This window comes from Leisingera sp. ABD4_442, assembly GCF_056160905.1.
Genome location: NZ_JBSWYB010000003.1, coordinates 108,696 through 163,364 on the forward strand (window position 1 = coordinate 108,696; position 54,669 = coordinate 163,364).

The following is a 54,669-nucleotide window of genomic DNA, read 5'->3' on the forward strand; positions in this document are numbered from 1 at the left end:
TCATCGCCGCAATCAGCACCAGGATCGACAGGATGATGAACATCACATTGTCCTCGACCTCCAAGGCCCGCAGGAAGCCGCCGGAGGCATCGCGCCAGGTCCAGACGCCCGCCGTGCTGCCAACCGTCTGCAGGATTGCCAGGGAGACCGCCTCGACATTCTCCGGGTCCTCCACCATCACCTCGATCTCATCCGCCGCGCCCTCGCGGTTGAAAAAGCTCTGGGCCTCGGCAAAGGGCAGATAGACCCGGGTGCGGTCGATGTCCCAGCGGCCCGCGGTGAAGATATAGACCACCTCATAGGCGTTGACCCGCGGACTGGTGCCAAAGGCGGTCTTGACCCCGTTGGGAGAGATCAGCTTGATCTTGTCGCCCACCGTGACCCCCAGCTCCCGCGCCACACCGGAGCCGATGGCGATGCCCTCCTCAAACCGCGCCAGGTCGCCGATCGCCTCTTCGCTCTGTGCAACGCCGGGAATGCCCTGGATATCCGCGGCGGAGATGCCAAACACCTCAACACCTGCATTGCGCTGGCGAAGGTTCGCCATCACCTGCCCCTTGACCAAGGGCGCCGCGCGGGTGACGCCGGGAACTGCGGCAACGGTCTCCGCCAGCGCCTCGTAATCCTTCAGCGCGCGGTCCAGCACCCCGGCCTGGGTCACCTCGCCATAGGAATAGACGGTGACATGGGCATTGGCGCCCAGGATGGTGCCGACAAACTCTGAACGGAAGCCCGAGCGCACCGCCAGCGTCGCAATCAGCGCAAAGACTGCCAGTGTGATGCCGATCAGGCTGATCCAGGTCATCACGCTGACCCCGCCCTCGGCCTTGCGGGCGCGCAGGTAGCGCCAGGCGATGATCCATTCGAAACGGGAAAACGGCGGTGGTGTCGTGGCCATAAAAGGGTCCTGCCCGGGAAATTTGCCCGCAACCTGTGCCGATGCGCGCCCGGGGTCAAGATGCGGCAGCGGCGGCAGCCCGTTTTCCGCCGCCAGGCCCGGGCGCCGCCGGAGCCCCCGCTGCCCTCCGGATCCGCTGCCGCGGCCGCCGGAGACAATTTTCTTGCAAGAAAATTGGCCGGAATTTTGCAAAATTCCGGTCCCGCGGCGCGCCCCGCGGACTGGCAGTTTCCAGGCGCTCTTTGCCGTCTGCTGTTAACCCTAATGACCTTCACGTGACCTCACCGTGACCTCGCACCCACTTGAGCCGCCGTGAACGCCGCGTGGCTAGGCGAAGGCAAATTTCCACCCCAGGGTGCCCTCACGTCATTTCAAATTGAGGACACCCCGATGACCGATATCCGCATTGTTGCCACCAATACCTCTGCTCAGGGCGGCACTTTTCTGACCCCGTTCTGGTTTGCCGCCCATGACGGCAGCTTTGACCTTTATAACCGGAACGAAGCCGCATCCGCCGGGCTGGAAGCGCTGGCCGAAGACGGCAACTTTGTCCCGATCAATGCTGAGGTCGAAGCCCTGGACAGCGACGCCCTGACCGGCGCGGTGCTGGGCGCGGGCGGGCCGCTGGCCACCGGAGAGACCGGCGTGGCAGAGATCAGCGTCGATGGTGCCTCCAACGGCTATATCTCGCTGGCGGCGATGCTGCTGCCCTCCAACGACGCCTTTGTCGGCACCGGCCAGGCAGTGCAGCTGTTCGACGTGGAAGGCAATTTCCTCGGCGCCCAGGACATCATCTTTGAAGGCAGCGACGTGCTGGATGCCGGCACCGAGGAGAACACCGAAGAAGACGCCGCCTTCCTCAATCAGACAGCGCCCGACACCGGCGTGGACGAGAACGGTGTGGTCACCCTGCACGAGGGTTTCCTGCCCGAGGGCGAAGGCAACATCCTGGGCGGCACCAATGCGGCCGGCGCTTTCATTGACCCGGAGGCTGCGGATTTCACCCGCGACGGCGCGCAGATCGCAGAGATCCATATCAACGAATACCTGGAGACCGAGGGCACCGACGGGTTTGACTTCTTCCGCGGCTCCGCGGTGGATGACCTGGTCAGCGGCGGCGGCGGCCGCGATATCCTGCTGGGCCGCGGCGGCTGGGATGAGCTGGACGGCGGCAACGGCCGTGATGTGCTGATCGGCGGGCGCGGCAATGACACGCTGGACGGCGGCGCCGGCCGCGACGTGCTGAAGGGCGGGCGCGGCGATGACACCTTTGTCTTCGAAGAGGGCGACGGCCGCGACCGCATCCTGCGCTTTAACGCGGATGACGACCTGATCCGGCTGGATGTCGAGGGCGTCGAGAGCTTTGACGACCTAGAAGGCTTCGCGCGCAGCCGCGGCGAAAACACCGTGCTGAACTTCGGAGACGGCGATGCGCTGGTGCTGCGCGGCGTGGATTTCGACGAGCTGAGCGCTGCGAACTTCGATATCCTCTGATCCGCTCTGCGGCCCCTGCCCCCGCCGGCGGCGGGGGCAAATCTTTTTCGAAAAGATTTGCCAAGAGTTTTCAGAAAACTCTTGGGCGTCCGGGATCAAACGCCGAGCTGCACCGCAACCGGCGCCCGCAGCGCCTCGCCCAGCGCCCGTGAATCCGCAGCCTCCAGGTGATAGCCATCCGCTGCCGAGGCCCGCGCCACCTGCGCCGCATCGAAAAACCCGCAGCCCAGACGGTCTGCCAGCGGCGCGATCACGGCCGTCAGCGCCTCGGACTGCGCCACCATTTCCGGCGTGATATCGGGATCGCTGCACAGGCTCATCGGCGGCGGCGAGACCAGCATCACCTGCGGCCCAACCGGCTGCGGCAGCCGCCAGGGATGGTGGCGGATGATCTCCACCAGCCGTTCCAGCCCGTCGCGGATCAGATAGCTGGGATGCCCTTCGTAAATGTCATTGGTGCCCAGCATGATCACCACCAGATCCAGCGGCGCGTGGCTGTGCAGCAGCACCGGCAGCACCGCATCGCCGCGCATCTCCACGCAGGCCGAGTGTCGCGCATGTACCGTGGTGCGCCCGCGCAAGCCTTCCGCAAAGACCACCGCCTCTGCCAGGCCGCCGCCCAGCGCCACCGGCCAGCGGTCGCCATAGGGATGCCGTCCGGCTGTGTGCGGGTCGCTGCCCCAGGTCAGGCTGTCGCCAAAAGCCAGGATCTGTTTCATGCCGTCTCCTCCCGTTTCCGGCACCCTGCGGCGGGCGGCGGATGCAGGCAAGGGAAAACAGCCGCCGCGCGAAGGTCATACGGCCCTATTCCGCACAGCCCTATTTGTCGCGCACCACCTCTGCCATTGCGGCATAGGATCCTTCCAGTTCCTCTGCCGCAGGGTGCGGGTCCGGGGCCTCTCCCGGCTCAGCCAGCCCGGCCGCCCTGACGATGATGTTGATGAAGCTGAAGACGCCGCAGACCTCCACCACCTCGTAAAGCGCGGCCTCGCTCCAGCCCGCGCTGATGGCCGCGGCAAAGGCCTGCGTGATGCGCTCCGCCTCTCCTTCGTGCAAAGCACCGGCATAGTCCAGCAAGGGCCGGATGCGGTCCTGTGTTGCTGCCACCGGGCCGCAGAGCACTTCCGAGAACAGGTTGTGGAAATGGACGCAGTAGGCCACGCCGTTCAGGCCGGAGACATGCGCCGCAACCGCCTCGCGCTCGCCCCGTGTCAGAGCACCGCTGGCGCACATGATGCGGTCCAGCAGGCGCAGCAGCTGTTCGGAGTTCTGCGGAAAGGAGGACAGCACATGGGTCAGCCCGCTGTCCGCTGCGATACCGCTGAAATTCGACATGCCTGCTCTGCCCCCGCTGCTGTTCAGGGCAAGGCTAGCAGCCGGGGCGCCCCCTGTCAGCGCCCTGCACGGCAAAGGAAAACCCCGCCAGCTTTCGCCAGCGGGGCTGTTCGCTTCAAACTTGCGGCCTGGCTCAGAAGCCGCGGCCGGTCGGGTGGGCCTTGTAGACCTCAACCACTTTCCTCACTGCTTCTTCCGGGGACAGCTCCTCGCTCTCGCCGGTGCGGCGGGAGGTGAGTTCCACCACGCCGTTCTTCAGGCCGCGCGGGCCGACGGTGATACGCCAGGGCAGACCGATCAGATCCATGGTGGCGAATTTGCCGCCCGCGCGCTCATTACGGTCATCATAGAGCGGGTCCAGACCAGCCGCGGTCAGCGCCGCATAAAGCTGGTTGCAGGCGGCATCCGCCTCGTCGTCGCCCTGCTTGAGGTTGACGATACCGCAGTGGAACGGGGTCACGCCCTCAGGCCAGATGATGCCCTTGTCGTCGTGGCTGGCCTCGATGATCGCACCCAAGAGGCGCGAGACGCCAATGCCGTGGGAACCCATGTGGACCGGCACGTTCTTGCCATCCGGGCCCTGCACGGTGGCGCCCATGGCGTCGGAGTACTTGGTGCCGAAATAGAAGATCTGGCCGACCTCGATACCGCGCGCCACCCGGCGGCGCTCCTCGGGGATCTGGTTGAACAGGGCCTCGTCGTGGGTCTCGTCGGTGCGGGCGTATTTGGAGGTGAACTCCTCCAGCACCGCCTGGCACTGCTCGACGCTGTCATAGTCGATCTCGCGGTCGCCGAAGGTGAGATCGGTGACGGCGCTGTCATAGAACACTTCGGACTCGCCGGTGTCAGCCAGCACCAGGAATTCATGGGTGTCATCGCCGCCGATCGGGCCGGAGTCGGCGCGCATCGGGATCGCCTGAAGCCCCATCCGCTCATAGGTGCGCAGATAGCTGACCAGGTGGCGGTTGTAGGCGTGCAGCGCGTCTTCCTTGGTCAAGTCGAAGTTGTAGCCGTCCTTCATATAGAATTCGCGGCCCCGCATCACACCGAAGCGCGGGCGGATCTCGTCGCGGAATTTCCACTGGATCTGATACATGGTCAGCGGCAGATCCTTGTAGCTGCTGACATGGGCACGGAAGATGTCGGTGATCAGCTCTTCGGCGGTGGGGGTGAACAGCATGTCGCGGTCATGCCGGTCCTTCACCCGCAGCATCTCCTGGCCATAGGCCTCATAGCGGCCCGACTCGCGCCACAGGTCGGCGGACTGCATGGTTGGCATCTGCATCGGGATGTGGCCTGCGCGGATCTGCTCGTCATGCACGATGCTTTCGATCTTCTTCAGCACCTTGAAGCCCAAGGGCAGCCAGGAATAGATCCCGGCAGCGGATTGCTTGATCATCCCGGCGCGCAGCATCAGCCGGTGGCTGACGATCTGGGCTTCCGAGGGGTTCTCTTTCAGAACCGGCAGAAAATAGCGGGACAGGCGCATCTTGGCTCCATCGGTGATGTGGGTTCGAGTTCCCGCCCGGTTTAGTGGGTGATGGGGGGGCGGGCAAGAGGAGGATCCAACTGCGGTGCCCTGGGTGGCAACGGTGCCAGGCTGCACCCTTGGGACGTGGCGCGCAGCGGCACGGCCCGCGCCTGACCTTCCCCCCGGGAAGGCGCATTCGCGCCCTCCCAAGGTCAGGCCCGGGCCTCGTGTTGTGGCCGCTCTGCAAAAGAGCGTTTCAGCGGGCGGCAGCACCGCCCGCTGTTCTCTCAGATCACATCTTCGCCCGCTCGGCCCGCAGCGCCAGCCACAGGCAGTAGCACATGATCAGCACCACCAGCGTGAAGGGGATGCCGGTGGAGACCGCAGCCCCCTGCAGCGCTGACAATCCGCCGCCGAGCAGCAGTGCAATTGCCACCAGCCCCTCCAGCGTGCACCAGAACACCCGCTGGATCACCGGGGCGTCCATCTTGCCGCCCGCCGTGATCGTGTCGATCACCAGCGAGCCGGAGTCCGATGAGGTCACAAAGAAGATCACGATCAGCACCAGAGAAATCGGCGCGACGATCGAATAGAGCGGCAGCTCCTTCAGGAAGCCGAACAGCGCACCCTCAGGCTTGTAGCTGTCGATCACTGTGGCCTTGACGCCCTCGGCGCCGCCGGCGTTCAGCATGTCGATGGCGCCGCCGCCAAAGGTCGACATCCACAGGGCGCAAACCGCTGTGGGGGCGATCAGCGCGCAGAGCACGAATTCGCGCACCGTGCGGCCCTTGGAGATGCGGGCGATGAACATGCCGACAAAGGGCGACCAGGCAATCCACCAGGCCCAATAGAAGGTGGTCCAGCCGTGGAAGTAGCTGGTGTCCTCGCGCCCGAACGGGTTGGAGAGCGCCGGAAGCAGTTGAACATAGTCCACCATCACGTTGAAATACCGCGCAATTGCGGTGCCGATGCCGGTGACCAGAATGACAAAGATGAACAGGCAAACCGCCATCACCATGTTGATCTCCGACAGCCGTTTGACACCGGCGTCCATGCCCATCAGCACCGAGCCCAGCGCAATCGCGGTGATGCCGATGATCAGTAGCACGACCACCGTCGGGCTGGGTTCAATGCCAAAGACCTCATAAAGCCCGGCCGCAACCTGCTGTGCACCGAGGCCCAGCGAGGTGGTCAGCCCGAACAGCGTCGCAAAGACCGCCAGCGTGTCGATGGCATGGCCCCACCAGCCCCAGACCCGTTCGCCCAGGATCGGATAAAACGCCGAACGCAGGGTCAAAGGCAGATCGAGGTTGTAGCAGAAGATCGCTAGCGACAGGCCAACAGCGGCATAGACCGCCCAGCCCTCCAGCCCCCAATGGTGGATGGTGCCGACAATGCCGATGTATTCATTGCCCGGCAGGGTGGCGTCGATATTCAAGGGCCGCGCCGCGCCGCCTTCGGAGAAGTTGTAGTAGACCGGCTCAAGCACGCCAAAGAACAAGAGGCCGATGCCGATGCCGGCCGCGAACATCATCGCGATCCAGCCCGCGTAGGAATAATCCGGCTTGGCATCCTGGCCGCCGATCCGCACCGACCCCACCGGCAGGATGATCAGTGCCAGGCAGAACAGGGTGATGGCATCCACCGACAAAACCAGGAACCAGTCAAAAGTGCTGGTCAGCCATGGCCTGAGCCAGCCAAAGAAAGCCGCTGCCGCTTCCTGGTTGGCAAGCGCGATCAGCACGAAAGCGGCGATCAGGATACTGGAAATCAGGAACACCGGGTTATGGATATCCAGGCCGAAGGGCCGGATGTTGTCCTGTCCCAGCTCATACTCCGTCTCGAAGTCCCAAACCCTTGGGTCGGGATCGAGCATTTTCTTTGTCTCAGGCATGACGCCTCCCCTCTCACTCGTTAACTATCCGCCAAGTGTCGCATTAATTTTGGAAATCACCTAATTTGCCCGGCCGGGCGCGGGTTTTCACCCTTGCATCCGGCGCAATCGGACCACCTCCGCCTGCCCGCCCGGTGCCGCATTTGCGACAGCGCGTCGCAAAAGAACTTGAACCGCTGTTCAAGATTCGAAACTGTTACCGGAAACACCGCTCTCTGGGACAAGGGAGAGCAGGGACAGGGGAGAGAGACATGGCCAAGACCATTCTAGAGCCGGCACGCGAGATTCCGGTCATTCATGAAACCGAGGTGCTGGTGGTGGGCTCCGGCCCCGGCGGGCTGGCGGCGGCTTTGGCTGCGGCGCGGGCGGGCGTCGAGGTCACGCTTATGGACCGCTTCGGCTGCTTTGGCGGCAATATCACCACTGTGGGCGTCGAGGGCTTTGCCTGGTACCGGCATGAGCAGACGGTGGAGGCGCATGGCATCGGCTGGGAGTTCGAGGAACGCGCCAAGGCCATGGGGGCGGCGGTGCCGGAGAGCCAGTCGCTGTCTTATGAGCTGGACAGCGAGGGATTCAAGCTGGTGGCCGATAAACTGGTCGAGGAGGCCGGCATCCACCCGATGCTGCACCGGGTCTTTGTGGCGCCGATCCGCGAGGGCAGCCGCATCACCGGCGTGATTGTCGAGAGCAAGGCAGGCCGCGAGGCGGTGCTGGCGAAACGGGTGATCGACGCCACCGGCGACGCCGATATTGCCCATATGATGGGGGCGCCTTGCGTGAAAACCCCGGTAGAGGAAATGCAGGCGGCCTCGGTCATGTTTCATATTGCCGGTGTCGACAAGCAGAAGTTCATGGAGGGCGTGAAGGCCGATCCGCAGACCTATGCCAATTGGTCGACCGGCGAATGGCAGGTGGAGACTTCCGGCAAGGAAGACGGGATGTTCTCCCCCTTCCTGGCGAAACCCTTTGGCCAGGCGATCCGCGACGGGGTGATTCCGGCGCACTTGAATACCATCGGCGGCACCTGGGGCGCGGTGCATGACAGTGGCGAGATGACTTATATGAACCTGGTGCATCTGGCGGGCATCGACGGCACCGACCCCGACAGCATGACCCGGGGCGAGATCGAGGGGCGCAATCAGGCGATGCACGCGATTGACGCCCTGCGCGCCTATACGCCGGGCTGCGAGGGCGCGCGGCTGCGAAACTTCGGCATGACCATCGGCATCCGCGACACCCGCAAGATCGACGCGGTGCATAACATCACCGAAGACGAGACACGGCATCAGGGACGGTTCGAGGACACCATCGGGATTTATCCTGAGTTCATCGACGGCTACGGGGTGCTGATCCTGCCCACCACCGGGCGCTACATGCAGATCCCCTACCGCTCGATGCTGCCCAAGGGGGTGGAGGGGCTGCTGGTGACCGGCCGCGCCATCGGCGGCGACAAGATCGCCCATGCCGCCACCCGCAATATGGCGTGCTGCGCGGTTGCGGGCCAGGGCGCGGGCATTGCCGCGGCGTTGTCGGTGAAGGCGGACTGCGGCTTTGACGCGGTGGACATCACCGCCGTGCAGGCAGAGCTGAAACGCCAGGGCGTGAGGATCCATTGATGCAAAGCATTCCCACCATCGACATCTCCCCCTTGCGCGCAGCGGACCACCCGCAGCGGCAGGACACCATCCGCGCCATTCTGGCCGCGGCCGAGGACATCGGGTTCCTGTCGATCACCGGCACCGGTGTGGCGCCGGAGACCGTGGAGGCGGTGCGCAGCGCGGTGCGGGCGATCTTTGCTGTGGAGGAGAAATCCAAATGGGATCAGGCGATTACCCGGGACAATTACCGCGGGTTTATCCCGATGGGATTCTTCACGCCCAATGATGGCTCGGGCACCGCGGACAAATACGAGGGTTACAAGCTGCACCATGAGGTGGCGGTTGACGCCCCCATCCGCGCCGCCTGCGCGCTTTATGGCCCCAACCGATGGCCGGTTGAGGTGCCGCAGGCGCAAGAGGTGATCCTGGGCTATTGGGCTGAACTGGACGGGGTGTTCCATCTGTTGCTGGGGGCGCTGGCAGAGGGGCTGGGGCTGGACCCGGCGGCCTTTCAAGACCCGTTCCGCGATCCCCTGACCAACATGACCCTGCTGCACTACCCGCCGCAGGCGCCGGAGGAGGAAGGGTTCGGCATCCACCCGCACAAGGACACCGACGCGCTGACCATCATCGCGCCGGACCCGGTGGGGGGCTTGGAGGTGCAGACCCGGGATGGCGGCTGGATCACCCCGGACTGCCCGCCCGGCGGCTTTGTCGTCAATATCGGCGACATGCTGGAGCTGTGGTCCGGCGGGCGGCTGGTCTCCACCCCGCACCGGGTGGTGAACAAGAGCGGGCGGGAGCGCTACTCCTTCCCCTATTTCGCGGTGCCGCGCCATGACGTGGTGGTGCAGCCGCTGCTGCCGCCGGTTGCGGGGTTTGAGCGCCCCGCGGTCCATTGCGGCCATTGGTCGGCAGAGATCTGGCGCACCAACTGGCCGGATGAGGACGCGGGCGAAGACACGCCGGAGCTGGGCACGATCCATAGTTAGGGAAACACCCCGCCCTGGAAGGGGCGGAGCGCCCGCCCACACTGTGAGGGCGGGCGCTGCCCGGCCTGCGGCCCGGCGGTTGCTATCCCCCAGTTGCCCCCGGCCTTTTCCGCCTTATCCCCGCCTTGCCCACAGGGGATTTGCCCTGCCCCCTTGCAAGCCCCTGCCCCATCAGGAAAGACTGGCGCCAAGATCCTGATGCAAACGGACCAGAGGCGGCACGCAGACCATGGCGCTACCAGCGAAGAAACAGCTGAAATACTGGGGCATTGCCGCCATCGTCTTTGCGGTGGTGATGTGGGCGCTTGGCAATGTGCTGATGCCCTTCATCCTCGGCGCCGCCATCGCCTATATGATCGACCCGGTCGCCGACCGGCTGGAGGCCTGGGGCATGAGCCGCACCGGCGCCACGGCCACCATAACCGTGGGGGCGCTGCTGATCTTCCTGTTGCTGCTGGTGCTGGTGGTGCCAACGCTGATTGCGCAGATGATCGACCTGGCACAGGTGCTGCCGCAGCTGGTGCGCGATGCGCGCGCCTTTGCGATCGAGCATTTCCCCTCGGTCTTTGAGGAAAACAGCCGCATTCACCAGGCAGTGACCTCCTTTGCGCAGACATTGCAGTCGCGCGCGGTGGGGATGCTGCAATCGGTGCTGGGCGGTGCGGCGTCTTTCCTGAACATCGTGGTGCTCTTGGTGATCGTGCCGGTGGTGGCGGTTTATCTGCTCTTGGACTGGGACCGGATGGTCGAACGCATCGACGAGCTGCTGCCGCGCGACCACCAGCCGGTGATCCGCCGCATCGCGGGCGAGATCGACGCCGTGCTGGCGTCCTTCATCCGCGGCATGGGCACGGTCTGCCTGATCCTGGGCACCTATTACGCGGTGGCGCTGATGCTGGTGGGGCTGAACTTTGGCCTGGCGGTCGGCTTTATCGCGGGGCTCATCACTTTTATCCCCTATCTCGGCGCCCTGATCGGCGGCGCGCTGGCCATAGGCCTGGCGCTGTTCCAGTTTTGGGGCGACTGGGTGTCGATTGGACTGGTCGGTATCATCTTCGCCATCGGCCAGGTGGCAGAGGGCAATTTTCTGACCCCCAAGCTGGTGGGCGGCTCTGTCGGGCTGCATCCGGTGTGGCTGCTGCTGGCCCTGTCGGTCTTTGGCGCCTTGTTCGGCTTTGTCGGTATGCTGGTCGCCGTGCCGGTGGCTGCGGCCCTGGGTGTGATTGCCCGCTTTCTGACAGAGCAATACCTGAACAGCCGCCTGTACCAGGGGCTTGGACACCGTGATGCGGGATCGGAATAAGGCATATGGCACAGCAGCTGAGCTTTGATCTCCCGGCGAAACCGGCGCTGGGGCGGGAGGATTTCTTTGTCGCGCCCTCCAACGCGATGGCGGTGGCGCTCTTGGACCCGCAGTTCGCCTGGCCCAGCGGCAAACTGGTGCTGACCGGCCCCAAGGGCGCGGGCAAGACCCACCTGGCGCATGTCTGGGCCAGCCAGACCGGCGCCCGCATCATCCCCGCCGCCAGCCTGAGCGAAGACACCGTGCCGGAGCTGGCGCAAGGCCCGGTCGTGGTCGAGGACGTGCCGCAGATCGCCGATGACGCAGACCGGCAGAACGCCCTGTTCCACCTGCATAACCTGGTGCTGGCGGGCGGCCATTCGCTGGTGATGACCGGCCAGGGCGCCCCCAACCTGTGGGGTCTCAGCCTGCCCGACCTGCAAAGCCGGGTGCAGGCCGCCACCCATGCCGAATTGCAGCCGCCTGACGACCAATTGCTGGCAGTGGTGCTGGCCAAGCTGTTCAACGACCGCCAGATCACCCCGAAACCGGATGTGATTCCCTATCTGGTGGCGCATATGGACCGCTCCTTTGCGGCTGCGGCGCAGATCGTGCGGCGGCTGGACCAGTTGTCGCTGGCGGAAAAACGCAGCCTGACCCGGCCCCTGGCGGTGCGGGCACTGTCCGAGGTGCGCGAAGAGGCCGCAGAAAATGACGCATCCGCAAGCTGTTGACCGCTGCCCGCCCATGCCCCATCCTGACCGCGGATCGCAAGACGGAGCCCTCATGAACCTGTCCCAGGACCCCGCCGCCGCTGCCACCGCCGCCGCAACTGATTGGGGCCCCTTCGGGCGTCCGATCTTTGATGACCCCAAGGCCCGGGCGCTGTCGCGGGTGGGGGTGGTCGATGTCGGCTCCAACTCGGTCCGCCTGGTGGTGTTCGACGGTGCCGCCCGCAGCCCGGCCTACTTCTACAACGAAAAGATCATGTGCGCGCTGGGGGCCGGCCTGTCGGAATCTGGCCGCCTGAACCCGGAGGGGCGCGCCCGCGCGCTGTCGGCCCTGCGCCGGTTCCAGCATCTGGCCCAGGGCATGGGGCTGCCGCCGCTCTCTGCCGTTGCCACCGCCGCGGTGCGCGACGCCAAGGACGGGCCGGAGTTCTGCGCCGAGGTGCTGCGCGAGACCGGGCTGAAGATCCATGTAATCGACGGGCGCGAAGAGGCGCGGCTTTCCGCCCAGGGCGTGCTTCTGGGCTGGCCCGGCGCCTACGGGCTGGTCTGCGATATCGGCGGCTCGTCAATGGAGCTGGCGGAGATCCAGGAAAATTCTGTCGGCCGCCGGGTGACGTCGCCGCTGGGGCCGCTGAAGCTGCGCGACATCAAGGGCGGGCGCAAGGGGCGCAAGGCCTATATCAAAGAGGTAATAGAGAAGCTGCGCGGCGAAATGGGCGCGCAGCGCGACCGGCTGTTCCTGGTCGGCGGCAGCTGGCGCGCCATTGCCCGCATCGACATGCACCGCCGCGGCTATCCGCTGAAGGTGCTGCACGAATACCGGATGAGCGCCAGCGACCTGCGCGAAACCGCGAAATACATCGAAAAACACGACTTGGCCAAGCTGCGCGAGGCCTGCGGCATCTCCTCCAGCCGGATGTCGCTGGTGCCCTATGCGATCGACGTGCTGACCCGGCTTATCCATACCTTCAAGCCCAAGGACATCGCGGTCTCCAGCTATGGCATCCGCGAGGGGCTCTTGTATGAGCAGATGCCGCAGCGGCTGCGCGCCCGCGACCCGCTGGTCGAGGCGTCGCGTTTTGCCGAGATGAAGGACGCCCGCGTACCCGGCTTTGGCAAAACGTTGTATGATTTTGTGAGCCCGCTTTTCAGCGGCGCCAAACACAGCAAGCGGCGGCTGGTCAAGGCGGCCTGCCTGCTGCATGACGTCAGCTGGCGGGCGCATCCCGACTACCGGGCAGAGGTCTGTTTCGACAACGCCACCCGCGCCAACCTGGGCGGGCTCAAACATTCCGAACGGGTGTTCCTGGGGCTGGCGCTTTTGCACCGCTACAGCAACAAGCGGAACGGCAGCAGTTTCGAGTATCTCTATGGCCTTTTGGAGGAAAAAGGCCAGCATGAGGCCGAGGTGCTGGGCAAGGCGATGCGCTTTGGCGCCATGCTGATGGTCACCAGCAGCGGCGAGATCGGGTCATTGCGCTGGCAGCCGCGCAAACGGGTGCTGCATGTGGACCTGCCGGACGCGGCGCGGCCGCTGTATGGCGAAGTGGCGGAATCGCGGCTGAAGTCGCTGGCCAAGGCACTGGATGCGGAGATCGACCTGCGCTTTGTCAAGCCTGCGCCGGAAGCCGGGGGCGAGGCAGGCTGAGACCAAAGGTCCGCCGCTGACCGGCGCCCCCGCCGGGTGGCGTCAGATTTCGGTGACGCCCTCTTCGCCGCTCTTGTCTTCCTTGGCGGGCGCGTTGTCCTTGGGCTTCTTGCGGATGATGATATCGCCGTTGGGCAGGATTTCCGGCAGCTCATAGGCGCTCCAGTCCTCCACCTGTTCGGCAATATCCGCCAGTGCAGGGCCCATCTCGGCCAGGAAAGCGCCCATCGAGGGGCCGATCTCCTCCATCATGCCCTGCAGGTCTTCAAGCGCAGGCGCCATTTCCTGGCGCAGGCCTTCCCAGAACAGCTCCGCCCCGCGCTCCATCAGCGACGAGCCATTGCCCTCCTCTCCCGCTTCCTGGGCAGAAAGCGGCGCGGACAGAATGGCAATGAGGGCGGCGGGCAGAAGGATCTGTTTCATGGGGCCAATATAGGGGGCTGAAGCGGGGTGTAACAGGGGAAGACTGCGACGGCGGCGCAACATTATTGTTGCCTGCCTACGGGGGCGGCAACTACCCTGTTTGACGCAAACCTCTGCCGGGGATCGTCAGATCAGGAGGCGAGTCACGATGGGTGCTCCAAAGACCGAAGCCAAGGCAGCGGACAAGAAGGATGATACCAAGAAGCTGACCGATGAGCTGGCCAAAACCGTGCGCGAGCGGGCCGGCAAGCTGGTTCCAAAGCTGAACGCGGCCTTTACCAAAGCCAGGAAAGAGGCGGTGAAACAGGCCACGGCCGAGCTGGAGAAGAAGGCCAAGAAAGAGGCCAAGGGCGGCAAGCCGGACGCCAAGGAACTGGCCAAGAAAAAAGCGGAGCTGGAAAAGCGCATTCCAAGTTTCAGCGCGGCCATCAGCGGCAATGTCGAAAGCAGCGGGCTCAGAACCGCCAGTGAGCAGGCCTATTACGCGATCAAGGGCTGGTCCAGCACCTGCTCCTCGGCCCATATGCGGCGCGCTGCGATCCATGTTCCGGTCACGGCGACCCGGGCCGGCAAGTCGAAAACCGTGCCGCACAAGAAGACCAACCTGCTGACGTATTTTCCAGCGAAGTATTCCCACGCCGATCATCTCGACGAGAAGAAAGAGATTTGGGGGATCATGTCCTATGCGGATTTTGCCAAGGAATGGTCCGATGCCGTCAAAAGCGCCAAGCTGGCAAACTGGGGCGGCAAAAAGCCGGACCTGGCACCGGATGATCCCTGGCATGTGGAACTGCCGCGCAAGGCCGTGAAGGGGGGCGTTGGCAAGGCGGATGTAGTCAAGAAAACCCGCCCCGGTCGCAGCGATGCAGAGGTCAAGGCCTGTGTGGAAAACTATGCGAACTATGTCGCCCTGACTGAGGGCCTGGCAAAGGGCAAGAAGCTGAAGCGGAACACTGAAATCGAGTCGAACTACAAATCCCTGTTCAACAAGAAGTTCAAAGCGGCCAAGGCCAAGGTCGATGAGGAGCGCAAGAAGGCCAAGGAGCAGGCCGAAAAGGATGCCAAGGCCGAAGCCAAGGACAAGAAGCCCGACAAGAAAGCCATTAAGGCCAAGACCGATGAAGCAACCAAGAAGCTGGACGCGGATCTGGAGAAACGGGCGAAGAAGCTGGTCAACAAGATGAACCCCGACCCAAGCCGGTTCAAGCTGGAGAAGTGAGGCCGGCGCGCATTTGGCACCGGCCTTCTGTGGAACGCGGTTGGGGCACACCGCCGTTTTGCAGGGGATGAAGCCCTGCAGCGTTCGGAGGCTGGGCTTCTGCGCTTAGCCGTACGCGGAGGTGTCCCACATCGCTGGCTGCATGAACTCAGGGATCGCCGTTGTCTTGCCGCTCAGCTTTGCGACTGTTCCGGCGGTCAGTTCCAGTGCCATCCAGGATTCCGGCATGGTCAGCAGATCCGGGTACGGCGTCTGCTTGTCCGTCGGGACAAAGCCGTAGCGGGGATAGAACGTGGGGACGCCCAGCACGAACACTGCGTCAAACCCCGCGGACCTGAGGTGGCTGATGCTCGTTTCCATCAGCTCCTTGCCCACGCCATGGCCCTGATACTCCGGCAACACGCCGCAGGGTGCGAGCAGGCAGCATTTTGTGCCGGGGTGCTCCTGGAAAAAAAACGGCGTGAACAGAACGTTGCCCGCGATCTTGCCATCGCGGCTGACACTGATCGAGATGGTGTCCGGGTGATCAAGGAAGCTTTCCGCAAGTTTTGCAATTTCCGGCCCTTCTTCCGGGCCGAAGGCACGGCGGTGAACGTCGATGATATTTTCTTTTTCCATGTTGTCCATTTCTGGTCTCCTTTGGATGAATGGCGTGGCCGCCCCGCGCAAGGGACGGCCTGTTGAAGGGAGGTCAGGCACCGGGCATCGTCATCTTCCAACTCGCCTGCCCGGAGGGTTCGTGAAGCTCCTCGCCGGCAAATTCGAAGCCGTAGCGTTCATAGAACGGCCGCCCGATGGTGTTGTCGCGAAAGACCTCGACCTTCAGCGGCCCTTTCAGGGCCACCGCATGATCGACCAGCGCCTTGCCGTATCCCCTGCCGTGCCGGGACGGGTCCAGGAACAGGCCGCCGATTTCATTGCCAATGAGAGCAATGAAGCCGATGACGGTGCCTGCTTCCTCCAGCACCCAGGTTTCCGCATTGGGCAGGTAGATGCTGCGCATGGCCTGCTGCACCTCTGCCACGAAGTCCGGGCTGAGGAACGGATGCGCGAGCGCGTTGGCCTGTTGCCAGACGGCAATCACCGCATCCGTGTCATCGGTATGATAGGGGCGGATAGAGAACGTGTTACCTGTCATCTTCTTCTGTCCTACCGCTGGTTCATTTGCGCGCGCACGGATTGGTTCCCTAAATGCGTGATGCGATAGGGGCTGCCGTTCTTCGACTTGATGAAGCGCTTGTCTTTCAGGCGCTTGAACACGTCCATCGTGCAGGCGGAGAGGACAAAGCCGTCGCGTGTAAAACACTGAACAGAATGCACTTTTCCGTTGTCGCCGCGCGCGTATTTAATCTCGCCGCCCAGGGCGAGTTCATGCAAAACACGTTGCTCGTGCTTTGAGATGTTCATTGGGATGTCTCGATTTTATGAAAGCACAGAAACAGGTTCACTCAGCGTCTGCGCGTGAGTGTGCCTATCTTTGTCGGTGTTCCTGTGAGGTTCGCCAGGAACGGGCGTTAGGCCCGGGACTCTTTCATAAAATCTCCATTTCAAGAGGCATCACGCCCCTCGTGCGGCGTTCATCTAAGTTGGGAAACTAAATCTGTCAAGCCGGAGTGCATGAAATTGCCCTGGCCGCCGGTGACGCTGTGCAGGCTGCTGCCGGTTGGGCCTGGCGGCCCCTGCCCCCTCAGTCCAGCGCGATATCCAGCGTGACCGGGAAATGGTCGGAGGCGTCCAGCAGCGCCTGGCGCAATTCCTCATTCGCATAACATTCTGCATCCTCGAACGGGTGCCAGATGCGCCATTGCGGCCGCCGCGCCATCAGGCTCTGCGAGATCATCACATAGTCCAGCAGCGCCCGGAAATAGCGTTTGGTTTCCGGGTTGTAAAACCGCGAGGTGCTGGGCAAGGAGGCCGCGCGGGGCTGCAGAAGGCTTTGCGCATTGGGATCGTTCAGCAATTCGCCCATGACAATCTCAACCGAGGACTGGCCGAACAGCTTTTCGTATTCGTCCAGGCCGGGGCCGTCGTTCAGATCGCCCAGCACCGCCACATGCTCACCCGCCTGCACATGCTCCGCCACCCGCCGGTGCAGCCAGATCGCCTGCGCCAGCTGCTTGCGCCGGTTAGCAATGGAGACTGCGGTGATCTCATCGCGGGTCTTGGCGCCATGCGGGGATTTGGATTTCAGATGGGCGCCGATCAGCCGCAGTTCCGTCCCTGCCTTGCCTGGGGTGCCCCGGGTTGTGACCGCCATTTCCAGCGGCGGCTTGGAAAACACGACCTGGTCCAGACGCTCATCCACGTCGAGGTCGATTTCGAACACCCCGTCAAACCGCGGCGCTGTTTTGCTGGACCGCGGGTCATGCACCGCGTTCAGCCGGTCCGGATCATAAAGCAGGGCAATTTCCTGGTAGGTGTCTGTCGGATAGCCGCTGACCGCCTCACGCGCGCGCAGGCCCGCCTCCGCCGCAAAGTTTTCCAGCGCCCGGGTGGTGCGCTGGCTGCGCCCGGTGTTCGGCGCCTCGACAACCAAGATGGCATCCGCATCAATATGTTGCAGCACATGGGCGATGGCACGGCCTTGCGTGTAGCGGTCCACCCCGTGCACGCCCGAGGGCTTGGCGTCCAGCATCAGCCTGTCGCCCTTATCGAACAGATAGGCGAACCATTCGATGTTATACGTGGCCAGCCGCATTGCCGCCGCACCCGCTGATTTCATCCCAGGCGCGGTTGATATCGATCATCCGCTTCTCTGCCAGCCGCACCGCCTCCTCTGGCACGCCGCGGGCGATCATTGCGTCCGGGTGGGTGTCGCGCACCATTTTGCGCCAGTGCTTGCGGATCTCGTCGCGGGTCATCTCAGGCGAGACGCCCAGCACGGTGTAGGGGTCCTTGGGCGCATCGGGAACAAATCGCGCGCGCAAGGCCTGGAACTGTTGCGGGCTTTGGCCGAAGATGCGGCTCACCTCCTCCAGGAACTCGTTTTCGCCGGGGTGGTAGAAACCATCCGCCATGGCGATGTGAAACAGCCCCTCCATCAGGTCGCACAGCGTGGTCGGGTCATTGGCGAACATGGCCTGGATGCGGCGGGCGTATTCCTGGTAGCCCGCAACATCGGTGCGCGCCATGTTAAAGACGCGCGCGGCGCCGGCCTCATCATCCCGGGCGATCTGGAACACCTCGCGGAAGGCGGTGACTTCGTCGCGGGTGACCTGGCCGTCGGCCTTGGCCATCTTGGCGCCAAGCGCGATGACGGCGATGGCAAAGGCCACGGTGCGTTCGGGCGGCGCGCGCAGCTTGTCAAAGACGTCTGTGAGGCTCTCGCCTGCGGCAAGCGCGGCCAGCGCGTCGGATATGCGGGTCCAAAGTGACATGGTATCAGCCTATCCGGGATTGGCGGCACTGTCAGGGGCGGGAATACCCGGCGTCAGGATTTTCTGCATGAAAACAGTGTCGAGCCAGCGGCCGTTCTTGCAGCCAAGCTCCGGCATCCGGGCGGTCTCCGCATATCCAAGGGCAGCGTGAAAGGCGATTGCCGCGGGGTTGGCGCTGCTTACGCTGGCGATCAGCACGTGGATCTGCGCTTGCCTGGCTTTATCTTCGAGTGCCTGCATCAGGCGGCGGCCGGCACCCTGCCCCTGGGCGGCGGGCAGCAGGTGGATAGTGTGTTCCGCAGTGAAACGGTAGCCGGGGCCGGAGCGGAACGGGAAGAAATGCGCATGGCCAAGGATGCCGCCGTCTTTTTCGGCCACCAGATAGGCGCCGTTGCCGGCTGCGATCTGCCGGCGCACCTGTTCAGGGGTCTTCGGGATGGTGTTGAAGGTCGCCAGCGTATCGCGGATCACCCAATTGGCGATGGCGCAAACGGCTTCGGCGTCGGCCTCGGTTGCGGGGCGGATGATCATCGCAGCTGCCTTGGCCCGTGCGGCGTATCAAACTCCGCCATCATTGCAGGCGTGCCCTGCTCCACTGCAATGCGCGGGTCATGGATGATCCGGTCCAGTGCTTTCTGCAAAGCTGTTGCTTCCGGGTGGCTGAGGATCAGGCGGCTGAGGCGGCAGCCCGATTGCGGCAGCTTGCCTGCGGGCGGCTCTGCCTGCCACTGCAGGACGGCGGGAAAGATGTTGTCATAGGGCAGCAGCCCATCGGAAGGCACGGTCATCAGCCAGCTGAGATCCCCTCGCTGCATTTGCACGCGGCGCTGCGCATGAGGTGGCAGCAGGGGTTTCTCTGTCTCAAGGCTGCCGCTGCGCAGGATCCAATTGTTCAGCCGGGCCGGGCCTGCGAAGCGGTCCAAGTTGAACCAGCGCGGCTGCTCCTGCGGCTGGGCTTCGGGATCAATGGCGATGGCTTCAAGGTACAGCCCGTCCTCCAGCCCGGTCAGCCGGTTATGGGTACCGTACCGCGCATGCTGGCCGCCCGGGCTGAGGGTGATGCCCAGCGCGTCTTCGGTATGGGCAACGGCCTCTTCCAGTGTTCCGCCTGCCACGGCCAGGTGATCGAGTATCATATGTGCCCTCCCCTTTTTCGGGCTGAGACTAGCCGGACAGCGGCGGGGTGCAAGGCGGGATTTGTCGGCAGAAGGAATAGGGGAAGCTTCTAATTGGGCAGGCACTAGGATTAGGGTAATCCTGCATCACTGCTGTTTACCGGCGTTAGCACCCCGCTTCTTTTGTGAGAGAATTCTAATGACAGTCTACCATTTGAGCACCAGTTTGGATGCTATTTCCGCCGGAGTGGACTGGTCGGAAACCAAGGAACGTCGCCTGTCTGGGTCGGGTATGGGCAAGGATTTCTGGTATTGCACTGATGCAGACAGGGCTCCCTTGGGCCAGCTACCTGCTGAGATCAGGAATGAGATCGATGCGCATTGGGCTTTGAGTTTCGCGCGCAATGACAATCTGCCCGATACGTTTATGAGCCTCAAGAGTGCTCACTTCACCGGTGCTCCCTTTGCTCGCCAAGGCGTTTGTGAGGTGTTTCAGCACTTTGCAGAAGGTAATTGCGAAATCATTCCAATTCGAAACTTCTGGTCCTTACACGACAATAAAGAGGTTCCGGTTCCTTACTTCGTTGCAAATGTATTCAATACCGCTGCACTTCTGGACAATCGGCTCACGAAGACGAGGCCTGTCAAAAATCCAAGATTTGGAAACATGAGATTTCTGCCGCCGTGCCTAGGCGAAAAAATATTTGTTCGGAAAGACCACTTTTCTGATCGTCACCTTTTGCGCGACGCAGAAACTTCTGAATGGTTTTGCGACGACTTCTTCCGCGAGGCCATCGAAGCAGTGACGCCAGGAACTTATGAGTTTCGCCAAGTAAACTTGGTCTAAGAACAACCCAAGCCCTATTCCTTTGACGCCAATTGCAAACGGGTCATCCTCCCGCTTCTTTCTGGTCAGAAATACCTCCGGGGGGTCAGGGGGGCTGGAAGCCCCCCTGCTCTTTTGCGGCGCCATTGGGTCAAGCCCAATGGCGGCGGGGGCAGGCAGCCCCCCCTGCTTTGCTCAGCTGCGCGCTTCGCGGATCAGACGCAGGATGTCCTGGGCGGCTTCCGGGATGTTGGTGCCGGGGCCGAAGATCGCCTTAACGCCCTTCGAGTACAGGAACTCGTAGTCCTGCTGCGGAATGACGCCGCCGCAGATCACGATGATGTCGCCTGCGCCTTCGGCTTTCAGCGCCTCGACCAGCTGCGGCGCGAGGGTTTTGTGGCCCGCGGCCTGGGACGAAATGCCGATCACATGCACGTCGTTGTCGATGCCGTCCTGGGCGGCCTCGGCCGGGGTCTGGAACAGCGGCCCCACGTCGACGTCGAAACCGATGTCGGCAAAGGCGGTCGCGATCACCTTGGCGCCGCGGTCGTGGCCGTCCTGGCCCATCTTGACCACCAGCAGGCGCGGGCGGCGGCCTTCTTCCTCGGCAAAGTCCTCGATCGATTTCTGGATCGCGGCAAAGCCCTCGTCGCCCTCGTACGCGGCGCCATAGACGCCGGCCAGGGTTTTGACTTCCGCGCGGTGGCGGCCGAATTCCTTTTCCATCGCCATGGAGATCTCTCCGACTGAGGCCCGCGCGCGGGCGGCTTCGACTGCGGCTTCCAGCAAGTTGCCCTCGCCCGATGCGGCGCGGCGGGTCAGTTCATCAAGGGCGGCCTGGCAGGCGGCCTCGTCGCGGGTCTCGCGCATCTTCTGCAGACGGGCGATCTGGGCGTCGCGCACCGCGTGGTTGTCGACATCCAGGATGTCGATCGGATCTTCCTTGTCCTTGCGGTACTTGTTGACCCCAACCACAACCTCGTCGCCGCGGTCGATCATCGCCTGGCGGCGGGCGGCGCTTTCTTCGATGCGCAGCTTGGGCATGCCGCTCTCGACGGCTTTGGTCATGCCGCCCATTTCCTCGACCTCTTCGATCAGCGCCCAGGCTTTTTCGACCAGTTCGTTGGTGAGGCTTTCGATGTAGTAGGAGCCGGCCAGCGGATCGACGACGTTGGTGACGCCGGTTTCCTCCTGCAGCACCAGCTGGGTGTTGCGGGCGATGCGAGCGGAGAAATCGGTGGGCAGCGCGATGGCTTCATCGAGCGCGTTGGTGTGCAGGGACTGGGTACCGCCGAGCACGGCAGACATCGCCTCATACGCCGTGCGGATCACGTTGTTGTAGGGATCCTGCTCCTGCAGCGACACACCGGAAGTCTGGCAGTGGGTGCGCAGCATCTTGGAGCGTTCGGACTTGGCGCCGAACTCTGTCATCACCCGGTGCCACAGGGTGCGGGCGGCGCGCAGCTTGGCAATTTCCATGAAGAAGTTCATGCCGATCGCAAAGAAGAACGACAGGCGCCCTGCGAATTTGTCCACGTCCATGCCGGCGTCCAAGGCGGCACGCACGTATTCGCGCCCGTCGGCGATGGTATAGGCCAGCTCCTGCACCAGGTTCGCGCCGGCCTCCTGCATGTGGTAGCCGGAGATCGAGATCGAATTGAACTTGGGCATCTCGTTCGAGGTGTACTCGATAATGTCCGAGATGATCCGCATCGAGGGTTTCGGCGGATAGATATAGGTATTGCGGACCATGAACTCCTTCAGGATGTCGTTCTGGATGGTGCCCGCAAGCAGGGATTTGTCGTGGCCCTGTTCCTCGCCTGCGACAATGAAGGAGGCCAGCACCGGGATCACCGCGCCGTTCATGGTCATAGAGACCGAGACCTTGTCCAGCGGGATGCCGTCGAACAGGATTTTCATGTCCTCGACAGAGTCGATGGCGACGCCTGCCTTGCCGACATCGCCGACCACGCGGGGGTGGTCGCTGTCATAGCCGCGGTGGGTGGCGAGGTCGAAGGCGACCGAGACGCCCTGCTGGCCCGCGGCCAGGTTGCGGCGGTAAAAGGCGTTGGATTCTTCCGCCGTGGAGAAGCCCGCATACTGGCGGATGGTCCAGGGGCGGCCTGCGTACATGGTGGCCTTCACCCCGCGGGTAAAGGGGCCGAAACCGGGGAGCGTGCCCATATGGGGCAGGTCCTTGGTGTCGTCTTCGGTGTAGAGCGGCTTAACCTCGATGCCTTCCAGCGTCTGCCAGTTGAGGTCGTCAACCGCCCGTCCGCGCAGCTCTTTCTCAGCCAGAGCCCGCCATTCGTCTTTGTTTGTCATCAGGTCTTCCTCTTGTCAGTGCGATACGGGGCGGGTTCGTGCCCGCCGCCAGTTTATCCGGGTCGTGAACCAGCGCAGCGAGGCCATCGGCGCCGCCTGCCAGCCACATCATGTCGTCGGCATAAGCCTCCCGCAGAATTGCGGCCTGCGTGTCGTCAAAGGGGCGCCAGCGGCCCGTGCCCTCCGGCAGTTTGGCCGCAACCGAGGACGGCACGCTGGCGCGCATGTCCTGCAGGCAGAGCGAGGCGTTGAGGCGCACCCGGGCGTGGGTGCGCGGCGCCGCCGCCCCGGTCAGGGCCTCCAGCTGCGTTTCCGGGCGGGAGCCGAAGGTTTCAAACGGCAGCACATGCAGGCGCGCCTCCGGCATGGCGGCGGCGATGTCGGTGATCACGTCGCGCCAGCTGCGCGGCGCCCGCACCAGCCGGTCCAGGCTGGCGGCATTGGGCACCCGGTGGCCGCGCGCCACCGCATAGGCCAGCGCCGAGGTCCAGTAGCTGTCCAGGCTGCGGATGCTGAGCGCCACATCGGTGACGGTGCGGCCAAAGGCCTGGGAGAAGCGCGCCATCCGCTCCCCCACACCGCTGTAGAGATCGCCGAGGCGCAGGTTGCCGCGGATGGTGCCGATCATGTTTTCTTCGCTGATCAGCAGCTGCTGCACGCCCTGCTCCTGGCATTTACCGAGCTGGATCTGCAGCCGCCCGCGGGCGCGCTGCGCCAGATTGCGGCCGGTGACGGGGGCCGGCCCCGGCTGGATGCCGTGGAACAGCCCGTTCCGGGTGCGGAAAGGCCCCCAGAAGCCAATACCCTGTTTCGCAAGCTCGTGCGCGTTCTGGCGCATGTATTCCTGGAACGACGTCGTTGCGCAGCGGTGCGCGCCGGTATGAAGGATCACTTTCATCGTGCTTCGGGACCTCTGATGGAGGGCCGCAGGCCGCAGCCCGGTCAAGGGGAATGGCACGATCATGGCCGGCAACCCCTCATTATCCCGTTAACGATGATGTTTTTTGTCCAACCTGCGGAATTCACAGTCGCATTTACCGGCTGCGCGCATATATTCAACACAACAGGAGAGATCATGAGAGCAATCCTAAGCGTTGTCATGGCAGGTTTTCTGCCGCTTGCGGCTGCCGCGGCGGACGGCAGCGCGCCCGATTTGATCCAGCCCGGGTATGATGTGGAACTGGAGGAATTCCAGTGGACGCACCGCCCGGTGGTGGTATTTGCCGACAGTCCCGAGGACCCGCGGTTCCATGAGCAGATGGAACGGCTGATGGACGGCATCGAGGCGCTGAAGACGCGCGATGTGGTGGTGCTGACCGATACCGATCCGGCCGCCAAGTCCGCCCTGCGCAAGAAGCTGCGGCCGCGCGGTTTCATGCTGGTGCTGGTGGGCAAGGACGGCGGCGTCAAGCTCAGGAAGCCGCATCCCTGGACGGTACGCGAGCTGTCCCGCACCATCGACAAGTTCCCGGAACGCCTGCGCGAAGTGGAAGAGCGGCGCGGCGGGTGAGCCCGCCCGGCGGTCGCGGTCAGCCGTTGCCGCGGACGTAGATCAGCGCCATCGCCTGCTTGTCCAAAACCACCATCGCGCCGGTTTCCGGCACGAAGACCAGATTGGACGCGGGGTTGCGGATCGCCTGATAATAGACGGATTTGACCAGATCCGACATGCAGCTGACGCCCGCCAGCCCCGAATTCAGCACCCCCAGCCCCTGCGGCAGGTCGCGGGACATGATGTCTTCCGTCACTGCGTTGGGGGATTTGCCGGACACCGCAAACATCACCGGTTTGCCGGCCTCCAGCATCTTCATGCCGGTGTTGAGAGACCGCGCGCGGTCCACCAGCGAGGTGATGCGCGGGTTTTCCGCGGTGTGGAACACGGCGGCGGTGCAGCTCATCGAGGATTGGAAAAAGAACGTCTCCCCCAGTTCCACCCAGGTGGAAAGCTGGGCGCGCAGCGCCTCTTCCTTGTCGAGCGCGCAGGCAGACAGCAGCGCCAGGGCGGTCAAAAGACAGGTCAGGAGACGGATCATGCGGCACCTTGAGGTCGTCAAACAGCCTCAGTGTCGCAGAATATTCTGAAGATTCGGTGCATGGCACCGGACCCTGCGGGGCAGGCACGGCGGCGGGGGCGGGAAAACCCGCCTGCCCGTCTGCATATGTGCCTGCCCCAAGGTGCATTATTCGAATTCCATGATCACGTCGTCGACCGCCAGGCTGTCGCCGGCGCCCGCGTTGATCTTGGAGACCACGCCCTTCTTCTCGGCGCGCAGGATGTTTTCCATCTTCATCGCCTCGACGGTGCAAAGCGCCTGGCCCTCCTGGACCTCCTGCCCCACTTCGACGTCCACCTTCACGATCAGGCCGGGCATCGGGCAGAGCAGCATCTTGGAGGTGTCCGGCGGCAGTTTTTCCGGCATCAGCTGCGCCAGTTCCGCCTGCCGCGGGGTGCGCACATGGACCTTGAGGTCGGCACCGCGGGCGCGGATGCGGAAGCCCTGGGTGACCTTGCCGGTCTTCAGCACCAGGGTTTCGCCGTTCACGTCCAGCGTGGCCAGCTGGTCGCCCGGGGTCCAATCGGAGGCCACCCGCAGTTCGCTGCCGTCGTCGAATTTGACGGTGGCGCCTTCGCGGTCGGCGTCGATCACCACATTGAAGGACTGGCCCTGCAGGGAGACAACCCAATCGGTGCCCACCTTGCGCTCGTGGTTGTCCATCCGGCCCGAGACGCGGGTGCGGCGGATTTCGGCAACCCTGTGCATCGCGGCGCAGGAGGCCGCGATCTTGCGCAGGTCGGCCTCGGGCAGTTCCACGCCTTCAAAACCGTCCGGGTATTCCTCGGCGATGAAGGCGGTGGTCATGTCGCCGGAGACGAATTTCGGATGGTCCATCACCGCCGCCACAAACGGCAGGTTGTGGCCGATGCCCTCAACCTCGAAGCTGTCCAGCGCCACGCGCATCGCCTCGATCGCCTCGCCGCGGGTCGGCGCCCAGGTGCAAAGCTTGGCGATCATCGGGTCGTAGTACATCGAGATCTCGCCGCCCTCATAGACGCCGGTGTCATTGCGTACGGCCGATGCGCCGGTGGGCGCGTCGCCATGCCAGGTGCCATTCTCAGCCATCGGGCCGGCGGCGACCTCTGCCGGCGGGCGGTAGCGGGTCAGGCGGCCGATGGAGGGCAGGAAGTTGCGGTACGGGTCTTCGGCGTAAAGACGGTTTTCAATAGCCCAGCCGGTGAGTTTCACATCTTCCTGGCGCAGCGGCAGCTCGCCGCCATCTGCGACGCGGATCATCTGTTCGACCAGGTCGACGCCGGTGATCAGCTCGGTGACCGGGTGCTCCACCTGCAGGCGGGTGTTCATTTCCAGGAAGTAGAAGTTCTTGTCGCCGTCGACGATGAATTCCACGGTGCCCGCGGAGGAATAGCCCACGGCTTTGGCCAGAGCGACAGCCTGCTCGCCCATGGCCTTGCGGGTTTCCTCGTCCAGGAAGGGCGACGGGGCCTCTTCCACGACTTTCTGGTTGCGGCGCTGGATCGAGCATTCGCGCTCGCCCAGGTAGATGCCGTTGCCGTGCTTGTCACACAGCACCTGGATTTCGATGTGGCGCGGCTGGGTGACGAATTTCTCGATGAAGATCCGGTCGTCGCCAAAGGAGTTTGCGGCCTCGTTCTTGGAGGACTGGAAGCCTTCGCGGGCTTCCTCATCGTTCCAGGCGATCCGCATGCCCTTGCCGCCGCCGCCGGCAGAGGCCTTGATCATCACCGGGTAGCCGATCTGGTTGGAGATGCGCACGGCTTCCTCGGCGTCCTCGATCAGCCCCATGTAGCCCGGCACGGTGGAGACACCAGCCTCCTGGGCGATCTTCTTGGAGGTGATCTTGTCACCCATCGCCTCAATCGCGCCTTTCGGGGGGCCGACAAAGGCGACGCCCTCGGCCTCGAGCGCCTCGGCGAATTTGGAGTTTTCCGACAGGAAGCCGTAGCCCGGATGCACGGCTTGCGCGCCGGTCTGGCGGATTGCCTCCATCACCTTGTCGATGACGATATAAGACTGGTTGGCAGGCGGCGGACCAATGTGGACGGCCTCATCCGCCATTTGCACATGCAGGGCCTGCTTGTCGGCGTCAGAGTAGATGGCAACGGTTTTGATACCCATCTTGCGCGCGGTTTTAATCACGCGGCAGGCGATCTCGCCGCGGTTGGCGATCAGGATCTTATCAAACATAGGCGGTCCCTTTGTATTCTGGCCCTTGGCCCTTGGCATTCCGGAATGCAAAACGCCGCGCCCGGGGCTGGCCCAGGCACGGCGTTTGCGCGATGTCAGAAGCAGCCCGCGAGGGGCGGCTGTTCAGATGTGCAGAGGCGGCGGCCTCAGCACTTGCGGGGGTTTTGCTCGCAATAGACGAGGTTTGCGGCCACGCCGACGGCTGCGCCGGTAACCAGGTTGGCGTCGAGGATCGCGGCGCCAAGCGCGCCGGCGCCGCCGCCGTAAACGATGCGTTCGCCAGTGGTGTCGCCGCAGGCCGCAACGAGGCCGCAAAGCGAGAGCGCCGCGATGAGAGATTTTGCCCGCATGTCCAGTTTCCTTCTTCCGGGGACGTCAGTGTCCCTGCGGAATGTGCAGGCTTGGCGCGGCAGGGCAACGGCACAGTTTGCGAGGCGAAAAGTTGGGCGGAGGCTTGCCGCATCGGGGGGGATAAGCGGCAAGCTTCCGCCAGTGCCTGAAGGGGATAAAAGACGGGCAGGCCGCGGATGGGGTCGCGTACCTGCCCGTTCAGGCGAAGGGGCCGGAACAGATGCTCGGCACTGCAGCGTGGCTGCGCTGCTTGACCTACGATGCACGCCCCCGGCGCCGCTGTAAGCCCCTGAACTGCAAGGCGGTTGTTTTGGGCAGATTCCTGCTGAATCGCGCGGGGCATGTGCAAATTCACGCCGACATACCGCGGCAGCCGTCCGCAGCTGGCGCGGCTGCGCTGCGGCGCTGTCACAGATCCGTTATGAAGCCGGTGCGGAGCCGCGCCAGCCCTGGCTCCCCAGCGGCCCCCGCGTGAGCGGCAGGCGGATTGCAGCGGCAGGTTTTGCTGCACCGCCAAAGGCTTGACTGCCTCTGTCACAACTGCGGGACAGGGCCGTGAGTTTTGGTCACATTTCCCGGCGCCGGAGATCACGGCGGCTCCCCTTGATGTCATTTCCCCCTGTTTGCGGTCCGTGAAAGCGTGGCCGCACACCACTGAAGGAGGAGGGATAACCCCATGAACAAGGTGCAAACGGGGCGCTTTGCCCTGGCTGCCGCAGCGCTTGCCGGCAGTGCCGGGCTGGCGCAGGCAGACACGCAGTCCGAGCTGCAGGACCTGCGCAACCGCGTCGCGGCCCTGGAGGCTGAAAACCAGCAAGTGACCGGCGCCCCCGGCGATTTCCGGCTGGGCAATACCGCGGTCGACATCTACGGCTACGTCAAGGCCGATTTCTATTACGACTTCGATTTCACCCAGGGCGACACCGCCTTTGTCAACAACATCGGCGAGCCGGTGAATGCCACCGACGGCGAGTTCGGCGCCACCGTGCGCCAGTCGCGCCTGGGCATCCGCACCACCACCGAAACCGGCATCGGCACCCTGAAGGGCCAGCTGGAGTTTGACCTGTTCGCCTCCGGCGGCACTTCCGAGCTGCGGCTGCGCCATGCCAATGTGCAGATTGGCGACAACTGGCTGGTCGGCCAGTACTGGACCAACTTCATGCCGCTGGGCGAATACCCCACCAGCGTCGAGTTCAACGGCCCTGTCGGCATCGCCTTTGCCAGGGTGCCGCAGATCCGCTACAGCAACAGCTTTGGCGACGGCTTCGACTACAGCCTGTCGCTGGAGGAAAACACTGCTGCCTCCAGCGATCCGGTGGCCACCGCGGCCTTCCAGTACAGCAATGATCTGTTCACCGCGCGGATTGCGGGCCTGGCGGGCACCGTCGAAAGCGGCGGCGTGGAGGTCGATCAGACCGGTGTGACACTGTCGGGCTCGATCCGCCCCTGGGACGGCGGGCTGTTCCAGGCCACCTATGTTGACGGCGAGGCGCTGGGGCCGCTGCTGATCGGTCTTGGCGATGCGGTGGTCGGCGGCCAGGCCAACGATGTGGAAGGCTACACGCTCGAATTCCGCCAGGACATCGGCGAGAAGTGGAATGTCGGCATCGGTTACGGACGCGAGGATTACGATCTGCCGACCTCGACCGGCACGCTGTCCTTTACCGAGCTGGAGACCATTCACGTGAATGCCTTCTTCAGCCCGACTGACAATCTGACGCTGAGCGCCGAATACATCTTTGGCGAACGCAACGACACGATCTCCGGCAATACGTTTGACGGCGACCGTGTGCAGCTGGCGGTGCAGCTGAACTTCTGACGCGGCACCGGTCAGGCGGCGCCCCGGACGCAGCAGCAGGCATCGCGGAGCAATCCGCGGTGCCATTTGCGTGTTATGAATCCGGGGCCGCGCCATCACTCGAACGCGTCCGGGAAAGAGGCGCGCGCAACGGCCTCATTGATGACCAGCAGCGCCTCGTAGCTTTCAGGATCAAAGGGATCTTCGGCCGGGATCACCTCGCGGCCGAACAGCCAGCTGAGGCGGCCTGCGTCCAGGTTGCCGCGCTCAAACGGCTGGTCGCCGAACTGCTCCCACAGCGCCTGCATAAAGACCGTATCGACACGTTTGTCGACATTCTTGCGGTCGCGGAAGCGCTCGCGCCGGATCAGCGGCGTTGCCCCTTTGGGGTTGGGGCGGCGGATGGTGAATTGGAAATCGGTACCGGGCATACGGCCCGGGAACCCGCGGTGTTTCAGCATTTGGGTGCCTCCTGTCCGGCACCCTGCGGGCGGGAAAGGGCCGGCCGCAGGGCCGGACCCTTATGGTCGTTACTTGAGCTTGCCGGTGAATTCCGGCTCTTGCGAGATCGGCTCGGGCTCGACCACGACGAATTCTTCTTCCTGCTGGGCGCAGGCTGCAACGGCGGCCAGCAGGCCGGCCATGGCGATAAGCTTGATGCTCTTGGACATTGCTGTCTCCTGATAAAATTTGCGAAACCTGCGGGGGGCTCGCCGCCCGCGTGCCTCAACCTCAATGTGAAGGCAGCCTTCTGGCTGCCCGCGCCAAGGATAGCGGGGTTTGCAGCGGTGTCACATGCGAATCGCGGCAAATGACAGCGTTGTGGCTGCAATGCCGCAAGAATCCGCCGGTCTGAACTGTGCGCCGCAAGATATTGTGGAAACATCAGAAAGCCTCCCACATGCAGCCCGCGCCCTGAGGGCGGTAGGCCTCGAAAAACTGGGTGGCGGCAGGGTCCTGCGCACCAAAGGGCAGCAACCGGTCCGACAGCGAAATCACCACCCGGGCGGCGCTGACCCCGTGTTCGGCCAGATAAGGCAGCGCCAGGGTTTCGCAGAGATGGTCCATGTCTGGCGCCGCCGCCTCATAGCTGACGCTGCCGGTGCCGCGGGCGATCTGCGGCGCCACAAAGCGGAACCGCGCCCAGGTCTCACCAGCAAGTCCGGGGGTCTCGTCCAGGAGCACCTCTGCCAGCGTCACGGACTGGCCCGAAGGGACCGCCACCGCATCCGCTGCCGCAGCAGAGAGGGCACAGAAGCAAAATGGGAGTGCCGCCAGAAATCCGCAGCCCCGGCCCCCGGTTTCCCGGGCTCCTCCGGCCGGGGCTGCAGGCGCAGCACAAGAAGCGCGCGCTATCTGATTTCGGCTGACGCGGATCATGAGACTGATTCGCTCCCCATGTCAATTTTTGCCGCAATTTTGTGCGGATTCTTCGCTTTCGAACCGAATTCGGGGCACGGTCTGCCCTTGCGCCGCCAGGCATGGCGCAGCCAGCGGGCCTGGTTGCCGGGGTGGTCAAGCACCTCCGCTATCAGCCCAGCGGCATTGGCGGGCACCCGGCCGGCCACCTGCCCGCCTGCCCGGACCCGAAGCCCCTGCCCCGCGGCGGTGATCTCCACCACTGGCGAGAAGCCGCGCAACGACTGCAGTTTGCGCCACATGTCCTGGCGGATCTGATGCGCCAGCCGCAGGGGATCAGCGGCGGGCAGCACCATCTCCGCCGCGACGTCGAAACGTGCAGGCAGGCGGCGCGACAGCGTCAGGGCGCTGTCCGTGCGGGTGATATGCCAGGAGGTGCGGGACAAGACCGAAGCGCCCTCTTCTTTCTGGTGAAAAATACTCTCGGGGGTGCGGGGGCAGACAGCCCCCGCTGAAACATCCGCGTTACAGCGGAATGTTGTCGTGCTTTTTCCAAGGGTTTTTCAGCTGCTTGCCCCGCAGGGAGGCAAAGGCGCGGCTGACCCGGCGGCGGGTGGACTGGGGCATGATCACCTCGTCGATGAAGCCGCGTTCCGCCGCCACAAACGGGTTGGCGAAACGGTCTTCATACTCCGCGGTTTTCTGGGCGATCTTTTCGGGATCGTTCAGATCGGCGCGGTGGATGATCTCGGTGGCGCCCTTGGCGCCCATCACCGCGATCTCGGCGGTGGGCCAGGCATAGTTGAAGTCGCCGCGCAGGTGCTTGGAGGCCATCACGTCATAGGCGCCGCCATAGGCCTTGCGGGTGATCACGGTGACCTTGGGCACGGTGGCTTCGCCATAGGCGAACAGCAGCTTGGCACCGTGTTTGATAACACCGCCGTATTCCTGGGAGGTGCCCGGCAGGAAGCCCGGCACGTCGACGAAGGTCAGGATCGGGATCTCAAAGCAGTCGCAGAAACGCACGAAACGGGCGGCCTTGCGGCTGGAGTCGATGTCGAGGCAGCCCGCCAGCATCATCGGCTGGTTGGCAACGACGCCCACGGTCTGGCCTTCGAGGCGGATGAAGCCGGTGATGATGTTCTTGGCGAAATCCTCCTGGATCTCGTAGAAGTCGCCCTCGTCCGCCACCTTGGTGATCAGCTCCTTCATGTCGTAGGGGCTGTTGGGGTTTTCCGGGATCAGCGTGTCGAGGCTGCTCTCGATGCGGCCGGGCTCGTCAAAGAACGGGCGCACCGGGGGTTTTTCGCGGTTATTGAGGGGCAGGAAGTCGACAAGGCGGCGGACTTCGGCCAGCGCCTCCACATCGTTTTCAAAGGCGCCGTCGGCCACGGAGGATTTACGGGTGTGGGTGGAGGCACCGCCCAGCTCTTCAGCCGTCACCACCTCGTTGGTCACGGTTTTCACCACGTCCGGGCCGGTCACGAACATGTAGGAGGTGTCCTTAACCATGAAGATGAAGTCGGTCATCGCCGGGCTGTAGACCGCGCCGCCCGCGCAGGGGCCCATGATGACAGAGATCTGCGGGATCACGCCGGACGCCATGATGTTGCGCTGGAAAATCTCGGCGTAGCCGGCCAGCGCGTCGACGCCTTCCTGGATCCGAGCACCGCCGGAGTCGTTGATGCCAATGACCGGTGCGCCGTTTTGCACCGCCATATCCATGATCTTGCAGATCTTCTGGGCGTGGGTGGCAGAGACCGAGCCGCCCAGCACGGTGAAGTCCTGGGAGAAGACATAGACCTGGCGGCCGTTGATGGTGCCCCAGCCGGTGACAACACCGTCGCCCGCCGGCTTGTTGTCCTCCATGCCGAAATCGGTGCAGCGGTGGGCGATGAACATGTCGAACTCTTCAAAGCTGCCCTCGTCCAGCAGAAGTTCGATCCGTTCGCGGGCTGTCAGCTTGCCGCGCCCATGCTGTGCGTCGATGCGGCGCTGGCCGCCGCCCAGCCGCGCGTCCTGGCGGCGGTCTTCCAGCTCGGAAAGGATGTCTTTCATGGCACATGTCCCCTGTAGATTTCACCGCGAACATATATTGCGCTACAGCGAAGCCAAAGGACATTTTCGCAAATTTGCAAATCGTTTGCATATGAGGTTGGCAAAGTTGAAAATCAGCAAACCCAGGAAGCCGCAACCGCCGTCCAGCACCGCACATAGAGGTCTCCCGGAATGTGCGATAGACAAGGGCGGCGGGCTGCTCTAAGGCAGATGGTATGTCCACATATGATGCCCCGGCCTCTGGCCAGCGGACGCCCCCGCGCATTTTCACTCTGATCCTGCTGGCAGGGCTGTCGGCGCTTGGCATGAACCTGCATCTGCCGTCGCTGGCGGGGATGGCAGAGTATTATGCGGTTGATTACCGGGTGATGCAGCTGTCGGTGGCGCTGTATCTGGCGGGCAATGCGGTGGTGCAGATCTTTGTCGGCCCGATTTCCGACCAGATGGGGCGGCGGCCGGTGATCCTGGCCAGCATCGCGCTGTTCCTGCTGGCGACGCTCGGCTGCATTTACGCACCGACAGCGGAAATTTTCCTGATGTTCCGGGTGGCGCAGACGGTGGTGGCGGGCACCATGGTGCTGAGCCGCGCCGCGGTGCGCGACATGTATGACACCGGCAAGGCCGCCAGCATGATCGGTTATGTGACCATGGGCATGGCGGTGGTGCCGATGATCGGCCCGGCCATCGGCGGCGTGCTGGATCAGTGGCTGGGCTGGCAGGCCAATTTCTGGCTGCTGTTCCTGGTGGGCGCCGCCACCTTGGCCATCACCTACAGCGATTTTGGCGAAACCGCCCGCAAGAGCGGCAAGACCCTGATGGCCCAGTTCCGCGAATATCCGGAGCTGCTGCGCTCGCCGCGGTTCTGGGGCTATTCGCTGGCCTCCGGCCTCGCCTCCGGGTCGTTCTTTGCCTATCTCGGCGGCGCGCCTTTTGTCGGCACCGAGATCTATGGCCTGAGCACAGCAGAGCTGGGGGTTTATTTCTCTGCCCCCGCAGTCGGGTATTTCGCAGGAAATTTCCTGTCGGGGCGGTATTCCACCCGGATCGGCATCAACCGGATGGTGCTGTGGGGCTGCGCCATCAATGGCGGCGGGGTGCTGCTGTCACTGCTGATTGCGCTGGCGGGCGCTGACACGGTCTACAGCTTCTTTGGCCTCATGTGTTTTGTCGGGGTCGGCAACGGCATGGCAATCCCCAATGCCACCGCCGGTGCGATCTCGGTGCGGCCGCATCTGGCGGGCACCGCCTCTGGCCTTAGCGGTGCCATCATGATCGGCGCGGGCGCGGCGCTCAGCGCCTTTGCGGGGATGCTGCTGGTACCCGGTTCCACCGCGGTGCCGCTGCTGGCGATCATGTTCGGCACCGGGGTTTGCGGATTGATTGCAATCCTGCTGGTGGTGCTGCGGGAGCGGCAGATCGGCGCATAGGTGCTGCCGCGGGCTTGCAGGTGCAAGTTTGCATTTATACCATTCGCAAGAACCGGATTTGCAAAGGCATCCCTCCATGGCCACCCAGAAGTTATATGCAGGCGCCAAGCTGCGCGAGATGCGGCAGCGGCTGGAGCTGACGCAGAAGGATTTCGCTGCCAAGCTGGGCGTCTCCCTGCCCTATCTGAACCAGATGGAGAACAACAACCGCCCGGTGTCGACCACTGTGGTGCTGGCGCTGGCGCAGGAGTTCGGCATGGATGTGACCGAACTGTCAGCTGGGGACAGCGAGCGGCTGGTCAGCGACATGCGCGAGGCGATGGCAGACCCGGTGTTTGCCGATGATGCACCGCCCTTGGCGGACCTGCGGCTGACGGCGTCGAATGCGCCTGCGCTGGCGCGGGCCTTTCTGGCGCTGCACCGGGCTTACCGGCAGACCCATGAGCGGCTGGCCTCATTGGATGAGGCGCTGGGGCGGGAGGATGCGCGTATTCAGGCCAGCCCCTGGGAAGAGGTACGCGATTTCTTCCACTATTGCGACAACTACATTGACGCGGTGGACCACGCGGCGGAGCGGTTCGCAGCCACAAGCGACATCCGCGCCGCGGCTGTTGCCGAGCTGGAGCGCGGCGGCATCACCGTGCGCCAGACCGAGATGGAGGGGCTGCGCCACTATGATGCGGAGGCGCAGGTGCTGCATTTGTCAAATCGCTCCGCCCGGCAGACGCAGCTCTTTCAGATGCTGCTGCAGGTGGCGCTTTTGCGGCAGAACACTTTGCTGGAAGCCACCCTCGATTTTGCAAAATTCCAGAGCGAGGAAGCCCGCGCTATCGCCAAGATCGGCCTCGCCAATTACTTCGCGGGCGCGGCGCTGATGCCTTACGGGCGGTTCCTGGAGGCGGCGCAGGCCTGCCGCCATGATCTGGAGCTGCTGGCGATCCGCTTTGGCGCCTCGATCGAACAGATCGCGCACCGGCTGTCCACCATGCAGCGGCCCGGCGCCAAGGGGGTGCCATTCTTCTTTGTAAGGGTGGATCAGGCGGGCACCATCACCAAGCGGCATTCGGCGACGCGGCTGCAGTTTGCCCGGTTTGGCGGCGCCTGCCCCCTGTGGAACGTGCATAGAGCGTTCGAGACCCCAGGCCGCTTCCTGCGCCAGCTGGCGGAAACACCGGACGGGGTGCGCTATATCTCGCTGGCCCGCGACGTGTCGAAACCGGGCGGGTCGTTCGGCGCGCCGGTGCGGCGCTATGCGATTGCGCTGGGGTGCGAGGTGCGCCATGCGGATGCGCTGGTCTATGCGGACGGAATGGATGTGAGCAGCGGCGCCGCCTATGAGCCAATCGGCATCTCCTGCCGGATCTGCGAGCGGAAGGACTGCCACCAGCGCTCGGTGCCGCCGCTGGAGCGGCGGCTGACCATCAACACCGACCAGCGCGGGGTTCTGCCCTATGAGGTGAGCTGAGGCTCTGCACCGCCAATTTCAAGAACAAGGACAGGGCAATGCCGCCACCTTTCAGAAACCGCCTGATCCTTCACGCCGGGATGCACAAGACCGGCAGCACCTCCATTCAGGCTGCGCTCACCAACGGTGGATCGGAGGGCGCCCATACCATGCGGCTTGGCCGCCCAAACCACTCGGCCCCCTGCAGAATTCTGTTTCAAGATCAGCCTGAACAGCATTTCGCCTTCAGGCACCGCGGACTGAGCGCAGCCGATCTGGCCGGGAAACGCGAGGAACTGGAAAAGCGGGTCAGGCGTCAATTGCGCAACCGGCCGGAGGAGACCTTTATCCTGTCAGCAGAGTGGTTCTCAATTGCGGGTGAAGCGGCGCTGGCCCGGGTGCGGGACCGGTTCTGCCCGCATTTCCGGGAAACGGCGGTCTTTGCCTATGTGCGCCCGCCTGCAAGTTTTCTGCGAAGCTCGCTGCAGCAAACCATCAAGACAGGCGCAGACAGTTTCCAGCTCCTGTGGCCCGATTACCGGAAACGTTTTGAGCCGCTAGACCGCGTTTTCGGGCGGGAAAACGTCAGGCTGCGCATTTTTGCGCCCGAGGATTTCACCGGAGGAGACGTGGTTCAGGATTTCACCGAATGGGCAGGCATCGCACCAGCCGCGGGGGCCGGGCAAATCCGCAACTCCAGCATGACCGCCACGGCTTTGGCTCTCATTTCCTGCTACCGCCGGAACAGCAACGCCCGGTTCGGCACCCCTGCCCTTGCGCGAAGGGACCGGTTGATCGTCGATACGCTTATGGAGCTGCCCGGCCCGCGGTTTGAACTGTGTCCGGATCTGGTCAATGGCGCTATCTCAGCGAATGCTGAGGATCTTGCGTGGATAGAAAAGCGGATTGGCCAGAGGCTGCCTGCACCGCCGCAGCTGACGCGGCCTGCAGGCGATACCTTCCGGATCGGCAGCGACGCGGATCTGAAACTGGCGGCCGCTGCCTTTGCCCCCGTGCTGGAGGGCGGAACGCCGGAACAGCAGGCAGAAGACCCCGAACTGGCTGACAGGGCCGCATGGGAAAAACTCAAGATGTTTATCGCGGGCCTGCCGGAACCAGAAGGCGGCTAGCAACTGTATTTCTCAGGTGGCCTGAGGGGACCATTTCTGACGCGCTTTGGCGCGTGCGTTTGCGATTGCAACCAGCTTTTGCGCGACCGCAGGGATGATGATTTTTTGCGGTTTTCGAGCGGATCGAAGGCGTTCTGCAAAGGTTTTGAGAACTGGATTGTGAAGGATGGCGGCGAGGGCAGCCTGGAACATGACGTGCCGCAGCAACCGCCGTCCACCCTTAATTGCGCGTTTTCCCCGCATCGCGCCGCTGTCATGTGCAACAGGGCCAGACCGGCCAGAGCTGAGGCCTGTCCTCCTGGCAGTTGGCCGAGTTCGGGCATTTCTGCGATCAGCATGGACCTAGCGACAGGCCCGATCCCGGGGCCGGATCACGGTAATTCAGCTGCCTCATGCGGATCCTCATTGGCGGCGATGGCGGTTTCGATCTGAATCTCCAAAACCGTGATCCTACGATCCAGCAGAGCCTTTAGTTCAGCGTCCGTCTCTGCAAATATTTCCGCCAATCCCGGTTTCCGGCGCGCCTCGCGGCATTGTCAAACCGGCAAGGCCGGAATGCCATTTGCGCGTATTTGGCTATCACTGCCGATGGCCGCGCGGGAGACACTGAATGCCGGGTCAGTCCCGGCTGATATTTATGCCAATGATCCGTTCCGGTGTTATCGTGTTCATACTGTTCGGGCATTCCTTCGGACCAATGGCAGCCATGCCCTCACTCCTTTTGATCCGTGGTCCGATGCGGCCACATTCAACTGTTCGGGACGTTGGAGAGCGGTGGTGCTGGCTTGCTTGGAAAATTGGTCAATTCCACACCATAGACCGCCCCGTCAGCAACCTCGGCCAAAGCGGCTGACGGCGGCAGCATAGCAAACCGGAGGTACAGAAGGGTCAGGATTGCCCAGGCTCCGCGAACCTGGGCAGCCGCCTCAGCCGCGCAGACGCTCCAAAAGGCGGGTCATCAGGGCCCGTTCTTCTTTGGCCGCCGCCTGCTGCGGCTGAGGCGGCCGGGCTGCCGGGACCGGCTGCCATTGACGTGCCCGGACCGGCGCGGGCGGCTGCTCCTGATCAGGGAGTGGCGCCGGGCTTTCGGCCCGGACAATATTGCGGACCGCAGCAAGCATGTCAGCATCGGAAGTGTCGTCAGGCACCCCCTCGATTTCCTGCCAGCGCCCGGGCTGATAGGCCGGCTGATAGGTCTGTCCCATACGGCTGCTCCTTCACGTAACATGCCGGCCTCACGCCGGGCTTGGGCTGCAGTCTGAATATAGGGCAACCGGCCATATTATTGCCGGATTTGCCTTAAATTAACCGCAGTTGCCTTGGTTTGGCAGCCAGGCTTGAACATTGCGCACACCGTCCGGCGTTTGTTGCCGTTTCGGGATCAATTGCGCCGCGGCGACTCGCCCTACGGCCCAGCCGCCTCCGGCTCGGTCCGCGCTCCGGACGCAAGAAAGGGGACGCCCCAGGGCGCCCCCCTTCTTCTCGTGGTCCTTGCTGGCGTCACGCCTTGGACAGGATGCCCCAGATTTCGTCCTTCAGCGCCGCGCGCTGCTTGCGCAGACTGGTTTCCGCCTCGGCGCTGACCGGCTCCACATTGGTTTCTGCGCGGTGCACCGCACGGTTCACCTCGTGATAGGTATCCGCCAGCTTGGCGAAATGGGCATCAGACTGTTTCAGCTGGCTCATCAGCGCCGCTTTTTCCGGGAATTCCTCGGCCAGTTCATGGGGAGTATTGGACACCTGCTCGCTCCTTCTACCTAGGGTCGCTTGCAGATTATTGCCTGCCCTGCCCGGCCACTTTGACGCGGATCAAAAGATGCCTTCGGCGGGCGGAATTTCGATGAAATTCCGGCAGTAAAAAGCCGCCCGCACAAAGGGGAGGTGGCGGGCGGCTTGCTGGCAGCGCAACAGGATCAGCGCTGCGCTTCGCGCCAGTTCGGGTTGAACCACGGCTCTGCGTTGGAGGACGGCAGGCGGCGGCCCAGGATGTGGTCGGAGGCCTTCTCGCCGGTCATGATCGAGGGGCCGTTGAGGTTGCCGTTGGTGATCCGCGGGAAGATCGAGCTGTCGGCAACGCGCAATCCGTCAACGCCGATGACGCGGCATTCCGGATCAACCACCGACATTGGATCATCCGCCGCGCCCATCTTGCATGTGCCGCAGGGGTGATAGGCGCTTTCCACATGCTCGCGCAGGAAGCCGTCGATCTCGTCGTCGGTCTGCAGATCGGTGCCGGGCTGGATCTCGTGCTTGAGGAACGGTTTCATCGCGTCCTGGGCAAAGATCTCGCGCGTCAGGCGCACGCATTTGCGGAAGTCGATCCAGTCCTGTTCGGTCGACATGTAGTTGAACAGGATCTTCGGCGCGTCCTTGGGGTCGCTGGAGGCCAGCGTGACCTCGCCTCGCGAAGGCGAGCGCATCGGGCCGACGTGGGCCTGGAAGCCGTGGCCCTCTGCCGCCGCCTGGCCGTCGTAGCGGACGGCGATGGGCAGGAAGTGGTACTGGATGTCCGGGTAGTCCACCCCCTTGTCGGAGCGGATGAAAGCGGCGCTTTCGAACTGGTTGGAGGCGCCCAGTCCGGTTTTGGTGAACAGCCATTGCGCCCCGACCAGACCCTTGCCTAACAGGTTCCAGTATTTGAACAGGGTGATCGGCTGCTTGCAGGCGAACTGGAAGTAGAATTCCAGGTGGTCCTGCAGGTTCTGGCCGACGCCGGGGCGGTCGGCGACCACGTCAATGCCGTGCTCGGCCAGGTGTTTGGCCGGGCCGATGCCCGAAAGCATCAGCATTTTGGGGGAGTTCAGCGAGGAGGCGGCCAGGATCACCTCGGCATTGGCGCGGATCACCTCGACCTTGCCGCCGCGTTCGATTTCGACACCGACGGCGCGGCCGTCCTCGATCACCACCTTGCGGGCAAGGGCGCGGATCATGTCGCAATTGTCGCGCTTCAGCGCCGGGCGCAGATAGGCATTGGCGGCAGACCAGCGGCGGCCCTTGTAGACCGTCATCTCCATCGGGCCGAAGCCTTCCTGCTGCTCGCCGTTGTAGTCGGAGGTGACCGGGTAGCCCGCCTGACTGCCTGCCTTGACGAAGGCATCGTGCAGCGGGTTGTCGCGGGGGCCGCGGGTCACATGCAGGGGGCCATCCTTGCCGCGCCAGTCCGGGTCGCCGCCGTGGCCGCGGCCGTTCCAGGTTTCCATGCGTTTGAAATAGGGCAGCACGTCGGCATAGGACCAGCCGGCAGCACCCGACTCGGCCCAGTGGTTGTAATCGCCCGCGTGGCCGCGCACGTAAACCATGCCGTTGATCGAGGAGGAGCCGCCGATCACCTTGCCGCGCGGGCAGACCAGCTCGCGGCCGCCCAGATGCGGCTCGGGCTGGGATTTATAGCCCCAGTCGTAAAGCGGCATGTTCATCGGGTAGCTGAGCGCCCCCGGCATCTGGATCAGCGGGCCGGCATCGGTGCCGCCGTGTTCGATAATCAGAACCTTCTTGCCCGCTTCCGACAGCCGGTAAGCCATGGCACAGCCGGCCGAACCGGCACCGACAATCACATAATCCGCATTCATCGCGTCTCTCCATTGCTGAGACCGGGTGCTGCCTCGCCTGCCCGGCTCTGCCTTGCTTTGCCTTGATGCTGCCCGCCGCGGCGGGCAGCACCTGATGTCACGCCCCGCTCCCCTGCCCTGATTGCCCTTTTGGGCAACGGGGCGGGCAGGCGGGAGTTGCCCAAAAGGGCAATCAGAACGCTGCTTCGACGTCGCCCATGCGCACGTAGACCGACTTCACCTGGCTGAAGTGCTTGATCGCCTCTTTCGAGTTCTCGCGGCCAACACCCGAAGCCTTGACGCCGCCAAACGGCGCCTCGACCGGCGCGTCGTTGTAGGAGTTGATGAAACAGCTGCCGGCCTCCAGCTGGCCGATCACCCGGTGCGCGCGGGTGAAGTCGCTGGTGAAGACGCCGGCCGAGAGGCCGAACTCGGTGTCATTGGCACGGGCGATCACTTCTTCCTCGGTGTCGAAATCCAGCACCGACATGACGGGGCCGAAGATTTCTTCACGGGCGATGGTCATATCGTCGGTCACATCGGCAAAGACGGTGGGCTGGATGTAGTAGCCGTCCATGTCCGCACGCGCGCCGCCGCAGACAACGCGGGCGCCTTCGGCTTTGCCCTTTTCGATGTAGCCCAGCACGATGTTCATCTGGTTTTCAGTGACCATAGGGCCAAAGCTGGTGGCCTCATCCATCGGGTCGCCAATGACGGCGTTGCCGGTGCGTTCTGCCAGGCGGGCCAGGAATTTCTCCTTGATGCCCTTCTGCACAAACACGCGGGTGCCGTTGGAGCAGACCTGGCCGGAGGAGTAGAAGTTGCCGTTGATGGCGCCGCCGACGGCGTTTTCCACATCGGCGTCGTCAAAGATGATTAGCGGCGACTTGCCGCCCAGCTCCATGGTGACGTGTTTCATGCCTGCGGCGGCAGCGGCATAGACCTTTTTGCCGGTCGGCACCGAGCCGGTCAGCGAGACCTTGTCGACGCGCGGGTCGGTGACCAGCGCACCGCCTACTTCGCCCATGCCCTGGACAACGTTGTAGATGCCCGCGGGGGCGCCGGCCTCATGCAGGATCTCGGCCACTTTCAGGGCGCAGAGCGGCGTGGTCTCGGAGGGTTTGAACACCATCGAGTTGCCGCAGGCCAGCGCAGGCGCGCCCTTCCAGCAGGCGATCTGGGTCGGGTAGTTCCAGGCGCCGATGCCGACGCAGAGGCCCAGCGCCTCGCGCACGGTGTAGACCCAGTCTTCGCCCATCGGGATGTGTTCACCGGTCAGGGAGCCTGCGAGGCCGCCGAAGTATTCCAGCGCGTCGGCGCCGGAAGTGGCGTCGGCCACCAGGGTTTCCTGCAGTGGCTTGCCGGTGTCGTAAGTTTCCAGCACCGACAGTTCGTGGTTCCGCTCGCGCATGATGTCGGCCGCGCGGCGCAGGATGCGGCCGCGCTCGGTGCCGGTCATCTTGGCCCAGGCCTTTTGCGCTTCCTTGGCGGTGGAGAGCGCCTGTTCGACGATCGCCGGAGTGGCAGCGTAGACGGTGGCGATCTGCTCACCGGTGGCGGCGTAAATCACCGGGATCGGGGTGCCAGCGGTGTCTTCGACGTATTCGCCGTTGATGAAGTGGCTGGCCTTGGGCTGGGCGGGATGGGTCATGATACTCTTGTCCAATCTGTTCAAGGGTTTCAGTACTGCCGGGGCAGCAATTGCGGGGTCTTCATGCGGCTGGCGGGCCGGGCCGCCAGCGGGTTCGGGTTCGGGCCGGCCTGCCTGGCGGCAGATGCGTCCGGGAGAAGCGGCTTGGCTGAAGCCGCTTGTCGCAGACCTCCCCGCGGGGAGCGGTTTGCAAAGGCGCCCGGCAGGCCCGAAGGCACCGCCAGGCAGTTGGTGGCTGAACCTGCTATTCGGGGAAACAGAGGTCCAGCCGGGAGACCGCCCTTAGTGGGCTGCCTTGATCTTTTCGAAGTCGAGCGTGTTTTCCTCGGGCGAGGCGTCGATGCTCATCACTTCGCTGCGCTTGGCAATCAGGATGTAGCCCAGGCAGGCCACGTAGATGCCGATCACCGCGGTACCGATCCATTGGATCTGCAGCCACTGGCTCTGGAAGGCCAGGGTCAGGCCGAACAGGACCACGGCGTTGCCGACAACATAAGGAATGGTGCCGAAACGCTGTGCCGTCAGGTTCAGGTTGTCGGTGTAAAGGCGGATCAGCGAGTCAAAGGAGTTGACCACGAAAATGATGCCAACAGCGACCATGGAGACGTTGATCAGCAGCGTCGTCTCAATGCTGTTCAGGTGGTAGTAATAGAGCACCGAGAACCAGATCCCCAGCGGGATCGACGGGAAGATCAGCAGCGCTGCCAGAACCTGCCAGGTGCGCAGGCCGCCGACGAAGCGGGAGGTGAACTGGCCGATCATGATCGACCATGCGAACCACCAGAACAGGTAGAACTCATGGTAATCGGTCAGCGGCAGCACGAACTTGTGGATGTTGGCGAAATAGCCGCCGATGTTCGATGCGGTGTCGGCAAAGGCGCCCAGGCCCATGCCAGCATAGGCCCACATGCCCAGGATCAGCGCCAGGAACAGCGCGGTGGAGCCCACCGAAAGGATCCGCACGTATTTGATGTCGGTCGACGAGAACGCGGCAAACAGGATCACCAGGAAGGTGATGACGTAGAAGGCCGGGATCACCGTTTCGCCATCACCCATGAAGGTGGCGTAATACGGCAGGTAGATCAGGAACAGCGCGCCGGTGAAGGCGCAGGTGCCGATGATCACGATGTTGTTGATCCATTTCACCAGCGGGATCTCAAAGAACTTCACCCGCGGTTCGATGACGCAGAAATAGAAGGTCGTCAGGAAGTAGAAGCCCCAGATCAGGAAGCCCCAGAAGCCGAACTCCAGCGCCAGCGGGTTGGTGAACCCATAGGCAGGTTCCGCCGCGGTGTCCGCATAGAGCGGGAAGTCCCAGGCCAGCGGGAACATGATCAGGCCCACGTCCAGGCCGGAGGTGAACAGGATTGCGATGAAGGTGAAAAGGTGAACGGGGGTCACGCCGACGTTGCGGACGTTCCACCACTTGATCACGCAGAACGCCACCAGCGCAAAGGCCAGCAGAATCCCGAACGAGATGATTGAAGTCATATGTCCCTCCCATTTCCGGGCGGTTTCCGCCCTAAGACATGGGACGGCTACATATCACAGCAGGCTGAAGCGCCAAACAGTTTTTTAAACGGTCATTCAAGAATCGGATTCACGCGAACAACAGTTGAAACGGCGGCCCAATTACCGCACAACTTAATCATGAGCAGGAAACGCATCCGGGACATCCGCAACGAGGAATTGATCGAAGCCACCATCGTTGCCGTGCACGAACGCGGCTACGGTGTTGTAACCATGGCGGAAATCGCGCGGGAGGCCGGGGCCTCGGCGGCCTCGATCAACTATTATTTCGGCTCCAAGGAAGGGCTGATGGAAGCCACGATGCTGCATCTTCTGGGCAAGCTGCGCCGGGCGATGAGTGCAGGCTATGCCACCGCGCGCACCCCGCGCGAACGGCTTTATGCGGTGATGGATGCGAACTTTGCCGACGATCTGTTCACCGTTCCGCAATGCAGTATCTGGATGCAATTCTGGGCCAATGCGCCCTATTCGCCGCGTCTCAGCCGCCTGCATCGAATCAACCGCGCCCGGGTGCGCAGCCATTTCCTGGCTGAATTGCGGGCCCTGCTGCCGACAGGCCAGGTGGAAACAGCGCGCCAGGCGCTGCAATGCTATATGGACGGGGTCTGGCTGCAGGCCGCGCAGTCGGAGAACCCCCTGGACCCGGAAACCGCACGGGCTGCGGCGCACCGGGTGGTGGATCTGGTCATTCCCTGACCGCCTGGCAGGCCTGCCCTCCAGCCCCCATCCCTACCCCTCAGCCCGCCGCTGATAGACCAGCCTGGTCCCATGAGGCAGGTAGATCAGCGTCATCTCGTCCGGTGTCAGGTTTTTGATCTGGTAGCACAGGCTGGTGCCGCGCTCGCTGTCGCGGGTCATCAGGAAGTCGCCCACGAAGCCTTTGCCGCGGCAGCTGGATTGGACGGAGATATATTCCGGCGCCATGGCGCTGCCACGGTAGCTGGACCGGCGGATTGCGCCGGACACTGTGAACCGGTCGTACGGATCGCCGGCAAGCTGCCAGTCGCCTTGCATGGTCTGCAGCATCCGGTCGAACCGGTTTGGCTTGCGCGCAACGGCGCTGTGCAGCATCAGCTCGCCATAAGAGCCGAAGAACGTGGTCATTTCCCCCTCTATCAGCAGCGGTGCGCCATGCGGCTGCTGCTGGAGAAATGCAAAGGTGCCGCTCCCGGGCGCGCTCTGCGCCTCTGCCCGGATTTGCATCCCGCCGCTGACAAAGCGGCAAGCCACGGCGCCGTCCGGCGGGGTTTCACAGCCCTGAAACACCACATCCGCCTTGTACGGAACCCCTTCACCCGCAGCATCAGAGGCGGTTTCGTTGTGCGAATGTGCGCTGAGCTGGATATCCTGCGCTTCAGGGCCGGCAAGAGCCTTGGCAAACCGCTGTTCAGCATAACCGCGCGATGCGCAATCCTTGCTGCCCTCAATCCGGAAGGTGCCGGGAGCGGTGCAGAACCGGATACTGTCGTCGCGGAAGCGGTAGCCGGGGCTTTGGGCACGGAAATAAATGAACTTGCCGCGGTGCTGCGGCGGCACCGGGTCCATGCAGTCCCCGGGACGCAAGGGGCGCCACCCTTCGGTGATCCAGCCCGCCGCGCCGCGGCTGCTGACGGCCAGCTGATGCAGGTCGCCGGTATCGTTGCAGATACTGGGGCCTGCAACTGCCACCGCCGGATCAATAAGGGCAGCCAGCAAAAGCGCCGGCAGCCATAGGAATAACGCCATTCGCAGCCCCCGCTGGCACCTGTAAGAGCGGGAGATTACCCCCGGTTTGTAACATCTTTAAGACGATCAAACCCCAGCAGGGTTACCGGAAGGTGTAGCGGATTTCCTTTTTATCCTGGCTTCACGCCAGGAGATGAAGCTGACCGCCGCCAGGATCAGCCCGCCGCCGGAGATCACCCAGATGTCGGCAGGCTCGCCAAAGGCCAGCGCGCCCAGGAGGGTGGCCCAGACCAGCTGCAGAAAGGTCACGGGCTGGGTGACGGCCACCGGTGCGGCGGCAAAAGCCATGGTCATGGTGTAATGCCCCGCAGTGGCAAAGCAGGCGACCCCGAACAGGATCGCGACTTCGGCCAGCGTCGGCGTCACCCAGACCGCCAGGGCAAAGGGGGCCAGACCAATGGTCACAAAGACCGACAGCATTCCCACCACCACCGCCGGGCTGTTGCTGCCGACGGTGAACTTGGCGATCAGATAGGAGGCGCCAAAGGACACAGCAGTGAACAGCATGGCGATATGGCCGGGTGATACCTCGCGGAAGCCGGGGCGCAGGATGATCAGGGCGCCGATCAAAGCGACGGCAATGGCGGAGATACGGCGGAAGGCCAGCTTTTCGCCCAGGAACAGCGCAGCTCCCAGGGTGACATAGACCGGCGACAGGTAGTTCATCGCCGTAACCTCAGCCAGCGGGATCTGGGTCATGGCGTAGAACCACAGGATCACGCCCGCCGTATGCACAACGCCGCGGCCCGCAAACAGCGCCCAAAGCCGCGGGGTGAGATGCGCCCTGCACAGCGCGCCGGCCATCGGGATCAGGAACACCAGCCCCAAAAGATAGCGCAGAAAGGCGCTTTCGGCCGGGGGGATACGGGTACCGAGCGATTTAACCAGCGCCGTCACCGCCACGAAGCAAAGGCCGGTCACCACCATCCAGAACACACCCCTGAGGGGGTTCTGAACATGCTGGACGGGGCGGGCGGATTGGCTCATGGGCGGACTGAACACCCGTTCTGTCAGCGGCGCAAGGCTTCACATGTGAATTATTTCCGCCGCTCGGGCAGTGGGATGAATTCCTTGTCGTCGCCGGGCGGCAGCTGGAAGCGCCCATGCTGCCAGTCGCCCGCGGCCCAGGATGCCTTGGCTTCTTCGATCCGCTCGCGGGAGGAAGCGACGAAATTCCACCAGATGTAACGCGGCCCGTTCAGCGTCGCGCCGCCCAGCGCCATCAGCCGGGCGCCCCCGGGGCCTGCCGTTACGGTGATCTCATCGCCGGGGCGGAACACCATCATGCGGCCGGCCTCAAAACTCTCCCCCGCAATTTCCACCGAACCTTGCGTCACATAGAGGCCCCGGTCCTCATGGTCGGAGGGCAGCGGCAGCTTGGCGCCAGGGTGCAGCACCACGTCGGCATAAAATGTTTCGGAATAAAGGGTTGCAGGGGCTTTCTCACCCCAGGCAGAGCCAAGGATCAGGCGCACAGTCTTGCCCTCACCCTCCAGCACCGGCAGCGCCTCCCTGCCGTGATGCTCAAAGGCGGCAGGCACATCCTCGTGGCTGTCGGGCAGCGCAATCCAGGTCTGGATGCCGAACAGGCTGCTGGGGTTTTGCCGGGTGGCGGCAGAGGTGCGCTCTGAATGGGTGACGCCTTGGCCCGCCACCATCCAGTTCACCTCGCCCGGATAGATCATCTGATGGGTGCCCAAAGAATCCCGATGCTCGAACTCACCCTGATAGAGGTAAGTGACCGTGCCGAGGCCGATATGGGGATGCGGGCGCACGTCGATACCCTGGCCGGTCAGAAACTCGGCGGGCCCGGCCTGATCAAAGAAGATAAACGGCCCGACCATCTGGCGTCGCGGCGCAGGCAGCGCGCGTCGGACCTCAAAGCCGCCGATATCGCGGGCGCGCGGGATGATCACGGTTTCAATCGCGTCAAGACTGCCCGCCTCCGGGCATTGCGGTTCCAGGGCCGGGTTCCAGCTCATCTTTCCCTCCTGTCTGCAGCTATAGGAGAAAGGTAGGCTGTTTGCGCGCGGGCGTAAGGCCGGCCCGCGCACATTTGCTGTTCGTCACATCAGGAGAAGCTTGGCGGCAATCGCCCACATGGTGAGGCCGACAACGGCGTCTAGAACCTGCCAGGCGCGCGGGCGGGCAAAAACCGGGGCCAGCAGGCTGGCGCCGTAGCCAAGCGTGAAGAAGAAGGTGAAGCTGGCAATAGCGGCGCCGGCGGCAAAGACCATCGGCTGCGGGTATTGGGCGGAGATCGACCCCAAGAGCACCACCGTGTCCAAATAAACATGCGGGTTCAGCCAGGTCAGCGCCAGCACCGTGGCCAGCACCGGCAGCAGGGCGGCGCCTGCGCCTTCCTGCGCGGCCTGCAGTGTCTCCCCGCCCTGCCAGGCGGCGCGCAGGGCGCGGGCGCCGTACCAGATCAGGAAGGCCGCGCCGCCCCAGCGCATGGCCTGCTCGAACCAGGGCAGCGCCACGGCCAGGGAGCCGAAGCCGAACACACCGGCAGTGATCAGCACCGCGTCCGACCCGGCACAGGTCAGGCAGATCCAGAACACATGCTGGCGCCGCAGCCCCTGGCGCAGGACAAAAGCGTTCTGGGCGCCGATCGCCATGATCAGGCTAAGGCCCAAGGCAAATCCGGCAATCAGGCTGGGGGGCATGTCTGTCTCCATCGTTGTGCTGGGATTTGACTAATGCTGGCCCACCCATTAATCCAGTTAAAGAGATTTAAGCTAGATTAGAGTTGCTAATGCGCATGGATCCCAGCCAGCTGGCAGCACTCAGCGCGGTGCTGCGCCTTGGCTCGTTTGAGGCGGCGGCGCATTCCCTGCGGGTGACGCCCTCAGCCATTTCACAGCGGATCAAGGCGCTGGAGGACCGGATTGGCGCGGCTCTGGTCTTGCGCGGGTCACCCTGCACCGGCACGGCTGCAGGTCTGCGGCTGGCAAAGCACGCCGAGGACATCGGCCTCCTGGAGGCGCAGCTGGCGCGGGAACTGGCGCTGGAGGAAGGTCATGGCCCGGTGCGGCTGCGGATTGCGGTCAATGCCGACAGCCTGGCGAACTGGTTCATTGACGCGATGGCCGCGGTGGACGGCGTGTTATTCGACCTCCTGGTGGATGATCAGGACCACAGCGCCGACTGGCTGAGGCGCGGCGAGGTCTCGGCGGCGGTGACTGCCAGCTCCAAACCGGTGACCGGGTTTGATGCGCATCCGCTGGGCAGGCTGGACTATGCGGCAACTGCCAGCCCGGCGTTCATGGCACGCTGGTTTCCGGATGGCGTGACACCAGAGGCCGCTGCAAAGGCACCTTGCATGATCTTCAACGCAAAGGACAATCTGCAAAAGCTCTGGCTGGAGCGCCATGTGGCGCCCGGCCTGGCGCCGCCTGCGCATTTCCTGCCCTCAACCCAGGCCTTCATTGATGCGGCTGCGGCGGGTCTGGGCTGGGGGATGAACCCGCTGGCCATGGTGGCGGCGGACATCCGATCTGGCCGCTTGGTGCCGCTGATCCCGGACAGCACCCTGCCGGTGCCGCTCACGTGGCAGGTGGCGCGGGTGATGGCCCCGGCCCTTGCGGAAGTGACCCGCGCCGTGCAGAAATCGGCGAAACAGTATTTGACCCAAGACTAATCCCGAAAGACCGCCCATGTTTGCCAAAGACGCTCTCAGCTATGCCCCGCTGCCCCTGCCCGACCGGGCGGAGTATTCCGATGCGGAGATGCACAGGAAGGCAGCGGAATTCCTGGCCCATATGCGGCGGCGGCACACGGTGCGGGATTTCACCGGTCAGCCGGTGCCGCGCGCGGTGATCGAGGATTGCATCCGCGCCGCCGGCACCGCGCCGTCGGGCGCCAATCACCAGCCCTGGTTTTTTGCCGCAATCTCCAACCCGGGGCTGAAGGCGCAGATCCGCGCGGAGGCCGAGGAGGAAGAACGCCGGTTCTATGCAGGCGGTGCAGGCGATGAGTGGATCAAGGCGCTGGAGCCGATCGGCACCAATGCGGACAAGCCGCATCTGACCACCGCGCCCTGGCTGATTGTGGTCTTTGCCCAGCGCTGGGGCGAGTTTGAGGACGGCACGCGTTTCAAGAACTATTATGTTCCGGAAAGCGTGAACATCGCCACCGGCGTGCTGCTGACGGCGCTGCACACCGCCGGGCTGTGCAGCCTGACCCATACGCCGAACCCGATGAAATTCCTGAACGGCGCCCTGGACCGCCCGGCCTCGGAGAAACCGACGATGATCATCGCCGTGGGCCACCCGGCAGGCGATGCCACGGTACCCGCGGTTGCCAAGCTGAAGAAGCCGCTGGAGGAGATCGCCGCATTTGTAGAATGACATCAGCCGCGGGCGCCCGGAAAATTCGAATTTTCCGGCCAATTTTCTTGCAAGAAAATTTCACCGCCTGCGGCAGGCGCTGCACCTGATGCGGCCCCCGGCCTCCCTGCGCCGCAGCCTGGCACTGCAGGTGGCTCTGCCCAGGGCGGCGGTGCTGCTGGGGTGGCTGGCGTTCAATCACTGGGTCAAACTGCCAGTGCCGCTGGTGGTTGCGCTGATCACCGCGGACGCGCTGTTTTTTCTCTGGCAATGCCGCAGCTTTCTGCGCAGCGCCGATGCCCATGTGCAAGGCACCGGCGCCATGGCGCCCATCTGGGGCGGCTATCTGCTGCTGCTGTTTGCGGGCTTCGCCGCGTTGACGCAGTGGTGGGACGCACTGCTGATTGCGCAGGAGGTTGAGGAGCCTGCCTATGCCGAGCAGCGGCGGCTGGAGCGTGAGGCGCTTTACAGCCTGCGGGTATCGGCGGATGGCGCAACGCTGATTTTTGACGGAGAGATTACCTTTGGCCTGACCCAGCGGATGCGGCGGCTGGCATTGGACCATCCCGGCATCCTTCAGGTATCGCTGGCCGGCCCCGGCGGGCTGGTTGCCGAGGCCCGCGGCGCTGCGCAGCTGATCCGCCAGCAGGGCTGGAACACCCGTGCCGCCCGTCTTTGCGCCTCGGCCTGCACCTTGATGTTTGCGGGCGGCGCAGAACGCAGCCTAGGCCCTGGGGGGCAGCTTGGCTTCCATAGCTATGCCCTGCTGTTCGAAAGCGGCCTGCCGCAGATCGACCTGGCGCAAGAACAGGAAAATGACCGCGCCTTTCTGCTGGAGCAGGGTATTCAAGCAGAGTTTGCCGCCCGGATCTTCAGCATGTCCCACAGCAGCCTTTGGATCCCCGGGCGCGCTGTGCTTCTGGAAGCCGGCGTTCTCACCCGCTAAGCGCCCCCTGCCGCCGGGCCGGTTTTTCTTGCCCGGTGCGGGTTTCGCCCCTAGCGTTTGCGGCATCAACCGGGGGTGTTTCATGACGCATTATATTCGAGCTGCTGCGCTGTGCCTTGGTGCGGGCCTGGCGGCATCGCCGGCACAGGCCGGGCTGGAGATCTGCAACAACGCGGGCCAGGATCTGAGCCTGGCCATCGGTTATTCCAGCGGCGGGGACTGGGTGTCCGAGGGCTGGTGGAACATTCCGGCAGGCCAGTGCAAATCCCCGGTCAGCGGGGACCTCAAGACGCGCTATTACTATTACCGCGCCAATTCCGGCGGTGCCGCCTTTGCCAGCGGCGATTACACGTTTTGCACCACCCCGCAGGCCTTTACCATTCACGGCGACAGCAAATGCGCTGCGCGCGGCTATGACACCCTGGGCTTCCGCAAGCTGGACACCGGTGAAACCGCAACTCATTTCACGCTGACGCTGAACGCCGCGGCAGCCCCCCCCCGGCAGAGCAGCCGCCAGCCCCGCCGCAAGGCAGCGCGCCCGGCACCTATGGCGAGCCTTACACGGACAATGTGATCCTGCAGGGCTGCCATTCAGAAGGCCATCGGTCCTGCAGTTTCCATGCCGGCGGCACCAAGTTCTTTGTTTATGACGACGGACGCACGCCGCAATTCGTCTTTGCCTTGATGGATGCCCTGGATCCTGGCACGCCCCTGACCGTCGAAGGCGATCTGGAGGCCGTCTATGACCGCACCGCGGATGCGGTGCTGCGGGATGCCGCAGTGCGCCCCTGGACAGAGCATGACGGGCTGCTCAACAAGCTGCAGGGCCATTGGTATTCGGTGGAGGATCCCAACGCGCAGTTCACCGTTCTGGGGGCGGAGCGGGACAATAGCTATGATGGCGCCTATGCCGGGCGGGACTATCTGGCGGTGTCGGACAGGTGCCGGAATTTCGAGGGCGGCGGCCCTTATCTATATGCCCGCGAGGAGGAGACCGGTGAAGATTACTGCTATGTAATCGACTATGCGGATCATCTGGAGCTGACGCTGATGTATCTGCCGCGCGGCAATATCCTGCAGTACCGCAAGTTGGACTGACGGCGCAGGGGCGCTGCCCCTCGGCCTGCGGCCTCACCCCGGAGTATTTGGGACCAGAAAGAAGCCGCAGCAAAGAAAAGGCCCGCCAGAAAGGCGGGCCGTATCTTCAGCTTCTGGCGCGGCAGCTCAGAGCTGCGCCATCACCTCGTCGGAGGCTTCAAAGTTGGTGGTGACACGCTGCACGTCGTCGTCGTCTTCCAGCGCATCGACCAGCTTCATCAGCTTCTGCATGCCTTCCAGGTCCAGCTCGGTGGTGGTGGTCGGCTTCCAGACCAGCTTGGTCGACTCAGATTCGCCCAACTCGGCCTCCAGCGCGTTGGAGACGTCGTTTAAGTCGCTGTCGGCGCAATAGATGATATGGCCGTCCTCGGAGCTTTCGACATCTTCAGCGCCTGCTTCAATGGCAGCCATCATCACGGTGTCAGCATCGCCCACGGAGGCCGGGTAAGCCACCTCGCCCTTGCGGTCGAACATAAACCCGACCGAGCCGGTCTCACCCAGGTTGCCGCCATTCTTGGAGAAGGTGGAGCGCACGTTGGAGGCGGTGCGGTTTTTGTTGTCGGTCATCGCCTCGACGATCACCGCAACGCCATTGGGGCCATAGCCCTCGTAGCGGATTTCGTCGTAGTTCTCGGCGTCGCCGCCGACGGCCTTCTTGATCGCGCGTTCGATCACGTCCTTGGGGACGGACTGGCTCTTGGCCTCTTTCACGGCCAGGCGCAGGCGCGGGTTCTTGTCGGGATCGGGGTCGCCCATCTTGGCGGCCACGGTGATCTCCTTGGCCAGCTTGGAAAACAGTTTTGACCGCGCCGCGTCCTGACGGCCCTTGCGGTGCTGAATGTTAGCCCATTTTGAATGGCCTGCCATGGTGCATCCTTGCTGCTGTAAATCTGAATTGGCGCCCATATAGCCCTGCAAGGCGGCGGCTTTCAAGCGCCCCTGCCCCGCTTTGCCCTTGTTCCGCGGGGTTTCGGGGATAAGCTGGCGCCATGACATATGATCAAGCCGTTTTGTTTGCGTTATTTGCTGCCGTCTTTGCCCTCTTGTTATGGGGGCGTTTCCGATACGATCTGGTGGCTTTTGCCGCGCTGATGGCGGGCGTGGTACTGGGAGTTGTGCCAGCCAAAGACGCCTTTGCCGGCTTCGGGCACCCTGCGACGCTGGTAGTGGCGCTGGTGCTGATCGTCTCTGCCGGGTTGGTGCGGTCGGGCGCAGTGTTCCTGATCACCCGGACGCTGGTAGACAGTGCGCGGGGCCTAGGCGGCCACATCGCGCTGATGGGCGGGGTTGGAGCCGTGCTATCGGCCTTCATGAACAACGTGGCGGCGCTGGCGCTGCTGATGCCAGTGGACATTCAGACCGCACGCAAGGCGGGCCGTGCGCCGGGGCTCAGCCTGATGCCACTGTCCTTTGCGACCATCCTGGGCGGCATGGCGACGCTGATCGGCACCCCACCCAACATCATCATCGCCGCGATCCGCGGCGAGACGCTGGGCGAGCCGTTCAAGATGTTCGATTTCGCCCCGGTCGGCGGGACTGCCGCGCTGGCGGGGCTTGCCTTTGTGGCGCTGATCGGCTGGCGGCTGATTCCGGCACGGGAAAACGCGGCAGGCGCGTCCGAGGCGCAGCTGGCGCCCTATATCGCCGAACTGACGGTGGGCGGCGGATCTGAGCTGATTGGCAAGCGGCTGGGGGAACTGGACGAAGAGGCCGAGAAGGCCGATGTGGCGATCCTGGGCCTGATCCGGGACGGCAAGCGGCGCTATGGGCGCTCTGCCGCGGCGACGCTGCGCGAGGGCGACACGCTGGTGATCGAGGCGGAACCGGACGCGCTGGACGAGTTCCGCAGCGCGCTGAAGCTGGAGTTTGCCGATGCCGCCCGTCAGGAGAAGCTGACGGCGGCGGGCGAAGGTCTGGAGCTGACGGAGCTGGTGGTGCCGGAGACCGCCCGCATCCGCGGCCGGACCGCGCAATCCATCGGGTTGGCCTGGCGCCAGAGCGCGGTGCTGCTGGGGATTTCCCGCCAGGGCACGCGGATCACCCGCCATATCCGCCAGACCGAGGTTGAAGCCGGCGATATCCTGCTGCTGCTGTCCCCGCGCGGACGCAGTGCCGATGTGGCGGATTGGCTGGGCTGCCTGCCGCTGGCCGCGCGCGGCCTGTCGGTGACGGCCAATGACAAGACCTGGGCCGCCATCGGGCTGTTCGCCGCCGCGGTGCTGGCGGCCTCTGTCGGGCTGCTATATCTGCCGGTGGCGCTGGGGCTGGTGGCCATTGGATATGTGCTGCTGAAGATCCTGCCAGTGGCAGAGATCTATGACCATGTGGAATGGCCGGTGGTGGTGCTGCTAGGATCAATGATCCCGCTGGGGGCGGCTCTGGACACATCCGGCGGCACGGCGCTGATTGCCAATGCGCTGACCGGTCTGACCGCGGGCCTGCCCGCCTGGGCGGTGCTGACGGTGTTGATGGTGGTCACCATGACCCTGTCGGATTTGCTGAACAACACGGCCACGGCGATTGTGGCAGCGCCTGTCGGCATCCAGATGGCGGAGACGCTGAGTGTCTCTCCGGATCCATTCCTGATGGCAGTGGCGGTTGCGGCCTCTGCCGCGTTTCTGACCCCCATCGGGCACAAGAACAACACGCTGGTGCTGGGGCCTGGCGGCTACCGTTTCGGGGATTACTGGCGGATGGGACTGCCGCTGGAAGCGCTGGTCATCGCCGTGTCCATTCCGGCGATTCTGGTATTCTGGCCGCTCTGAAGGCCGCGCGGTGGCAAACGGCTATTGCGATTGTTCCTGTTGAAGAGGCACCGCGCGGGCGGCGCCGCTGGTCTGGACCTGCGACACCAGTGCAATCGCGGCGGAGCCTGCGAGCACGACAAACAAAAACACTTTTCTGGAACTCATGGCCCTGGACCTTATGAAGACAATGCTCCCCTTCATATGGGCACTCGTTTAACAGTTTCATGTAAACGGGGTCACAGAAGGCGGTATTTCGCCGCTGATTTTAGCGTTTGGCTGGCTCAGAGCGGCCAGAAGAACGGGATGAGCAGCGAGGCCACCATGCCGACGGTCAGGTTCAACGGGATGCCAACGCGCAGGAAGTCGGTGAACTTGTAACCGCCGGGGCCGTAGACCAGCGTGTTGGTCTGATAGCCGATCGGGGTCGCAAAGGAGGCCGAGGCTGCCACCATCACTGCCACAACCAGCGGGCGCGGATCCACCCCCATGGCCTGCGCCAAGCCGATGGCAATCGGTGTCACCACCACCGCGACGGCATTGTTGGAAACCAGCTCTGTCAGCACCGAGGTCAAGAGGTAGACTGCCCAGACCAAGAGGAACGGCGGCAGCATCGACAGGCCGGGTGCGATGGCGTTCACGATCAGGGCAACCGCACCGGAGCTTTCCAGCGCC

General features: G+C 63.8%; 56 protein-coding genes and 1 pseudogene (2 of these 57 running past the window's edge). 20 read left to right on the top strand and 37 right to left on the bottom strand.

All coding sequences use genetic code 11. The features are described 5' to 3' along the window. On the bottom strand, nt 1–898 hold the 5' portion of the coding sequence (locus tag ACXAHG_RS04270) for a lipoprotein-releasing ABC transporter permease subunit (protein ID WP_475056040.1). Its footprint begins 389 nt before the window's first position; the window shows 898 of its 1,287 coding nt (coding positions 1–898); it begins with the start codon at nt 896–898; its stop codon lies off the left edge, out of view. A gap of 390 nt (nt 899–1,288) precedes the next feature. On the opposite strand from ACXAHG_RS04270, the gene ACXAHG_RS04275 reads away from it, so the two are divergent. Continuing rightward, on the top strand, nt 1,289–2,392 hold the full coding sequence (locus ACXAHG_RS04275) for a spondin domain-containing protein (protein WP_475056042.1): 1,104 nt from the start codon (nt 1,289–1,291) through the stop codon (nt 2,390–2,392). 95 nt (nt 2,393–2,487) lie between these two features. Here the strand turns inward: ACXAHG_RS04275 and ACXAHG_RS04280 are convergent, their stop codons facing one another. The 4 genes from ACXAHG_RS04280 to ACXAHG_RS04295 form a co-directional block, all read right to left on the bottom strand. Then, nucleotides 2,488–3,111, bottom strand: a complete 624-nt coding sequence (locus ACXAHG_RS04280) for a GDSL-type esterase/lipase family protein (protein ID WP_475056044.1) — start codon at nt 3,109–3,111, stop codon at nt 2,488–2,490. Between the two features lie 100 nt (nt 3,112–3,211). Continuing rightward, nucleotides 3,212–3,727, bottom strand: coding sequence for a carboxymuconolactone decarboxylase family protein (locus ACXAHG_RS04285; RefSeq protein WP_475056046.1), 516 nt, complete (start codon nt 3,725–3,727; stop codon nt 3,212–3,214). 133 nt (nt 3,728–3,860) lie between these two features. Further along, nucleotides 3,861–5,216: a proline--tRNA ligase gene (gene proS, locus ACXAHG_RS04290; RefSeq protein ID WP_475056048.1), complete on the bottom strand. Its 1,356-nt coding sequence runs from the start codon at nt 5,214–5,216 to the stop codon at nt 3,861–3,863. 274 nt (nt 5,217–5,490) lie between these two features. Next, nucleotides 5,491–7,092 (bottom strand): BCCT family transporter, encoded by a 1,602-nt coding sequence (locus ACXAHG_RS04295; protein WP_475056050.1) that lies wholly within the window; start codon nt 7,090–7,092, stop codon nt 5,491–5,493. Between the two features lie 251 nt (nt 7,093–7,343). On the opposite strand from ACXAHG_RS04295, the gene ACXAHG_RS04300 reads away from it, so the two are divergent. From ACXAHG_RS04300 to ACXAHG_RS04320, 5 genes are all read left to right on the top strand, one after another. Next, nucleotides 7,344–8,708, top strand: a complete 1,365-nt coding sequence (locus ACXAHG_RS04300) for an FAD-dependent oxidoreductase (RefSeq protein ID WP_475056052.1) — start codon at nt 7,344–7,346, stop codon at nt 8,706–8,708. Next, nucleotides 8,708–9,682: an isopenicillin N synthase family dioxygenase gene (locus tag ACXAHG_RS04305; protein ID WP_475056054.1), complete on the top strand. Its 975-nt coding sequence runs from the start codon at nt 8,708–8,710 to the stop codon at nt 9,680–9,682. Before ACXAHG_RS04300 ends, ACXAHG_RS04305 begins: the two co-directional genes overlap by 1 nt. Nucleotides 9,683–9,911: 229 nt before the next feature. Next, nucleotides 9,912–10,985 (top strand): AI-2E family transporter, encoded by a 1,074-nt coding sequence (locus ACXAHG_RS04310; protein WP_475042372.1) that lies wholly within the window; start codon nt 9,912–9,914, stop codon nt 10,983–10,985. A 5-nt stretch (nt 10,986–10,990) separates the two neighbouring features. Continuing rightward, nucleotides 10,991–11,698 carry an HdaA/DnaA family protein gene (locus ACXAHG_RS04315; protein ID WP_475042371.1) on the top strand — a complete coding sequence of 236 codons (708 nt, stop codon included), beginning with the start codon at nt 10,991–10,993 and terminating at the stop codon, nt 11,696–11,698. Between the two features lie 52 nt (nt 11,699–11,750). Next, nucleotides 11,751–13,343, top strand: a complete 1,593-nt coding sequence (locus tag ACXAHG_RS04320) for a Ppx/GppA family phosphatase (protein ID WP_475056056.1) — start codon at nt 11,751–11,753, stop codon at nt 13,341–13,343. Between the two features lie 42 nt (nt 13,344–13,385). On the opposite strand, the gene ACXAHG_RS04325 is transcribed toward ACXAHG_RS04320, so the two are convergent. Next, on the bottom strand, nt 13,386–13,766 hold the full coding sequence (locus ACXAHG_RS04325; protein ID WP_475056058.1) for a hypothetical protein: 381 nt from the start codon (nt 13,764–13,766) through the stop codon (nt 13,386–13,388). A gap of 148 nt (nt 13,767–13,914) precedes the next feature. Between ACXAHG_RS04325 and ACXAHG_RS04330 the strand changes: the two genes are divergently transcribed. Then, entirely contained in the window at nt 13,915–14,985 is a 1,071-nt protein-coding gene (locus tag ACXAHG_RS04330) for a hypothetical protein (protein WP_475056060.1), read from the top strand. Between the two features lie 105 nt (nt 14,986–15,090). On the opposite strand, the gene ACXAHG_RS04335 is transcribed toward ACXAHG_RS04330, so the two are convergent. From ACXAHG_RS04335 to ACXAHG_RS04365, 7 genes are all read right to left on the bottom strand, one after another. Beyond that, the gene (locus tag ACXAHG_RS04335; RefSeq protein WP_475056062.1) at nt 15,091–15,612 is read right to left on the bottom strand and encodes a GNAT family N-acetyltransferase; all 522 of its coding nucleotides are present in this window, start codon (nt 15,610–15,612) and stop codon (nt 15,091–15,093) included. 64 nt (nt 15,613–15,676) lie between these two features. Continuing rightward, the gene (locus tag ACXAHG_RS04340; RefSeq protein WP_475056064.1) at nt 15,677–16,123 is read right to left on the bottom strand and encodes a GNAT family N-acetyltransferase; all 447 of its coding nucleotides are present in this window, start codon (nt 16,121–16,123) and stop codon (nt 15,677–15,679) included. Between the two features lie 11 nt (nt 16,124–16,134). Further along, a complete protein-coding gene (locus tag ACXAHG_RS04345) occupies nt 16,135–16,392 on the bottom strand; it encodes a YjhX family toxin (protein WP_039169547.1) in 258 nt (85 codons plus the stop codon). Between the two features lie 280 nt (nt 16,393–16,672). Continuing rightward, on the bottom strand, nt 16,673–17,683 hold the full coding sequence (locus ACXAHG_RS04350) for an endonuclease/exonuclease/phosphatase family protein (protein WP_475056066.1): 1,011 nt from the start codon (nt 17,681–17,683) through the stop codon (nt 16,673–16,675). Next, nucleotides 17,664–18,362: a TerB family tellurite resistance protein gene (locus tag ACXAHG_RS04355; protein WP_475056068.1), complete on the bottom strand. Its 699-nt coding sequence runs from the start codon at nt 18,360–18,362 to the stop codon at nt 17,664–17,666. Before ACXAHG_RS04355 ends, ACXAHG_RS04350 begins: the two co-directional genes overlap by 20 nt. A gap of 9 nt (nt 18,363–18,371) precedes the next feature. After that, nucleotides 18,372–18,893, bottom strand: coding sequence for an N-acetyltransferase family protein (locus ACXAHG_RS04360; protein ID WP_475056070.1), 522 nt, complete (start codon nt 18,891–18,893; stop codon nt 18,372–18,374). Next, nucleotides 18,890–19,498: a VOC family protein gene (locus tag ACXAHG_RS04365; protein ID WP_475042358.1), complete on the bottom strand. Its 609-nt coding sequence runs from the start codon at nt 19,496–19,498 to the stop codon at nt 18,890–18,892. Before ACXAHG_RS04365 ends, ACXAHG_RS04360 begins: the two co-directional genes overlap by 4 nt. A gap of 178 nt (nt 19,499–19,676) precedes the next feature. On the opposite strand from ACXAHG_RS04365, the gene ACXAHG_RS04370 reads away from it, so the two are divergent. Then, nucleotides 19,677–20,324: an imm11 family protein gene (locus tag ACXAHG_RS04370; RefSeq protein ID WP_475056072.1), complete on the top strand. Its 648-nt coding sequence runs from the start codon at nt 19,677–19,679 to the stop codon at nt 20,322–20,324. Between the two features lie 174 nt (nt 20,325–20,498). On the opposite strand, the gene scpA is transcribed toward ACXAHG_RS04370, so the two are convergent. Together scpA and ACXAHG_RS04380 are read right to left on the bottom strand one after the other, a co-directional pair. Further along, nucleotides 20,499–22,628, bottom strand: a complete 2,130-nt coding sequence (gene scpA, locus ACXAHG_RS04375) for a methylmalonyl-CoA mutase (RefSeq protein ID WP_475056074.1) — start codon at nt 22,626–22,628, stop codon at nt 20,499–20,501. Beyond that, nucleotides 22,594–23,526: a hypothetical protein gene (locus tag ACXAHG_RS04380; RefSeq protein WP_475056076.1), complete on the bottom strand. Its 933-nt coding sequence runs from the start codon at nt 23,524–23,526 to the stop codon at nt 22,594–22,596. The genes scpA and ACXAHG_RS04380 overlap by 35 nt, the downstream gene beginning before the upstream one ends. A gap of 177 nt (nt 23,527–23,703) precedes the next feature. On the opposite strand from ACXAHG_RS04380, the gene ACXAHG_RS04385 reads away from it, so the two are divergent. After that, nucleotides 23,704–24,138, top strand: a complete 435-nt coding sequence (locus ACXAHG_RS04385; RefSeq protein ID WP_475056078.1) for a DUF4174 domain-containing protein — start codon at nt 23,704–23,706, stop codon at nt 24,136–24,138. A gap of 19 nt (nt 24,139–24,157) precedes the next feature. Here ACXAHG_RS04385 and ACXAHG_RS04390 read toward each other — a convergent pair whose 3' ends face one another. The 3 genes from ACXAHG_RS04390 to ACXAHG_RS04400 form a co-directional block, all read right to left on the bottom strand. Then, a complete protein-coding gene (locus ACXAHG_RS04390) occupies nt 24,158–24,661 on the bottom strand; it encodes a hypothetical protein (RefSeq protein WP_475042350.1) in 504 nt (167 codons plus the stop codon). A 147-nt stretch (nt 24,662–24,808) separates the two neighbouring features. Beyond that, the gene (locus ACXAHG_RS04395; RefSeq protein ID WP_475056080.1) at nt 24,809–26,854 is read right to left on the bottom strand and encodes an acetyl-CoA carboxylase biotin carboxylase subunit; all 2,046 of its coding nucleotides are present in this window, start codon (nt 26,852–26,854) and stop codon (nt 24,809–24,811) included. A 146-nt stretch (nt 26,855–27,000) separates the two neighbouring features. Then, a complete protein-coding gene (locus ACXAHG_RS04400) occupies nt 27,001–27,204 on the bottom strand; it encodes a hypothetical protein (RefSeq protein ID WP_475042348.1) in 204 nt (67 codons plus the stop codon). Between the two features lie 677 nt (nt 27,205–27,881). Between ACXAHG_RS04400 and ACXAHG_RS04405 the strand changes: the two genes are divergently transcribed. Next, the gene (locus ACXAHG_RS04405) at nt 27,882–29,024 is read left to right on the top strand and encodes a DcaP family trimeric outer membrane transporter (RefSeq protein WP_475056082.1); all 1,143 of its coding nucleotides are present in this window, start codon (nt 27,882–27,884) and stop codon (nt 29,022–29,024) included. Nucleotides 29,025–29,119: 95 nt separating this feature from the next. Here ACXAHG_RS04405 and ACXAHG_RS04410 read toward each other — a convergent pair whose 3' ends face one another. The 5 genes from ACXAHG_RS04410 to ACXAHG_RS04430 form a co-directional block, all read right to left on the bottom strand. Next, complete coding sequence (locus ACXAHG_RS04410; protein ID WP_475042345.1) at nt 29,120–29,464, bottom strand: hypothetical protein; 345 nt, start codon at nt 29,462–29,464, stop codon at nt 29,120–29,122. Nucleotides 29,465–29,533: 69 nt separating this feature from the next. Then, on the bottom strand, nt 29,534–29,674 hold the full coding sequence (locus ACXAHG_RS04415) for a hypothetical protein (protein ID WP_475042344.1): 141 nt from the start codon (nt 29,672–29,674) through the stop codon (nt 29,534–29,536). A gap of 214 nt (nt 29,675–29,888) precedes the next feature. After that, entirely contained in the window at nt 29,889–30,281 is a 393-nt protein-coding gene (locus ACXAHG_RS04420) for a DUF6497 family protein (protein WP_475056156.1), read from the bottom strand. A gap of 98 nt (nt 30,282–30,379) precedes the next feature. Beyond that, nucleotides 30,380–30,808, bottom strand: coding sequence for a hypothetical protein (locus ACXAHG_RS04425; RefSeq protein ID WP_475042343.1), 429 nt, complete (start codon nt 30,806–30,808; stop codon nt 30,380–30,382). A gap of 79 nt (nt 30,809–30,887) precedes the next feature. Next, entirely contained in the window at nt 30,888–32,420 is a 1,533-nt protein-coding gene (locus tag ACXAHG_RS04430) for an acyl-CoA carboxylase subunit beta (RefSeq protein ID WP_475056084.1), read from the bottom strand. 215 nt (nt 32,421–32,635) lie between these two features. On the opposite strand from ACXAHG_RS04430, the gene ACXAHG_RS04435 reads away from it, so the two are divergent. The 3 genes from ACXAHG_RS04435 (at nt 32,636) to ACXAHG_RS04445 (ending at nt 36,421) form a co-directional block, all read left to right on the top strand. After that, nucleotides 32,636–33,847, top strand: a complete 1,212-nt coding sequence (locus ACXAHG_RS04435; RefSeq protein ID WP_475042340.1) for a multidrug effflux MFS transporter — start codon at nt 32,636–32,638, stop codon at nt 33,845–33,847. A gap of 76 nt (nt 33,848–33,923) precedes the next feature. Next, the gene (locus ACXAHG_RS04440; protein ID WP_475056086.1) at nt 33,924–35,312 is read left to right on the top strand and encodes a helix-turn-helix domain-containing protein; all 1,389 of its coding nucleotides are present in this window, start codon (nt 33,924–33,926) and stop codon (nt 35,310–35,312) included. Between the two features lie 38 nt (nt 35,313–35,350). Further along, entirely contained in the window at nt 35,351–36,421 is a 1,071-nt protein-coding gene (locus tag ACXAHG_RS04445; RefSeq protein ID WP_475056088.1) for a hypothetical protein, read from the top strand. A 12-nt stretch (nt 36,422–36,433) separates the two neighbouring features. On the opposite strand, the pseudogene ACXAHG_RS04450 reads toward ACXAHG_RS04445, so the two are convergent. The 7 genes and pseudogenes from ACXAHG_RS04450 to ACXAHG_RS04480 all read right to left on the bottom strand — a co-directional run. Beyond that, a pseudogene (locus tag ACXAHG_RS04450) lies at nt 36,434–36,676 on the bottom strand (transposase); the annotation flags it as partial. Nucleotides 36,677–36,792: 116 nt separating this feature from the next. Continuing rightward, the gene (locus tag ACXAHG_RS04455; RefSeq protein WP_475056090.1) at nt 36,793–36,927 is read right to left on the bottom strand and encodes a hypothetical protein; all 135 of its coding nucleotides are present in this window, start codon (nt 36,925–36,927) and stop codon (nt 36,793–36,795) included. Nucleotides 36,928–37,347: 420 nt separating this feature from the next. Next, nucleotides 37,348–37,626 carry a hypothetical protein gene (locus ACXAHG_RS04460; protein ID WP_475056092.1) on the bottom strand — a complete coding sequence of 93 codons (279 nt, stop codon included), beginning with the start codon at nt 37,624–37,626 and terminating at the stop codon, nt 37,348–37,350. Nucleotides 37,627–37,921: 295 nt separating this feature from the next. Continuing rightward, a complete protein-coding gene (locus ACXAHG_RS04465; protein ID WP_475042335.1) occupies nt 37,922–38,161 on the bottom strand; it encodes an HP1242/YdcH family protein in 240 nt (79 codons plus the stop codon). A 173-nt stretch (nt 38,162–38,334) separates the two neighbouring features. Beyond that, a complete protein-coding gene (betA, locus tag ACXAHG_RS04470; RefSeq protein ID WP_475056094.1) occupies nt 38,335–39,990 on the bottom strand; it encodes a choline dehydrogenase in 1,656 nt (551 codons plus the stop codon). Between the two features lie 172 nt (nt 39,991–40,162). Continuing rightward, on the bottom strand, nt 40,163–41,620 hold the full coding sequence (gene betB / locus ACXAHG_RS04475; protein ID WP_475056095.1) for a betaine-aldehyde dehydrogenase: 1,458 nt from the start codon (nt 41,618–41,620) through the stop codon (nt 40,163–40,165). Between the two features lie 282 nt (nt 41,621–41,902). Next, on the bottom strand, nt 41,903–43,111 hold the full coding sequence (locus tag ACXAHG_RS04480) for a BCCT family transporter (protein ID WP_475056096.1): 1,209 nt from the start codon (nt 43,109–43,111) through the stop codon (nt 41,903–41,905). 159 nt (nt 43,112–43,270) lie between these two features. Between ACXAHG_RS04480 and betI the strand changes: the two genes are divergently transcribed. Beyond that, a complete protein-coding gene (betI, locus tag ACXAHG_RS04485; protein WP_475056098.1) occupies nt 43,271–43,846 on the top strand; it encodes a choline-binding transcriptional repressor BetI in 576 nt (191 codons plus the stop codon). Nucleotides 43,847–43,879: 33 nt separating this feature from the next. Here the strand turns inward: betI and ACXAHG_RS04490 are convergent, their stop codons facing one another. From ACXAHG_RS04490 to ACXAHG_RS04505, 4 genes are all read right to left on the bottom strand, one after another. Continuing rightward, entirely contained in the window at nt 43,880–44,875 is a 996-nt protein-coding gene (locus ACXAHG_RS04490) for a DUF1036 domain-containing protein (protein ID WP_475056099.1), read from the bottom strand. 66 nt (nt 44,876–44,941) lie between these two features. Next, nucleotides 44,942–45,862, bottom strand: a complete 921-nt coding sequence (locus ACXAHG_RS04495; protein ID WP_475056100.1) for a DMT family transporter — start codon at nt 45,860–45,862, stop codon at nt 44,942–44,944. A 50-nt stretch (nt 45,863–45,912) separates the two neighbouring features. After that, nucleotides 45,913–46,857, bottom strand: coding sequence for a pirin family protein (locus tag ACXAHG_RS04500; protein ID WP_475056102.1), 945 nt, complete (start codon nt 46,855–46,857; stop codon nt 45,913–45,915). An 84-nt stretch (nt 46,858–46,941) separates the two neighbouring features. After that, nucleotides 46,942–47,544, bottom strand: coding sequence for a LysE/ArgO family amino acid transporter (locus ACXAHG_RS04505; RefSeq protein WP_475042324.1), 603 nt, complete (start codon nt 47,542–47,544; stop codon nt 46,942–46,944). Between the two features lie 89 nt (nt 47,545–47,633). On the opposite strand from ACXAHG_RS04505, the gene ACXAHG_RS04510 reads away from it, so the two are divergent. The 5 genes from ACXAHG_RS04510 (at nt 47,634) to ACXAHG_RS04530 (ending at nt 51,250) form a co-directional block, all read left to right on the top strand. Further along, nucleotides 47,634–48,518 (top strand): LysR family transcriptional regulator ArgP, encoded by an 885-nt coding sequence (locus tag ACXAHG_RS04510; RefSeq protein ID WP_475056104.1) that lies wholly within the window; start codon nt 47,634–47,636, stop codon nt 48,516–48,518. Nucleotides 48,519–48,534: 16 nt separating this feature from the next. Further along, the gene (locus ACXAHG_RS04515; RefSeq protein ID WP_475056105.1) at nt 48,535–49,227 is read left to right on the top strand and encodes a nitroreductase family protein; all 693 of its coding nucleotides are present in this window, start codon (nt 48,535–48,537) and stop codon (nt 49,225–49,227) included. An 88-nt stretch (nt 49,228–49,315) separates the two neighbouring features. Next, nucleotides 49,316–50,152, top strand: a complete 837-nt coding sequence (locus tag ACXAHG_RS04520) for a COG3904 family protein (protein WP_475056107.1) — start codon at nt 49,316–49,318, stop codon at nt 50,150–50,152. An 82-nt stretch (nt 50,153–50,234) separates the two neighbouring features. Further along, nucleotides 50,235–50,726 (top strand): DUF1036 domain-containing protein, encoded by a 492-nt coding sequence (locus ACXAHG_RS04525; RefSeq protein WP_475056108.1) that lies wholly within the window; start codon nt 50,235–50,237, stop codon nt 50,724–50,726. Continuing rightward, complete coding sequence (locus ACXAHG_RS04530) at nt 50,723–51,250, top strand: hypothetical protein (RefSeq protein WP_475056110.1); 528 nt, start codon at nt 50,723–50,725, stop codon at nt 51,248–51,250. The genes ACXAHG_RS04525 and ACXAHG_RS04530 overlap by 4 nt, the downstream gene beginning before the upstream one ends. 126 nt (nt 51,251–51,376) lie before the next feature. On the opposite strand, the gene ACXAHG_RS04535 is transcribed toward ACXAHG_RS04530, so the two are convergent. Continuing rightward, nucleotides 51,377–52,117 carry a YebC/PmpR family DNA-binding transcriptional regulator gene (locus ACXAHG_RS04535; protein ID WP_475056111.1) on the bottom strand — a complete coding sequence of 247 codons (741 nt, stop codon included), beginning with the start codon at nt 52,115–52,117 and terminating at the stop codon, nt 51,377–51,379. Nucleotides 52,118–52,239: 122 nt separating this feature from the next. Between ACXAHG_RS04535 and ACXAHG_RS04540 the strand changes: the two genes are divergently transcribed. Next, nucleotides 52,240–54,015 (top strand): SLC13 family permease, encoded by a 1,776-nt coding sequence (locus ACXAHG_RS04540; RefSeq protein WP_475056113.1) that lies wholly within the window; start codon nt 52,240–52,242, stop codon nt 54,013–54,015. A gap of 21 nt (nt 54,016–54,036) precedes the next feature. On the opposite strand, the gene ACXAHG_RS04545 is transcribed toward ACXAHG_RS04540, so the two are convergent. Continuing rightward, a complete protein-coding gene (locus tag ACXAHG_RS04545; RefSeq protein ID WP_475056114.1) occupies nt 54,037–54,162 on the bottom strand; it encodes a hypothetical protein in 126 nt (41 codons plus the stop codon). 116 nt (nt 54,163–54,278) lie between these two features. Next, nucleotides 54,279–54,669, bottom strand: the 3' portion of a protein-coding gene (locus tag ACXAHG_RS04550; RefSeq protein WP_475056115.1) for an SLC13 family permease. It continues 1,388 nt past the right edge of the window; the window shows 391 of its 1,779 coding nt (coding positions 1,389–1,779); the start codon falls outside the window, past its right edge; the stop codon is at nt 54,279–54,281.

What these genes read in the sequence shown, in the direction of transcription:
- ACXAHG_RS04275 (WP_475056042.1), top strand. Translation starts at nt 1,289, where the DNA reads ATGACCGATATCCGCATTGTTGCCACCAATACCTCTGCTCAGGGCGGC.
- ACXAHG_RS04280 (WP_475056044.1), bottom strand. Translation starts at nt 3,111, where the DNA reads ATGAAACAGATCCTGGCTTTTGGCGACAGCCTGACCTGGGGCAGCGAC.
- ACXAHG_RS04285 (WP_475056046.1), bottom strand. Translation starts at nt 3,727, where the DNA reads ATGTCGAATTTCAGCGGTATCGCAGCGGACAGCGGGCTGACCCATGTG.
- proS (WP_475056048.1), bottom strand. Translation starts at nt 5,216, where the DNA reads ATGCGCCTGTCCCGCTATTTTCTGCCGGTTCTGAAAGAGAACCCCTCG.
- ACXAHG_RS04295 (WP_475056050.1), bottom strand. Translation starts at nt 7,092, where the DNA reads ATGCCTGAGACAAAGAAAATGCTCGATCCCGACCCAAGGGTTTGGGAC.
- ACXAHG_RS04300 (WP_475056052.1), top strand. Translation starts at nt 7,344, where the DNA reads ATGGCCAAGACCATTCTAGAGCCGGCACGCGAGATTCCGGTCATTCAT.
- ACXAHG_RS04305 (WP_475056054.1), top strand. Translation starts at nt 8,708, where the DNA reads ATGCAAAGCATTCCCACCATCGACATCTCCCCCTTGCGCGCAGCGGAC.
- ACXAHG_RS04310 (WP_475042372.1), top strand. Translation starts at nt 9,912, where the DNA reads ATGGCGCTACCAGCGAAGAAACAGCTGAAATACTGGGGCATTGCCGCC.
- ACXAHG_RS04315 (WP_475042371.1), top strand. Translation starts at nt 10,991, where the DNA reads ATGGCACAGCAGCTGAGCTTTGATCTCCCGGCGAAACCGGCGCTGGGG.
- ACXAHG_RS04320 (WP_475056056.1), top strand. Translation starts at nt 11,751, where the DNA reads ATGAACCTGTCCCAGGACCCCGCCGCCGCTGCCACCGCCGCCGCAACT.
- ACXAHG_RS04325 (WP_475056058.1), bottom strand. Translation starts at nt 13,766, where the DNA reads ATGAAACAGATCCTTCTGCCCGCCGCCCTCATTGCCATTCTGTCCGCG.
- ACXAHG_RS04330 (WP_475056060.1), top strand. Translation starts at nt 13,915, where the DNA reads ATGGGTGCTCCAAAGACCGAAGCCAAGGCAGCGGACAAGAAGGATGAT.
- ACXAHG_RS04335 (WP_475056062.1), bottom strand. Translation starts at nt 15,612, where the DNA reads ATGGACAACATGGAAAAAGAAAATATCATCGACGTTCACCGCCGTGCC.
- ACXAHG_RS04340 (WP_475056064.1), bottom strand. Translation starts at nt 16,123, where the DNA reads ATGACAGGTAACACGTTCTCTATCCGCCCCTATCATACCGATGACACG.
- ACXAHG_RS04345 (WP_039169547.1), bottom strand. Translation starts at nt 16,392, where the DNA reads ATGAACATCTCAAAGCACGAGCAACGTGTTTTGCATGAACTCGCCCTG.
- ACXAHG_RS04350 (WP_475056066.1), bottom strand. Translation starts at nt 17,683, where the DNA reads ATGCGGCTGGCCACGTATAACATCGAATGGTTCGCCTATCTGTTCGAT.
- ACXAHG_RS04355 (WP_475056068.1), bottom strand. Translation starts at nt 18,362, where the DNA reads ATGTCACTTTGGACCCGCATATCCGACGCGCTGGCCGCGCTTGCCGCA.
- ACXAHG_RS04360 (WP_475056070.1), bottom strand. Translation starts at nt 18,893, where the DNA reads ATGATCATCCGCCCCGCAACCGAGGCCGACGCCGAAGCCGTTTGCGCC.
- ACXAHG_RS04365 (WP_475042358.1), bottom strand. Translation starts at nt 19,498, where the DNA reads ATGATACTCGATCACCTGGCCGTGGCAGGCGGAACACTGGAAGAGGCC.
- ACXAHG_RS04370 (WP_475056072.1), top strand. Translation starts at nt 19,677, where the DNA reads ATGACAGTCTACCATTTGAGCACCAGTTTGGATGCTATTTCCGCCGGA.
- scpA (WP_475056074.1), bottom strand. Translation starts at nt 22,628, where the DNA reads ATGACAAACAAAGACGAATGGCGGGCTCTGGCTGAGAAAGAGCTGCGC.
- ACXAHG_RS04380 (WP_475056076.1), bottom strand. Translation starts at nt 23,526, where the DNA reads ATGAAAGTGATCCTTCATACCGGCGCGCACCGCTGCGCAACGACGTCG.
- ACXAHG_RS04385 (WP_475056078.1), top strand. Translation starts at nt 23,704, where the DNA reads ATGAGAGCAATCCTAAGCGTTGTCATGGCAGGTTTTCTGCCGCTTGCG.
- ACXAHG_RS04390 (WP_475042350.1), bottom strand. Translation starts at nt 24,661, where the DNA reads ATGATCCGTCTCCTGACCTGTCTTTTGACCGCCCTGGCGCTGCTGTCT.
- ACXAHG_RS04395 (WP_475056080.1), bottom strand. Translation starts at nt 26,854, where the DNA reads ATGTTTGATAAGATCCTGATCGCCAACCGCGGCGAGATCGCCTGCCGC.
- ACXAHG_RS04400 (WP_475042348.1), bottom strand. Translation starts at nt 27,204, where the DNA reads ATGCGGGCAAAATCTCTCATCGCGGCGCTCTCGCTTTGCGGCCTCGTT.
- ACXAHG_RS04405 (WP_475056082.1), top strand. Translation starts at nt 27,882, where the DNA reads ATGAACAAGGTGCAAACGGGGCGCTTTGCCCTGGCTGCCGCAGCGCTT.
- ACXAHG_RS04410 (WP_475042345.1), bottom strand. Translation starts at nt 29,464, where the DNA reads ATGCTGAAACACCGCGGGTTCCCGGGCCGTATGCCCGGTACCGATTTC.
- ACXAHG_RS04415 (WP_475042344.1), bottom strand. Translation starts at nt 29,674, where the DNA reads ATGTCCAAGAGCATCAAGCTTATCGCCATGGCCGGCCTGCTGGCCGCC.
- ACXAHG_RS04430 (WP_475056084.1), bottom strand. Translation starts at nt 32,420, where the DNA reads ATGAAAGACATCCTTTCCGAGCTGGAAGACCGCCGCCAGGACGCGCGG.
- ACXAHG_RS04435 (WP_475042340.1), top strand. Translation starts at nt 32,636, where the DNA reads ATGTCCACATATGATGCCCCGGCCTCTGGCCAGCGGACGCCCCCGCGC.
- ACXAHG_RS04440 (WP_475056086.1), top strand. Translation starts at nt 33,924, where the DNA reads ATGGCCACCCAGAAGTTATATGCAGGCGCCAAGCTGCGCGAGATGCGG.
- ACXAHG_RS04445 (WP_475056088.1), top strand. Translation starts at nt 35,351, where the DNA reads ATGCCGCCACCTTTCAGAAACCGCCTGATCCTTCACGCCGGGATGCAC.
- ACXAHG_RS04460 (WP_475056092.1), bottom strand. Translation starts at nt 37,626, where the DNA reads ATGGGACAGACCTATCAGCCGGCCTATCAGCCCGGGCGCTGGCAGGAA.
- betA (WP_475056094.1), bottom strand. Translation starts at nt 39,990, where the DNA reads ATGAATGCGGATTATGTGATTGTCGGTGCCGGTTCGGCCGGCTGTGCC.
- betB (WP_475056095.1), bottom strand. Translation starts at nt 41,620, where the DNA reads ATGACCCATCCCGCCCAGCCCAAGGCCAGCCACTTCATCAACGGCGAA.
- ACXAHG_RS04480 (WP_475056096.1), bottom strand. Translation starts at nt 43,111, where the DNA reads ATGACTTCAATCATCTCGTTCGGGATTCTGCTGGCCTTTGCGCTGGTG.
- betI (WP_475056098.1), top strand. Translation starts at nt 43,271, where the DNA reads ATGAGCAGGAAACGCATCCGGGACATCCGCAACGAGGAATTGATCGAA.
- ACXAHG_RS04490 (WP_475056099.1), bottom strand. Translation starts at nt 44,875, where the DNA reads ATGGCGTTATTCCTATGGCTGCCGGCGCTTTTGCTGGCTGCCCTTATT.
- ACXAHG_RS04495 (WP_475056100.1), bottom strand. Translation starts at nt 45,862, where the DNA reads ATGAGCCAATCCGCCCGCCCCGTCCAGCATGTTCAGAACCCCCTCAGG.
- ACXAHG_RS04500 (WP_475056102.1), bottom strand. Translation starts at nt 46,857, where the DNA reads ATGAGCTGGAACCCGGCCCTGGAACCGCAATGCCCGGAGGCGGGCAGT.
- ACXAHG_RS04505 (WP_475042324.1), bottom strand. Translation starts at nt 47,544, where the DNA reads ATGCCCCCCAGCCTGATTGCCGGATTTGCCTTGGGCCTTAGCCTGATC.
- ACXAHG_RS04510 (WP_475056104.1), top strand. Translation starts at nt 47,634, where the DNA reads ATGCGCATGGATCCCAGCCAGCTGGCAGCACTCAGCGCGGTGCTGCGC.
- ACXAHG_RS04515 (WP_475056105.1), top strand. Translation starts at nt 48,535, where the DNA reads ATGTTTGCCAAAGACGCTCTCAGCTATGCCCCGCTGCCCCTGCCCGAC.
- ACXAHG_RS04520 (WP_475056107.1), top strand. Translation starts at nt 49,316, where the DNA reads ATGCGGCCCCCGGCCTCCCTGCGCCGCAGCCTGGCACTGCAGGTGGCT.
- ACXAHG_RS04525 (WP_475056108.1), top strand. Translation starts at nt 50,235, where the DNA reads ATGACGCATTATATTCGAGCTGCTGCGCTGTGCCTTGGTGCGGGCCTG.
- ACXAHG_RS04535 (WP_475056111.1), bottom strand. Translation starts at nt 52,117, where the DNA reads ATGGCAGGCCATTCAAAATGGGCTAACATTCAGCACCGCAAGGGCCGT.
- ACXAHG_RS04540 (WP_475056113.1), top strand. Translation starts at nt 52,240, where the DNA reads ATGACATATGATCAAGCCGTTTTGTTTGCGTTATTTGCTGCCGTCTTT.
- ACXAHG_RS04545 (WP_475056114.1), bottom strand. Translation starts at nt 54,162, where the DNA reads ATGAGTTCCAGAAAAGTGTTTTTGTTTGTCGTGCTCGCAGGCTCCGCC.